Genomic DNA, 57,671 nt, shown 5'->3' on the forward strand with positions numbered 1-57,671 from the left:
AAGATCTCGACGGGCCGCAGTTGGCCGCCTGGGCAAGGGATCTGGCGCAGCGGGACCGGCCGACGGGAACTCGCGGAATGCGGGCCGGCTGGATCGTCCTCGAGGCCGCGCATCTCCAGCAGCTCACCGAGCAGCTCTCCCGCATTCGCGCGGCCTCGGGAATGCTGGCCGCGCTTGGGTGGTTCGCGGCCGAGAGCATGCGGCCGCTCGCCAACGGTGTCGCGCTCGACCTGCGCACCGGCGAGGTGGTCGTCGTCGCCCCCGAACGGGACGGGCGCCCGCTGCTCGGCGACGCCGCGAACGAGGTGATCACCCGGGCCCGGGCGGCCGGGATGAGCATCGTCTTCCGGACGGTCGCCACCGGCGTCGACGGCCGCTGCACGGTCATCCCCCGGGATCCCCCCACGGGGCAGGAACGAATATCGAACATTGCTGTCACACAGGACATCACATCGATCGCCGAATGGCTGAACGCGCCGTGGGCTGGGAGGCCGTTCGTGATCCGGGTGCGCGACGCGCTCGACTCGGGCATCGTCGGCACGTCCGAGCCGATCGAAAACCGCGACGACAACGGGCAGCTGATCTCCCGGCTGGAGTGGGTCACCTGCCGAAACGGAGACGTGCTGCCGCGAATCACCTATGCGCGGAAGGAATTCGCGAAGACGGACGAGGCGGTGTCGGCGCTCGGACGCGCGCTCGGCGCCAGGACCATGAAGCGGTGGCAGGTGCCGAACGAGCCGCTGTCGTGCTACCTCGAGCCGCCCGCGCCGCTGGCGCTCCCCGGTGCGCTGGCGCCGTCGCGCCGGGCGCTACCGCACGCGATCCTGAACGCGGTGGCCCAGCCGACGGGCAGCGAACTCGCGATGAACTACAGCGGCGAACTCGTCGGCGGCGACTACGCGCTCGCCTTCCGGCCCAGCCGGCAACCCCCGGGCCCGGGATACGAGCTGTTCGTGCACATGCTGCCGCGCTCGCTCGGGCCCAATGTCGCGCCATCCGACTATGTCGACTACCTCTCGCACGGCATGACATGGGAGGAGATCGAGGCGTTCCGTCGCGCCGCCGAGGGAGCGAGACACGATTTTCACCGGCTGGGTCTCGACGACCGGTTCACCGAGATCATGCGGCGGTTTGTCAGGATCGCCAATAATGCCGCGCACAGGCCGACCGAATCCGGCGGTGCCTCGCCGTCGCTTCCCGAAACCTCGACGCCGCCCTTGCCGACCGGCAACCTCCCGGCGGTTCTGGAACCTCCTGCCGCGCAGCCTGTCCCGGTCTCCGAACAGCCAGATGATCTGAGCTCGATTCATGCCGAGATCATGCTGTACGCGATCCAGGCGGGTATCAATCCGGCCCGGATGCTCGACGCCGCGCGGGATCCGGACAGCATGCTCGACACCGTCGACGACGCGCAGTGGCGGGAAGCCATTGCGCGAGAACGCCGGACGATCGCGTACCACGGCAGGCTCCTGGCCGAGGCCGGAGCACCTATACCGGAATCGGACTACAGCGACCTGCTCCGGGATCTGCGCCACGACCTCGGCCTGCGGGAGTTCGCACTCACCCACCTGTCGGAACTTCTCGAACGGCATCGGGTGGTACTCGCGGCGGACGCCGCGGCCAACCGGGGAGGAGCGGGCTGGCCGCGCATGTCGCGCAGGCAGGTTCGCGATTTCACACTGGTGCGCCAGCGCCTGCAGGTGCAGCGGCTCTGGGTGGAACTGGCGACCGAATTGGGTTGCAGCATCATCGAATTGAGCACGGCAAAGTTTCCGGATATACCGGCGACGGCGCCGTACACCCAACGCCGCAGCCAGATCTGGCGGCTGTTCGACGACACCCGGATGCTGTTTCCCTTCCCGGACTCCGTCGAGCTCGACATGGGCGGCTCACCCCAGGCCCCGGCGCAACCGGAGTCGTGGCAGCTCCCGCTCGGGCCGACCGAGCCGGGCAGGCTGCCTGCCGCCGTACGCCATCGGATCGCCGAATCGCGACGAAACCTGGCCGAGTTCCTCTGGAATTTCCGTGAGTGGGCGCGGGATGCCGTCGGGCTCGAGAGTATCGGTGAACTCGCCGTCGCCCTCGGCGAAGAAACGTATCCAACGGTCGCCGTGGCGATGCGAATTCGCGACTGGGCGGTCGAGCGTGCCGCGAGCCACACGGATGCCGACACGGAGTCGGATCGCGCGCTGCGTGCCGCGCTGTCCCGCGTCGCCGATATGGCCACAAAACTGCTGTCCCGGTGCCAGAACGCGGAATTCGCCCGCGACGCCGCAGGGATACTCGCGGCTCGTCTGGCGCTGCGCGAGCGCGGGGCCCTCCCGATCGCGGAGGGGCTGGGCATCGATCCGCGCAGCGGGACACTGGTTCTCGCCGCCCCGACCTGCTCGAGCGACACCTATTTCGCCGGCGGCACGGCCATACTGCCGCGGGTGCGGCGGATCGTCGAGGAGGCCGTCGCCGCCGGAATTCCGGTGAACTACCTGGCCGTCCGGGTCGCCGAGGACGGCGAATACACCACCTCACTCGAGGACCGCCTCCCTCCGGAACTGGTGGATCCCAGCAGCCTCCACGATCTCGTCGAGGCGCTGCGCGGACCGATGCCCGGCGCGTCGTTCGCGGATCGGGTTGCCGCCGCGACCGAATCGGGCGTCAGGTACGCCCGCGAGTTGCCCGGCCTGCGCGCCCGCGACGGTCGCCCGCTCGCCGTGTCGACCCTGATCACGTACCGCAACGGCGACACCCTGATCCTGACCGAATACGTTCTCTCCGACGCAGCGGACAACGTCGAGGAGGCCACCGTCGTCGCACAGGCTGTCGACACCCGCGTCCGGCAGATCTACCGGGTGCCGGGCACCAACGACGTCTACAGCGAACCGCTGCCGCTGAGCGAGCCCGACGAGCGGGATCGCGCCATGCACGCGGATCGCCTGCGCCCCTTCGCCGTTCTGCATGAGCTGATCCGGCCCCACGGCCACCACATCGGAATGGATCGCCTGGGTAACTTCATCGGTTCCGGCTACGAGGGCGCCTTCGGCGTCTATCTCGGTGCGGGCCCGTTCGATTCGACCGCGGGCGAGGACAGCCACGCCCGGTCCATACGGCTGGCGACCTACGGGCTGACCCGGCACCACATCGCCGCCTACCTCCGGGCATTGGAGGCAACCCGGCCGGTATTCGACAGGAACGGTCACTCCGAGCGGCTGCTGGACATCATCGTGCTGCTCGGGAGCGTCATCGGCACGCCTTTCGAGGAGCCGGAGAAATATTTCGGCACACTGGTTCTGAACGCCGCACCCTGCATCCCCTTCGCCATCGACACCGCCCGATCGCTGGGCGTCCCCGTCGCCGGAGTCACCGACGACCCCGCCCTGCAGCCGTACCAGCTCATCGAGCGCCTTATCGGCGGTTCGAAGAACGGCGAGTTCGCCCGCACGGAAGGCACGGCTCCCGACCGGATCGCCGCCGCCATCGGCGATCCCGGCGATCCCACCGACTCCGCCTTCGTCGTCGTACGCCAAAACGGCGAACAGCACATCCTCGGCATCAGCAAAATCCCGGTCCTGGACGGAGAAAAGAACCCCGACGACCCGTACGACGGGGTCTACGTCTTCGACCCCCTCGTCCACGGCCCCGTTCCCTACGCCGCGTGGAGGGCCGCACAGCCCTACGACAACATCGAGAAGACCTGGGCAATCACCTACGGCTACAACGAGAACGGCGAACTCGAGGCGCTGCCCCCACCCGATGGCGACCTCGGCGACAAGCCCACCGGCAAGATCACCGGACCGCCGGGACATGGTGTGGATCCGGAAGGCGCCGCACCCCGCTCAACGCCGGGCTCGACGACCGGCCATCCGTGGAGTCGCTCGCGGCCCGCGGAAATTCCCGCACGGCCCGGCAATTCGGGAAAACCACCGCGCACCGCAGGTACCTCCACGCCATGGACTGCTCAGCAGTCCGCGACGCCGTGGTCGTCTTCCCTTGCCTCGCAGCGATATCCGGCGGATTCGCCGCGAGCCGCGGACCCGGGCACGGGCGAACCACCGGTCGCGACTCCGACACCGAGCGCACCCGGTGACACGCACACGTATCCCGAAACGACTCCGCCGCCGAGCACCGGCGCCCGGCCGGCCCATCTGAGCACCTACCTGCCGGAGGACCCCCCGCTAACCGAGACCGAACGCGAACTCGCCGCGCGCCGCGGGACGTCCGGTCCGGCCGCCGGACGCGCGAGGAAACCGGGAAGGCTGCTCGGGACGCTTCGTCGGCGGCCCACCCCCGCCACCGACGGCAGCGGCCCACCCCAGAATTCCCCGGTGTGCGAGATCACCTGCGGCGTCGATTCTCTGGACTCGGCCAACACCTTCTACCGGGACCAGCGCACCGACGACAACCCGGCCATCGCGATCACCGACGAACTCCGCGACAACGAGGACGGCGTCCCCGCGACGGCCATCGGCTATCTGGCCCGCGGGCGGAACCGCTTCCTGCACAACGGCCAACTGGGCCTGAATGCCTGGCTGGCCGAAGAGCCCGGCCGGGGCGCTCTGCTGTTCGAGACCTACCGAGACGGTGTCCCCTCGCCGACCGGCGGCCACGCCGTCTTCGTCGCCAACGTCAACGGCGCCCTCTACCGCTTCGACGACGGCATCCCCACCCCCTTCACACCCGCCGCCCCTGGGATCGTCGCCTACAGCCACGCCATCAAGTTCAACCCCGACGGTGCCCCCACCGAACGTATCGCCGACAGCTACGACGCTCCCGCACCCACCGACAAGGACGCACTGCCCGCCGAAACCCCCGAGGAACAGACGGTCACGCGCACACACCGCCCCGCAGACGTCGGCGCGCAACCCGAGGACGGCGCAACACCGAGCGACACCGCACCGGTCGCCGCCGAAAACGAACGGCCGCAGCTGTTGCCGAGGCAGCGCCGGATACTCGCTCTCCTCGCGACGGGGCTCGAGCCCGAGCAGGTTGCGGCGCGGCTCCAGCTGTCGGTCCGTACGGTCGAACTCGATATCGCCGCCGCGGGAGCACGGTTGCGCACCACGGGTGCGACGCCCACGGTTCTGGCGGCGGATCGTGCGGGGCAGCTCGACGACGGCGTGGTCGGTTCCCTGGAACCGCCGGGCGCCGTGGTGCTCTCGGGCGCCGACGCCGAGGCCGACGTGCTCCTCCTGGTGGTGGAAGGCCTGTCGCACGAGGCCATCGGCGGCCAGCTGGGGCTCGACCGGTATCACGTGCGGGGTTACCTCGACCGGCTCTACCGCAAGTTCGGTGTCGACTCCGATGTGCGGCTGGCGCTGGCGGCGCAGCGACTGGGCATCGTCGGGCAGGACGGTGCGATCGATGCCGACTCGATCGCACCGCCGAGCGCGCAGCTCCCCGAATACAGCGGCGTCGCACCCGCCCGATCTCTCACCGTGGATCCCGAATCCCGGAACCGGGTGCCCGAGGTCCCGGAATACGAACTGCTGCCGAGTAATTCGGACGCGCCCTACATTCCCGAGTTGGCCGATGTCCTCGACTGGATGGAGGTGGATTTCAACCACGAAGGAGCGGTCTGTGACCGCTATGGGATGGGTTATACGACCGGCCCGCACGGCGACAACTTCTGGTTCACACCGGGCAGCAGGCGAACGACCCCGTACCCGCAAACGCATATCATGCTGTACAGCACATTCCCGGAGCCCGGGCATTGGGCGTACGCCGCCGGTCACTGGGTCACCGAAGGCGGCCGGGTGAGAGAGATAACCTTCGGTAGCGGACTTGCCACAACGGGCCTGAGCCATCCGAAATACCTGGCCCAATGTCTCCACGACTTCGCCCGGCACATCGACCTCGACGACCCCGGCCTGAGGGTCGACGAGGGGATGCAGGGGGAACTGTGGCGAAAGCAGCGTCCGCCGGGTACACCGAGCTTCGATCAGTTGATCGACAGCGGCGGAGCTCCCATAACGACCGCCGGGCCCGCCGCCGACTCGATGTTCCGGGGCGCTACCAAGGACTTCTGGGTTCAGGTCGAGGAGGTCGTGCCGACCGGCGAGGGCCTGGCTGTCACGGTGTCCGTGGGCCGGGTGCACGGCGCGGAGGGTCGCTGCACCCTCGTCCTGAACCGCCACGAAGGCCTGCGCACCGCCGCGTACGCCCAGCGTGAATTCGGCGAGGACGTCGAGGGGCTCTCCACCGCGATGGAGACTTTCCACGCGCGCGTGGTGAAACCGTGGCTCGACGAATCCGGTGTCACCGCAATGACAACGGAACCGGCGGACGGCTCCCACACCCCTGAGGACGGCTCGAGTTCGGCGCTCCCGGATGCCGCGAACGACCCAGCGGCACAGGAACTTCAGGAACAGACCCTCGACGAGGTAGACGATGATTGGGGGATCACCGATCCTGCCGGACGCGACGCGGTTCGCGTGGCCTACGAGGCGTGCCTGCGCTTCATGGCCCCAACCGTGGTGAAGTACGGCATCACGATGGCCGAAGACAATCGGGCCGGCGCCGCGAACAATACGGGCCTGCACGTGGTCCACCTGCAACGCGATGGTGATGTGTTCGCCCTTGTTGCCCATGCCTGGGACCCGGAAACCTACGACGAGCACTGCATAATCCTTCCCGCCTCCAGACGCCTCATCAAAGCCGCGGTGGACGATGCCAAACGACAGGGCCACGACCTTTCCGGCCTTCCCAGCTGGGCGTACGACCGTGACGCGAAACCGGAACCCGGCGCAAAGGGAGCGCTGGCCGGCCTGACCACGCTGATGCGGCAGCACGGCCTCGACCTGAATTGGCTCGACCTGCAAGACCCCGACGCACAAGAGTCCCGCGAGCAGGTCGTTTTCATCGACATCGGCAGGCAGGGCACCCTGCAGGAAATGTTCAAGGCGCTCTTCCCCGGCATCGAATTCATGGGCCGCTATCTCACGGTCGCGCTCCGCCCGGACGATCCGTCCGGGCTGGACCTGCCCGCCGACGGCGCCTTCCGCCCGAATAAGAAGATCGGCTACGCCACCCACATCCCAGGCTCGCCCGACGGCGACGCACAGTCCTTCGAGGACACGCTCGAATCACCGTTCGCGACACGCGAATCGATGCATCCGATAGAAGACATACTGAACGGCATCCTGTCCAGCTCACGGACAATCACCGTGGACGAAGCCGGCACGATGAGCACCGATCGGACCTTCCAGGTGCCGCCGTTCGACGGCATCAATCCAATCCTGGTCTCCGACGCGTATCGGGATCCGCTGATCCGCTCGGCGGCGAAGGTCGCCATGTTCCGTGCCGTGCACGACCTGGCCCGGACGGTGGCGCGGTGGCGGGACGAGGGCAGGGACTGGCAGGCGCTTCTGGACGAGCATGCCGCCACGGCGACCACGGCAATGCACGCCTGGGTAAAACGCGAAACTACCGATCCGAACCTGACGACGCTGCTGAATTCATACTCGCTTCATACGGATCGTGAGTACATCGGCAAGATCCAAAAATCGTTCGCCGCACACGGCGTTCCCGACGACGCCGCGATCCCCGCGTGGCAGCGGTTCGAACGGCTGCCCGACGATGGCGCCAAGTTGGCGTTCACCAAGGCACTGATCGCCCATCTCGAGGCCGGAACCACCGACGACACCGCGCCGGTCCGGGGAGATCGAATCGAGAACATCCTGCGCGCCATCGACCGGGGGGAGATACCGGAGGCCCGTCCCCGGGATGCGGATAGCCCTGCGCGCGAGGGGGTTTCCGATTCTCCGCCCGCCGTCGCCTCGACACCTGTGCCCGGTACCCAGCAAACGGACCACCGTCTGCGTCCGGGTACGCCGACAGAGCGGGCCTACACCGAGAACCTGTTGCGACTCGAACAGGACACGGCAGCGGCACGGCGGTATGCCGAACTTGTCCGGCACGCGTACCGCCGTGCACCGTTACCCCGGCGCAACGGCGGCCCGCGCCCGCTGGACGCGGTCCGCCTCCCGGACACCGTCGTCGCGCCCGGCATCGAGCACAAGCCGACGCTCGAGCAGTTGGCCATTCTCAACGCCGCCGCGCCGCTGCTGGATTCGAAGATCCTGGCCGACGCCGGAATAACCTGGCTCGGACCGGAATTCGCTACCGCCCGGGATCTGTTGAGCCGGGAATACTCCGAGACTCTGCGCCTGGAGTTGGGCCTGGATGACCAGCGGCTACGCGAATTCCTGTCCGCGATACTGCTCGGATCGCCGGTTCGGCCCGGACTCCTCGAGACGATCCGCGATCAGGCCGACCGGGCGCGCACTGCGCTCGAATCGGCCACCGCATCGAGCCGTCCGGAGCATCGCGCCCTTCGCGAGGCCGAGATCGCCTACCTGACCGTGCTGTCCCGCACGCGGATGCCGGGCGGCGGAGTCCTGGAACACCTCGCCGACCTGGCCGTGGCCCAGCAGCGGTTGGTCGAGGCCCGGCACTCGGCCGAGAATGCCGATGCCGCCACCGGTGTGCCTCGTGCCGTCGGCGTCACGGTGGAACGCGTCACCCTTCCCAACGGCCGCGTTGTCCTCCAGGAAAATTACCCGGACGCCAGGGGGCTGGCGTCGTTGGTTCCGCTGTGGGACACGGTCGGCGAGGCACTTGGCGTCACGGTGGGCGAATCGGCCGTTCGAGGCTCGGTGGTACGCAGGGAGATCGTGCCGGAACCTGCCGATCCCGCGTCACCGGAGGGTTTGCGGCGGGGGATATACGACGTCATTCGCGGCGTCGAGAGTGTGTATTCGGCGCAGCTGGTACAGCGATTCCCGGACGGTGCGGTGCGCTGGCTGGAGCATGGCCTCCCCAGGTCGGTCGTTACCGAACTATGGCGGCAGGCTTCCTACCTGACGGATGCGTTCATAGATCGGGAGGTGTACCCCGAGTTTCTGCGGATGATGGAGATTTTCGCCGCGGCGGACCGGCACAGCATACTCAGCGAGGCGGAGCTGATGGATCGTACCGGCCTGACTCCTGCCGCACAGGAAAAGGCCCGGGTGGTCGGGAGATTCAGGGGTAAGTATCCGCATATCGAGGTTACCGGTTACGACCACATGGAGGTGTCGCTCGTCGCAGTTTCGGATTCGCTGCGCGCACTGGACGACATGTTGACCAGATACCCCGGATCGACCGATATCAATGAGGTGGACTTCGAGTTCGCCGGCCGCACGCGCCGCAGGCGCCGCAGGCGCCGCATGATGAGAACCTACCGGGGGCACCTCGGGACCGCGATCATAATCGATCGAGATGACGCCGCCGATCCAGATTCGACCGCCCTGGCCTATAAGCAGAGCGTTCTGCATAACTATCTCCCGCGCGGGACCGGTCACGCCTTCTACGACAACATGGTGCACGAATTCGTCCATGCCATGCTGCGCTTCCGCGAAGGCTGGCTGACCGGGGATTTGATTCGGCTCGCTCGATACGACGCAGTCTCGAACATGCTGACCGTCACCCATGCTATGCTGCACAGTTTCGGACACATTTCCCTATCCAGGGCTGAATGGGTCGGCTTGCTCCCTGATCTTTCGAAAGTCAGCGACGACGAGGCGAATTCCGTCGGATTCATGGAGAATGAAATCCTGGGCGGGATGGTCGGCAGTCCGCAATGGGCGATTCACCATTTTGAGGCCACCGGCGAGTATCCGAAGGTCACTCCGGAACTCCGGGTGCGGTTGCCGCGGCGGTATGCGCAGCCGGCCGAGCTACCGTTCCAGACCGGTCCGGTCGCCGCCGTGCTACGGCAGCTGTACGGCCGGGAGATACTCCATCCCGAACCGGAGGCGAAGGTTACCCTGCAGGCATTGGCAGATGCGGCCGGTTCGGAGATCTTCCGAGTGCACGAGCGGCACGTCCACACGACGTACAAACAGCTCCGCACGCTGGTCGGAAAACTGTCCGAAATGGGCCGCGGTTCGTCCGCGGTGGTGGCCGATATCAGCTACACCGGCGACGGGCACGATTTCGAGAACGGGCAGTTGTACGTTCTACACTTGGGCTACGACGGCATCTTCCGCACCTCCGATCCGCAGACCGGCGAATGGCATCCACTGATACCGGACGAACTCGATCGCGCTCCCGGAATTCTCCGGCACGCCATCGTGTTACAGCCTCCCGCAGATTCGTCGCCTCCGGTCGATTCGAGCACCGTTGTCCTCGATCCGGGGCTATTCGACGAGGTCGACGAGCCTCTCGGCACTCCGCGGGCCGACGGCCCGACGGTCGGTACCGCCATCACCGACCTACAGGGCAGATCGCGTTACGAAAACCCAGCTCGGTACCACCGCGCCCTCGTCGCGTACGGCACAACCGACGAGAACGGCCTGTTCTTCCACGCCAAGGCCAGCCCGGCCACGCCGCGCGATGGCGAAATCCAAGGGCCGCCCGGCAATCCGGAGCCGACCGAAGGCCCGCAAGACATGACTGCGCGCCTTCGGCGGTACGGACCGGTCGCGGTGACAGAGGTGCTCCGTCAGATCGATCTCGAGCTGCGTTCCATGACGGACTCGGAACGATCCGGAGCCGCAACACATCCCGAGCTCGGCAACCTGCTCGACTGGTTCACGCGTCGACTCGCCCACGAAGCGGTGGCCCAGGAGCTGGCGGGCAGGACGACAACCCCCGCCGAGCGTGCGGGGTGGCATGCCACCGTAGCCGCAATGGGCGACGAACTCGCCAGCATTGTTGGGCTGCAACAGCCGGGGACCGCTTGGGTAAGCCCTGCCAGCAGCGACCCGCTCCACGAGTTGCGTAAAATCAGCAGGCGCGACGACGCTCCCCGCGAAATCAAGCATCTGGTCGAGACAGTAACCAATTTCCTGAAACTCGACGACATCGCGGCCGCCGTCGAACCCGTGCACGAGCTGATGGCCGGATGGCCGGTAGCCGGGCAGGCCGATGCGGCGGTGGCGCTGGCGTGGGAGCTTGCCGTGCGGACCCGCGCCAATGATGGTGGGACGCCGCATATTTCAGGAACAATACATGGAGAGCTCGGCAACCGGTGGGTGCGGATCGGGGTTAGCGATGTCGGTCGCGACCTACCCGTCCGCCCGGGTGAGGGCGAGGATGTCAACGAACCGGGCTGGCCCGTAGTCGACCAGCTGGACATCAAGGCCAAGTCGTGGGGGTGGGAGCTGCCGCACTCCGGCGGAAAGACGGTGTGGTTCAAGCTCTTCGAGAATAACGGTCCGGAGGATCCCTCCCGGGTGACGGGCGCACCGGATGTCGATCTGACATTCGAGCAGGGCGCGGTGGCGCAGGGTACAAGCACGGCCCGGCATGCGGCGGAGGAGTTTTTGGCAGCATCCGGCTATCCGGACGATCTGCAACGCTACCTACTGCTCGTCCTGGTGTCGGAGTTCGTCGGCAACGTCGACAGATACGCCCCCGAGGGCGGGGCCCGCATGCGGATTCGGCGCTCGGGTAACACGTTCCACTTCGAGATAGCCGATGCAAGCCGACGTCTGCCGATACGGCAGCCGGCGAGCGAGTCGGATCTCGGCCTGTTCGAGGAACACGGCCGCGGCATCGCATTGCTGGAGTCCCTCTCCCGCGCCTGGGGCGTCACCCTGGAACGAGAGGGAGGCAAGACCCTGTGGTTCGACGTCGAAATGAACGACCCGACCGACAGTGCCCACGACCAGCCGCCCGAAAACCCGCCCCCCTCCGAACCACCCGCCCAGCATCATCACCAACAGCCCGCCGCCGATCCGACACCCGGTGACGACGCCCACGCCCACACCGCCACCCCAGATCCGCGCGACTCCCCGTATTCGGACCTCCACGATTGGGCCGCAACGCTTTCCGACGATGCCGCCTATCCGTTGATAGCTAGCCTCCGGTCGGAGATCGACGATCATCTCGTCGCCTTCGGACGCGGCGAGCTGCCACCGGCCGATCCCGCGATCGCCCAGTGCCGAGTGCTCAACGCCTTGGTCGACGAGCAATTCCGGCGGTTGGACTCGGCTCCGGGCATCGACTCGAATTCCGACTATCCGGCGCTGTTCGCCCTCGGTCGGGACCTGGAGGCTCGACTGTCCTCGGCACGCGAGTTGTACTCCGCTGCCGACAGCCTGTTCGACCTGTTAGGGACGTTCACACCGGAAGCCCACGCCGCGGGTGAAAGCTTGTCCGCTCCGCACCGCGCGCTCGATGTATTCGACCGTCTCCCCACAGAAATCGGCGACCTGATCGACAACCTGGAGCGGGCCCGGCAGACGATTCCGTGGTCGGCCGAGACCGAACTGTCCGCCTCAGGGCGTGCGGTCGCAGACGAGCATCGGATAGCGACAGAGCAGGCGCTGCGCACCGCAAGGGATTTCACGGCTTCGTTCGACAACTCGACAGAGTTGCGCGGTACGGGGTGGCACGAGTACGTGGATGCATATCTCGCGTCACGATCGGACACCGATTTCGACGCGGCCGTCGCCCGCGCGGCCCGAGCGCTGGCGGCGCACCAGGATGCCTTCGCCGCGGCGCTACACGGATCGAATCGGGAGGTCGCAGCCACGGCATTACGGCTCCTGCCGGCGATGACCGAATTCGCCGAATATCTCATGACACGCACCCGCGATACCGAGCGCTCGACCGAGTTCGTACGTTCAACATTCATGACGTACCGGGCCGCGGCTATCCGTCTACCCCAAATACCATCTCTCCGAGAAGCCGCTCACGCTATACGCTCACTACGCGAACTGACCGTTGTAAACAACCAATTCGAGAAACCCCATAAAAGATCAATTTTATTCCGAGGTGATACACTCGGTCAACTCGGCGAGAGTACCGGATTCCCCGATCTGCTGCGGCTTACGACATCGCAACTCGACCGGCACGCCACCGCAGCGGACGCTGGTGAAGACACTTCCCGACCCGATCATCAGGCCGAATTCGACGGCCGAACCTTCCACAACCTGGTGTCGAACGGTTACAGGGTCGAAGATATCGCGGCCGCAATCGCCGAGGAGGTGCGCGTAAATCACACCAACCGAATAGCGATCGACCTGACCGATATCGACTTCCTCCCGGTAGATCTCGGCACCCACCTCCGCCGGAATCCCATATCCGGCCTGGACGAGGTGACCACGATCGAAAGCACCGGGCTGATCGTTCGAATATACTCCAGCGACGCGGCCTTCACCATGCCGTCCGATGTTTCCGGAAATATCATCGTGCACGATCTTCCGAAGATACGCGAGCTGGAGAAGCGCGTTGGTACGCATTCGGACGACAGCACCGTCGGCGGGCTCATAATTGCGGCAGAAACCACATATAGAGCACCCGCGCAGGACGCACACGAAAGCGTGTCCCTCACGCTGCATTCGATCCACTCGACGGGGCCATCACACAATGCGATGAAAAAGGAGAGCGAATCTCCCGAGGTATGCGATATCGAGGTGAACGGTACGGTCATCCAATGCAGGATACAATACCGATTCCAGGAAAGCGGAGATTTCGCCCTCAAGGTGTTCTACAAAGACGCCGACGTGAGCGATCCGACCATCGACATCGTCCGCTGGATGATCGACACCGCTTTTATCGATCACTTTCCCGGCAGGGTCATATCGGTGTTCGAATTCTTTGACAACAGCGGTTCTCCCACGGTGATGCGCGAGGTTCCGCGAACAATCGGCCCCGGCGCCGCGACCGGACACAGCCAACAACAAGCCGATTCGCCGCCATCCACCGCCGGGCGCGGCGAAGACCATGCGGCGGCACCGGGAGACAGAGACGTCTTCCTTCCCGAGGAACGCGCGGCGATCGACGAACTCAAGGCGAAGTTGCTGACGATCCGCGACCCCCAGGGAAATCAGGTCTTCGCCGACATCATCGCCCGATGGCCGGATCCCGAGCCCGGCGAATCATACGGCCCCGACTGGTTGGTCAGCAGGCGGCGGGAATTATTCGAAGCACTGAAAGACAAGCGGTTCAGGGACGCATGGGAGGTCCGGCTCACGCCCCTCGACATCCTCGAGATGAAGCGGGTCGTCCGGCGTGCACCCGCGTACCTGACGCTGGCCGCGGGAGCGGCATTCCTGTTGAAGGTCGAGCAGCTACTGCGGGTACCCGGCGCGACTCCGGGGCCGCTGATGTTCACCCAGCTACGGCGGTTGTCGGCAGACGAGATGCTCGAGACCGAGAAGTTCCAGACACTCCGCCGGGGACACCCGGAACAGTCCAGCACCCCCGGGATCGAGAATGACAGCAGCCCCGTTCAACAGATGCTGCGTAGAACATCGGGCGACGAAATCCCGCAAATCGTGGCCATCCTGCTGGGCTATCTGGGCTACCTCGGACCGAGACTCATCCTGGATATCGATGTCGACCGAACAGAGGCCGTGCTCGGACCGGACGACGCAGCACGCTGGCGGCCACTGTATGACCATTACCAGAAAGCCTTGTGGGCGGTAGGATTTCCCGACCTCAGAAGGCTGGAGCCCGGGTCGGTTCCCTATCGGCAAGCGCGGGCCTGGTTTCTCGATCTCTTCGTCAGGACCGCCTCCCCCACCCTATACCAGTTCTACCTGGACCAGATCATCGATCCCTACGTAGCCAAAAATTTCCGCCGCGAGCTGCGGATACTGGCGAGGAATCTGCGCAACGATCTCCGCACCCGCCTCCCGCACGCCGGGCGTGCCGACGACCATGGCACCGAGCAGCCATCCGACGTCGGCGAAACCCCCCCGGGCCGCATCCGAACAGCCCGACCCGCAACTCGGCAATCGCCTCGCGGACACAGTGTTTCGTGAGGTGGGTGAATTGGTGGGTGAGGATCGAGCCGCCCGCCGGATCGCCGCGGAGGCCTTCGCGCAGGCCGGGCACCTCTGCCACCACGGCCTGGCTCAACGGCGGCACCGCCACCGCGCTGCCCTCCCTGCAGTACCGGTCCGGGCATGCCCTGCGGCTGCGTGCGGCGACGCTGTCCATCGCCCCGGGGCAGGCCGCGGCCGCGATCGTCAATATCGGTTACCACCACCCCGCCGATGCCCCGAAGGCCGAGGCGGCTTCCACAAGCTACGCCGAGGCCGGCGGATACGAGACGGCGCGAGATATCGCTGCCTACAACGCAACACGGGAATACTGGGCCGGCGGCGGTCCGCGCGCATCTGCTCACCCTGTGCGGGCACAGCTACGGCTCGACCACCGTCTGCGAAGCCGGGGCCGGGGGGCACCTGGCCGGGGAGATCGATCAGGTGATCCTGACCGGGTCACCCGGCGCGGGTTCGATGTCTCATGCGAGTGAGTTCGGCATCGGGGACAACGTGTATGTCTTCTCGTCCTACCGGGATTGGCTGACCTATCTGGGCGCGGCCACCCCCGGTAGTCGCGGGCGGGTGTTCAGCCGCGGATTGGGCCCGGACCCGGCTACCGAGGCCTGGGGCGCGATCCGCGTCGACGCCGAAACGCCGCGCAACCCCGAATTCCGCCATCAGATGGCGATCCATCAGGGCTACAACGCCTTTGCCGCGGCGGACTCCGAAGAGCAGACCGTGCCGCTGCACAATCAGGCCCTGATCGTCTCCGGCGCCGCACACCTGGCCACCAGGGCCGAGCACCACCCCAACCGGCTCGACCCAGCGCGTCGTCAGCGAATCCTCACGCTCCCACACGATCCGGAGCGTAGCCGGAAGGCGTCGGTCGCGAGCACCGCGCCCGACGACGGGACCGCCTGGTCGGGCGCCGACCTGCGCGCCGAGTTTGCCGACCTCATCGATGCCCCGGCCCTGATTCCCCGCATCGGGCGCACCGACGGCACCGGCCTGTCGCCCGAGGCTCGAACAACAAGCCCGCGCCGCAACCCGGATCCGTCAGCACTACACCCCGACGGAATTCCGGTCGGTCCCCTGCTCCTACGCCACAGTCCAGAGGGCGACCGTGGCGATACGCGGCCGGGTACCGGCTCCAACGACGGCGGGCACGGCGGACTTCCCGGCAGTCTCCAGTCGGTACCGGATGTCGACGAGCTCAGATCGCTGCTGCTGCAGTATCCGTCGTTCTGGTATTTCGCCGATCTGCCGCAGGCGCCGCCCGGCGCGCTCGTCGGGCCCGAGTGGCTTGCCAGCGAGGAGCGGCGCCGGTGGTACCGGCACCGATTCATGATGCGAGCGCCCATATATGCGCTCTCGGCGGCGGCAATTCTTGCAGAATTGGAGCTCGAGCGGTTGCTGGGCATGCCGAATGTGCCGTATGGCCCGCGACTGTTCCACCAGCAACGGCTCCTGCTACCCGGCGAGGAATTTCCTGTCTCGAAATTCCCCACGATGCCCGCCGGAACCCCGGAGAGCCCTAGCAGTCGCGATTCCGCGGCCCGGTCGAACCCGGGTGGGCGGCTGTTGCGCCGTACTTCCGGCGACGAGCTCCCCCAGGTGAAGCAGATTTGGGACGGCCAAATGGACTACATGGCGGCCCGACCCAATATCCCGATCGAAACCGAGCTGATGCGACAGTACCTCACCGAGCAGGAATACAACCTCTTCATCCAAATTCCTCGTAGAGGTCTGTTTACGCCACACTTCCCGGGCGAACGGGCCCTCGAGCCGCACTCACCCGAATTCATGCTGACCCGGTTCTGGGCCGATGTCCTGTTCCACAAGACGGCCTGGCGCGGCTGGGAGGAACAGTACCTCCGGAAAGTCGTCGGCCCCTTTCTCCGCCATGAAGGCGTCGCCGCGATTCGCGCATACCCCGCCGATTTCCGAAATGCGTACCACGACCGGGAGCGACGCGGGCATCAAACTTCCCCAAGCTAGAGCGAATTTACAGCGAAACAGCGCTCATCTGCTTGGCGATGGTGTTTGCAGCATTTACGCGTTCGGGGTAAGGGTTTTTGGGGTCGGGGGCTGCTTGGCATCTCTCGTAGTGCTGAGCGAAGGCCGAGGCAGCGTCGGCCGGATTCGACGCGGCCCGGAGCTGACTGTAGGCGCCCGATTCGCTACCGCCCATTTCCTTCATCATGAAATCGACCTGAACCTGCCACTTGCTCGGCGACTGCTTTTGCGAGGCAGCATACTGCTGCAGATCCGTCAGGCGACCGCCTTCCCACTGGCACAGGCCGAAGGCTCCCTCGCCGGAGTTGAACGCGCCGGTGTCGAGGCTGGATTCGACCATCATGTTGCCCACGACTCCGGCTGCCTGGGCGGGGGTCAGGTGGTACTTGTTTATCAGATACTGGTAGATCTCCTGCGCCGTGGCCTTCTGGCCGCCGGTGAGCTCGACCGCCGCGGCACCCTTCGACCACGGCGTGCTCCCGGCCGAGGCCAGCTTCGAATCGATGCTCGCCGGTGTGGCACCCGGAGCACTGAGCGACACCGCGAGCGAAACCATTTGCTCGTGTGCCTTCTCGATAATGGCGCTGATGTCGTCGAGCGCGTCGATCAGCGCATCACCCACTGTTGCTTGAATATCCGGCGACAGGTATTTCTGCCCCGGCGACGGAGCGGGTGTGCTTTTCAGCGTCGTCACCAGCTTGCTCACCCGGTTCTCGATATCCGACCAGGCGTTCCCCGGAATGGTGCCCGCCTGAAAGGCCGAGTCGCCGACGATCACATCCTGGCCCGCGAGCGTGGATTTGATCTTGTCCAGCGAGGAATGCTTCGTCTCGTAGTCCGCTGCCATCACGGTCTTGCCTGCGTTCACCTTCGCCAGACCGTTGTTCTGAAGCAGCTCGGCGAAATTCGGCGCCTTCTCCGGATGCCCCGCGCCGAGCTGATCAACCGCGTCCTGCGCGCACTGATGCGCGTCCGCGATGAGTTCCGGCCAACCCGGTCTGACGCCGGCCGGAACGGGAAATGTTTCGACGATGTGCCCGGCATCCGCGCTCGACCCCATCAGGCAGCACCGCCCTCCCGCTCGTCATCATCCGATACGGTTGAGTATCGGCCATTCTCCGCGATGGGAAACCGAACGCAGTGAGCGCACGTGCACGGGCGTCGAGCACTCCCTCGATGCCGGCGCGAATTCGCCGATGGCCAGCTGGCGGCCGGAGAATCCCGGATACGGATACAGCGACAAGAGGGTCGAGGTGTAGTCGTCGCGATTGTCGAGGAGGCGCACCGTGATCGTGGTCGAGGCGCCCGTCAGCAGGCGCTCGTTGGCGCTCGCGAGGCGCTCGCGATCGTCGGGATGAAATACGTCCACCGGCGAGGACAATCCATACCACCGCACCCACGGCGCGGGATCGGTGAGCCAGTGCGAGATGCTGGCGTGCTCCACCTGCAGCACACCGAGATGATTGCCCGCGCGCCGGTGTGCCTCGCGCAGGGCCACCCGCTCGAGCGCCGCCGACTGCGGGGGAACCACGTCCTCCCCCAGGTCCTCGATGAGCCACCAGGCCCCGCGGGTGCGCATGTCGTCGCGGGCACGGATCGACACCCGCCACCGTCCCCGCATTCCGACCGTCACATCGAACTGCATCGCTCCGCCCTGGCCGGGCTCGTACAGCAGATCCAGCAGCTCGGCGTGCTGCTCGAAGTCCGTCCACCGCTGGAACATCTCGGCGATCGACATGATCGGCTGGTACTCCGGCAGGGACATGCCGGAGAACCTCGCCACCTCCACCGGCAGGGACAGCGTCTGCGATGCCAGATCCCAGATCCCGCCCACGGCCGAACCCGACCGTGGCGCGCGCTGGTGCGCCGGGCTCAGCCCGAACCGCACCGCGTGCACCTCGCCGGCGGGGCCCAGCACCGGCCGCACCAGGAGCGCATACATTCCCGCGCCGGTCCGGACAGGAATATCGACGGCCACCGCACTGTGCCGGGCCGAGGCGATTTCGGCGATGACGCGATCGGTCGTCAGGCCGTCGTATACCGCCGGCATCTTGCTCAGCAGCCGCTGGACCACCCGGTGCGATCCGGAGAAGTCCCGCGGCTCCGCACCCACCGAGACGGCGGACATACCCTCGGGTGCCAGGGTCTCAATCGTCACCCAGGGAATGTCGCGCATCACAGTCATTTGATGCATACAACTCGGCGTCGTCCTCGGAAACATCCGCCATTGTACGTAGACCGTAGGTTTCACCAGGCCGCAACAGACCGGACCGAATGGTCCGAATCCGCCAGGGATACCCGTTCGGCCCCTGCTGAGGCCTGGCTACCCGGTGGAACATACGGGCCTCGAGGCGTTGCAGTACCCCTTGTTGCCGTTGGGGGCGACATTGGGACCGCCCGGCTGCGGCTGCGGGGACACGAGCCCGGGGATCCACAGCAGCGCACCGTCACCCAGCCATTCGGTGAAACCGGCGCCCGGCGGCGGCGGCACGATCACCTGCCCCGGGGCGGGGCGTGAATCCGCCGGCGGGTTGTTCTGGGACCCGTCGTGCGGGAGGGTGGAGGAACCCTGCGGATGCTGGGACTGGTTGTAATGCGGGATCACGTGGGGCGGCGCGGCCAGGGCCGGATCCGAGAACGCATACCCCGGAGTCGAATGTTCGGATTGCGAATCAGCGGAGCCCGAATTCCCGAGCGACGAATAACTCGGACCGTCGTGGTTCGTCCCGTTGTCCGAACGCTCGAAACTCGAGGTCCCGGGGTGCATGCTGTCGCCACCGCCGCCTCCACCGCCGCCTCCGCGTCCGGATCCTGGTTGCGCGGCTGCGAATCCGGCCGAGCCGATCGACACGGCCACCGCCACCGCGACGCAGGTCAGGAATCGCGAGCCGAACGGGTTGCGCTGTGTTCCACTTTCGTGTGACACGCTCATCTTCGTACCGTCCATCGACGTCGTGAACTGCCCAGCCCCTGCCTGCCGACGTCAATCTCTCGGGCAGGGTGGCGAAAATTACACACTGAACGTACCGCTAATTAGCGGCACGTTAAAGTAGTGTTCTCAGGGCTGGAGAGTGGACGGGACGGACTCAGGCGCCCGAGAGGATATCGGTCAGATCGGTGTCGCCCTCGAGGTATCGGGCAACGAACCTGTCGACGAGTTCGGCGGTGGTCTTCGCGGCGACCGCACGGGTCACCACCAGCTGCTCAGTGAGCGTGGCCAGGTCCTGCGAACCGCGCTCGGACTCCCGGAACGTGACCAGCGCCGTGCGATGGAACAGTTCGACCACACGCCGGGCGACGCGGTCGCAGTCCACCCGCAGCCGCTCGAGCTCGCCGAGCACATCCCCCGTGGGGATGCCGATCGTGGTCAGCTGCCCGACCACGTGCACCAGGTCCCGATCGGCGATCCGGTAGTTGGCGGCATCGACCGGCTCGTAGAGCCCGAGGCTGACCACCCGCGCCAGGCCGTGCGGCAGGTCGCCGTAGAGCCGCTCGAGCTCGGTGGCGGCTATCGTCTCGTCGGACGACGGCTCGGTATCGTGCGCGCCTTCGGCATTGGCGACACCCAGGATGTCACCGAGATCGTCCCCGCGATCCCATGCCTCCAGCAATTCGCGGATGCCGTTAAGCTTGATCCCCCGGTCCAGCAGCCGGCCGATGGTGTGTACCCGGTTGAGATGGTCGGGGCCGTAGAAGCCCGTGCGCCCACGGACCTCGGGCGGTGGCAGCACCCCGCGTTCGTGATAGACCCGCAGGCTACGCACCGTTGTACCCGCCGCACGCGCGAGCTCATCGATCGTGTACTCCACACCCGCCGCCATATCTCAAGCAAACCACATCTCGGACCACCTGCCCCTTACCACGGGCTCTCCGTCAAGAGTAGCCGCAACCAGGCTGTCCCATCACCCGACGCACCATCGATTGATGTCACATTCACGGAACACCTTCCCACCGTTGGATATTCGGGCGTTCCAGGGCTCGGTAACCCGCATATTCTTCCGTTATGAACGAGCAGATGGGAGCTCGGATCGGCGATGCGGAGCGGGAGCGTGCCCTGCACACCCTGTCGCACCACGTCGGCACCGGACGCCTGAGCCTGACCGAATTCGAGGCCCGCAGCACGATCGCCGCGACCGCCACCACCCCGGAGGAGCTGGCCCAGGTGCTGGTCGACCTGCCGATCCCCCTCACGCCCGGCGCTACCGCGGCGAACTCGCACCCCGCGTCGCTGACCGGGGTGATCGCGGTGTCGATCGTCGTGCTCGCCCTCGCGGCGGCACTGACCACCGGGCACTGGTGGTGGCTCGCGCTGATCGCCGCCGCCCCGGCGCTCGTGGTCTACCGGCGCACCCGCTGACTCGGCGGGCCCGCGGGCAGCCCGCCTACCACCAGCTCCGCGGGCGAATCCGATTGGCGAGATCGACCAGCCGATAGCGGTGCCAGCGGTCGGGGGTGAGCTCGGCCAGGGCGCGCAACGAGGTCTCCAGGGCCTGCCGCAGCCCGGTCCCGGTCACCGGGACACCCAGGATTCGTTCCAGGCGTTTGGTCTGCCCGCCGGCCCGCACCCATTCCAAAGCCGCCCCGACAACGATCGCGCGCATCTGCAGCGACCGCGGATCCCGCGGCAACTTCTCCACCCGCGCGGCCGCCTCACCGAGGTCGGCCTCGATGATTTCGGCGGTCGGACGGGAGACCAGCAGGAAGCTCGCGGTCAGCTGAGCCGTCCCCGAATGCCGCGAGGCCGACGGTATCTCGTCCAGCACCGCCACGGCCGACAGCTGATCGGAATCCGCGGCCAGGCGACGGGCCAGCCCGAACGCGGCGCTCACCACGCCGTGATTGGTGTGCCACACCGTCCGGTAGTGCTCCATCGCGGCCTGGTGCCAGCGGTTGGCCTCGGCTGGGCTGTCCAGCTGCTGCAGGATCAGCTCCGCGGTGGCGGCCATGGCCAGCGCCGGGGCGATCTCGCCGGGAACCATCGCTTGCACCTCGTCGAAATGCCGGTATGCGCACTCGAACTCGCCCGCGAGCATCGCGGCCACGCCCCGATGCCAGTCGATACGCCAGTCGGTCGCGTGCAGCGGGGTCAGCACGTCCAGCACCGCTCGCGCCGCGGCCACCTCACCCAGTTCGAGATGCGCCTGGACCGCGGTCAGCGCGCCCTCCAGCTCGAACGTCTCCGGTTGGGTGACCACCCCCTCGGAGATCCGGGAACTGATGCGGCGCAAGGCATCCAGCACCGTGTGCGGGTCGCCGTGCAGCGTGGACAGCAACTCGGCGCTGGGGTCCTCGGCGTCGATCAGCGGCACCGGCAGCACCGCGACGACGTCCGCGGCGGCCACGGTGGGCATGCTCTGTGCGCCCAGCATCACGCCGTCCGCCTGAGCGATGAGGGTATCGATGCCGAAATCGCCACGCAGGGTGCCGAATTCGACCGAGGTCTGCGGATGCTCGCGGCCGGTCTCGGTGGCCAGCACCATCCGCAGCACGCCCGCGAACTGGCAGTACATCGCGTAGGCCGAGGGAAAGCGCCGCCCCGGATCGGGATGGGTGGAGCGCAGCAGCAAACGCCGTAACGGTGGATAGCGGCGCAGCACCGGATCCGACTCCAGCTCCGGGATTCCCGGCAGGAAGTTGCCGTCGGGCCCGATCGGCAGGTGTATCGCGAGCGCGGCCAGGGTGCGGCCCACCGAATAGAGGTCCGCGGCCACGGTCGGCCCCGTCTCGACGATCTCGGGAGCCTGGTAGCCGGGTGTGCCGTAGATGCTGCCGTAGGATTCCATGGCCGCGACGGCGCCGAGGTCGATGAGTTTGACCTCGTCCTCGGTAATCATGATGTTGTCGGGCTTGAGATCGTTGTAGGCCAGCCCCAGCGAATGCAGGTAGTCCAGCGCCGGCAGCACCTCGAGCATGTACGCCAGCGCCTCCGCGACCGGAATACGCTGCGGCGACAGCAGATCCAGCATCTTCTTCAGCGAACGCCCACCCACGTACTCCATCACGATGTAGCCGGCCGAGGTCTCGCCGGAGGTGTGCTTGACGAAGTTGTGAATCTTCACGATGCCGGGAAATGCCATCTCCGACAGGAATTGCCGCTCGGCCAGGGCCACCACGTGGGCCTCGAAATCGAGGGGGTTCTGCAGACCCTTGAGCACCACCCAGCGGTCGCTGACATTGCGGTCGACCGCGAGGTAGATCCAGCCGAGCCCGCCGTGCGCCAGGCAGCCCTGCACCTCGTACTGCCCGGCCACCAGTTCACCCGCGTGCAACGCGGGCCGGAAATTGAATGGGGAGCCGCATTTTCCGCAGGTCCCGGTGATCGCGCCGGGACCCGCCTCGCTGCGGCGGCCCACCGGCGCATCGCACTTCCAGCAGAACCTCTTGACCTCCGGCACCTCCGGATCGGCCAGCACCGCGGTGCGCGGATCGAGCGGAGTCACCTTCGGCATCTCCACCAGACCACCGCCGAGCCGCCGGACGCTGGGCCGCGTACGGCCGGTGCGACCCGACGCCGGGCCCAGACCCAGGCCCAGATCCCCCTGCACCGCGGCGAAATCCGTTTCGGACAGGAGATCGAGCTCACCCGCGAGCGCCTGGGCGTCCGGCTTGCGAGCCACCGGGCGGGCCAGCTCCTGCGCCGAAACCCGTTCCGAGAAGACGGGATACAGCGGCCGGGCGGCGGGATCGACCGGGCGCCGCGTGGACCACGGATCCGCGGCGCGGCTCGCCGCCTCGCCGCCCCGCATCCGGCGATCGGCCCACGGGTGCAGTATCGCCGGGTCGGAAGACCTGGACTGCTCGGGCATGGGAACCTCTCGTACCCATCGATGATTCGGGTCATCATTCTGATTCACCCTCGTCTCGCTCGCGGCTGGTCCTTCCCGGCACCGGGAATAGCGTCAGTCCTTATCGGGCTCGATCGTCAGCGGATCCTCGGCCGGCGACGTGTCGACCGGCGACGTCTGGGCCGGCGGCTCGGATTCGCCGTGCGGGACAGGGAGCTGCCCCGCGGTGACCGCGCGCCAGTCGGCGGCGATCTGACGCGACCGCTTCCGGGTGAAGAACCATCCGATGGTCAGCACCGGAGCCATCACCACCACCATGGCTATGATCGCGCCGCGCTGGACGTCGTCATCGCTGGTGGCCATCAGTGCGACCACGCCCGCGAGGAACACCAGCGTCGCGATGGTGGTGTACGGCGCGCCGATCAGCCGATAGTCCGGGCGGCGCACCAGCCCCTTGCGCGACCACTGCCACAGCTTCAGCTGGCACAGCATGATCGTCGTCCACGCGGTAATGGTGCCCAGCGCCGACATGTTCAGCACGATCTCGAATGCCCTGTCCGGCACGATCGCGTTGAGGCCGACGCCGATGAGTGCGATGGCGCCGGTGGCGAGGATTCCGACGTATGGCACGCCCGACCGCGACATGCGCGCGCCGATGGCCGGCGCACTGCCGTTGGCGGACATCGAGCGCAGGATCCGACCGGTCGAGTACAGCCCGGCATTGAGGCTGGAGAACGCGGCGGTCAGCACCACCAGGTTCATGATCGTCCCGGCGCCGTGCACGCCCAGCCTGGCGAAGAACGTGACGAACGGGCTCTCCTCGCTGGTGAAGTCGCCGTAGGGCAGCAGCAGGCCCAGCAGGACCAGGGACCCGACGTAGAACAGCGCGATCCGGGCGATGACCGTGTTGATCGCGCGCGGCATGACCTTCTCGGGATGCTTCGCCTCACCGGCGGCGGTGCCCACCAATTCCACTGCCGCATAGGCGAAAACGACGCCCGTTGTCACGGTCACGAGCGGCAGCAGGCCGGTGGGGAACAGTCCACCGTTGTCGGAGAGCAGTACGAAGCCGGTCTCCCGGCCCGCGATGCTGAAACGGCCGCCGAGAATGATCGAGCCGACGATCAGGAAGGTGACCAGCGCGACGACCTTGATCAGCGCCACCCAGAACTCCAGCTCGCCGAACCAGCGCACCGAGACCAGATTGAATCCGGTCACGATCACCAGGGCCGCCAGCGCGATCACCCACTGCGGAATCACCGAGGTCGCACCCCAGTAGTGCACATAGGTGGCGATCGCGGTGATGTCGACGATGCCGGTCATGCACCAGTGGAAGAAGTACATCCAGCCCACGCCGAAGGCCAGCTTCTCCCCGTAGAACTCGCGCGCGTAGGACACGAACGAGCCCGAGGACGGCCGGTGCAGGACCAATTCGCCCAGCGCCCGGAGCACGAAGAAGACGAACACCCCGCACACCGCGTACACCAGGAACAGCCCGGGTCCGGCCATGCGCAGCCGTTCGGCGGAGCCGAGGAACAGGCCCGTGCCGATGGCTCCGCCGATCGCGATCATCTGCAACTGGCGCGGACGCAGGGCCTTGCGATAGCCATGATCCTCGGGATGTAGGGCCGCGGGCGCGATCGCCTGAGCGTGCGGTTGGACGGCTGTCATGATCCGGGCCTTTCACGTGACGAATATCATGTCGACATTGAATGTACCGCTGATTAACGGCTCATAAACTTCCCTGCGTTGGGAGGTGGCCACCCATCAGTGGGAGCAATCCCGGGTCCCACCAGCGGATACGCTCGACACAGTCCCGGTGTGGACCGGTTGGTTGTCCACCGAAATTCGGCTGTGCGACAGCCGATCCGCACGGGAGCGTTCTGCGAGAGCACAGCCTGCGAGGAGGGCGGACATGGCCTGGTTCGAACGGGAGTTCATCGCCGTCCCCGAGAACCGCAAGCACCAGCTGCTGTACAAGTGGCCCGATGTGAGTATCCGCCGCTTCTCCCGGGTCGCGGTGAACGCCGACGAGATCGCCCTGTTCGTGAAGTCCGGGCAGGTGGTCGCGGCCATGGGGCCCGGCCGGCATCGTCTCGACGGCGACCAGCTCCCAGGCCTGGGCGCGATGATCGAGTCGCTGACCGGTGCGAATTACTACCGCGCCGAACTGTATTTCGTCTCCACCCGCGAGATGCCGGGCGTCAAGTTCGGCGGACGTCTGGCCGACATCGCCGACCCGGTCAGCGAGCAGGTGGTGACGTTGCGGGTGTTCGGCGAATTCTCCCTTGCCGTCCGCGATCCGGGGGAGCTGATCACCTCGCTGGCCGGCACCGCCGATCTGAGCGAGCCCGACGCCGTGCGGTCCTGGTGCGCCAACCTGCTCATGAAATCCATGAAAGGGGCTGTCACCCAGGGGATCTCCCGCGGTGACTGGCCGCTGCTCGGGCTGTCCGCGGCGCTGGAGCCGATTGAGGCGGCGGTGCTCTCGCGCACCAATCTCGCGCTCTACGAGTACGGCCTGCGCATCCCCCGGATGGGCAACTTCGACATCACCCTCACCCCGGAGGACTCCGAGCGGATCAAGCGACTTGCCAAGGACCGCACCTACATTCGTCTCACCGGAGACTTCGGGCGATACGCGGCGGGCGAGCTGGCCCTGGGGGCGGGGCAGGGCATGGCGCGCGGCGGGGAGGGATTCCTCAGCACGGCAATGGGTTTCGGTGCCCTGGGCAGCGCGCGGACCCCGTGGAGCTCCCCCGCCGCGGCGGTGGGCGCCCCCCACGATTCACCCGCGGCACCCGCCGCACAGCCCCACTGCCCCGACTGTCACAGTGCCAATCCCGCGGACGCGCGATACTGCCAGCAGTGCGGCGCCCCGCTCGGGGGACCTCGCCGCTGCGCAGACTGCGGCGCGGAGCTGGCCGCCACCGCCCGCTACTGCATCGGTTGCGGCGCATCGGTTCCGAGCGCCTGAGCCACCTTTGCCGCGACGTCGTGGCGGGGCGCCCGGAAATGCCTTCAGCTCGGCGCGACGACGCTGCGCAGCCGACGAACACGGCGAGTCGGGCCGTTGCCGGCGATCGCGGCGGGGTCGTACCCCGTGACCGCGATCGCGTCGTACCCCGTGCCCGTGACCGCGTCATACGCCGGGAGGGGAGCCGGGGCGCTACTCTCCACGGCGGCCGGGCCGGGGACCGCGACGCCCGCCGGGTCGCCGCTGCCCGCCGAACCGCGGGCCGGGAACATCCGAGCCGCCGCTCCCCAGGGGGTCCTGGTGTCCGGCTTGCTCTCCCGGCGCGGCCCGCCGTCGAGCGCCTCCAGGACCCAGGTCCTCAGCGCCTCCCGTCGGTCGGCGGACACCTTCGCGCCGAGACCGCCCTGCCGCGTCTCCAGCTGGTCGGACAGGACGAAGTACAGGTCGGCGACCTCGGTCGCGTCGGCGCCGGTGCACTCGGCGAGGTCGAGGACCTCCAGCAGTTCGACGCGCCGGACCAGCAGGAAGACCTCCTCGGCCAGATCGGCGGGTGCGCCGCGCCGGATCGGGCCGCCCGAGCGCCGGAGCAGATCGGCGGACAGCGCCCCCGGACGCCAGGCCGGAATGCGGCGCGTCAGGGCCCGCACGCCCTCGCGGTAGCGGGCGACATCGACAGGGGTTGCCGAGCGCCGATAGCGCAGCCACCACTGCGACGCCAGATCGAGGGCGCACTGGGTTTCGGCTTCCAGTTCCGTGCGGACACCGGCGCCCATCCCCGCGGCACGGATACGCCACCGCAGCACGTTCAGGTCGAGGATCTCCATCGCCGCCAGGACCGCCTGCAACGCATTTTCGGTTGCAGCCCTGGACAATTCGTCATCCTCGCCGTGGCGACGATGCGCCGACAGATACGTCACCGTCGGCTCGAACGCCATGTCATCACCTTCCGAAACCGTGCTACTCATATTACGACTCACTATATATCGTGCCGTTATACAACGGTCTAATATTGGAGACTTCGCGATGAAAACGTCAGTCCAGCCCCGAGCGGAGCAAAAATGTCTGCGCGGTCGTCCGATCGGCGAAGTTTCCGGTCTCCAGATGCAGCCCGGACTGCCGGTCCGCGTACCAGACACTGTCCGAGGGGTTGATCGCGACGAACCGGGGTCCGTCCGCGAGAATCGTGCCGCCCGTCGCCCGCCACCGCGCGATGGTGGCCGTGAGCTGATCGGGCGTGTCGGTCTGCAGGTAGTAGCTCAGCGCCTGTCCGGCGGTCAGACCCGACAGCAGCGGCTCGTTCGCCGCCACCACGCACTTGTCGACCTTCTTGACGGTATCGAAAGGCGTGCACGACGATTCGGAACGCAGCGTGTCGGGCAGTGCCTGCTCGGCGGAGGCCGGGGCGTTCCTGCCCAGCAGCAGCGGCGAGGCGGAACACGAATGCAGGGCGGCGACGGCCACCACGCCGAGGACCCCGAGTGCCGCGACCACCGCCTGCCACTGCATGGCGCCCTTGACCTTGTCCAGCAGCCCCGGCAGGGCCTTTCCGACCTCGGGCAGGCCCCTGGCGATCAGCGGCATCGCGATCTCCCCGGCTGCGGCGACGAACTTACCGGCCTCGGGGCCGCTGACGAGCTTACCGACCTTGGCGGACAAGGGCCCGCCGCAGTGCGCGCACTGGGATTGCGACGCGTCGTTGTGATGCGTGCAGAACTGGCAGATCAGATGCGGGAGATTCAATGTCCGGAGATCACAATCGAGGAGATGGCGGTGGTGTTCACCGATGGGTCCCCCTTGGAGGCCAGCACCGTCAGAATCACCTTCGAGGCCCGTACGGACGGATTCATCTTCGTCACCACCAGCATCCGCTGATCCATGGTCTGCTGGGTGTAGGTGGTGATGTCCTGGTCGTTGAACCGATACGAAACCCGGCTGACCGTACGGTATTTCGCCCATTCGTCGGTGCCGTCGGTGCCGACGTGGTCCCAGCCCGGCACGATGCCGATCGAGTCCACCGCGAATGTGCGGCCCAGATCGATCGTGAGCACCTGGCCGTCGACGCTGTACGCGCGGCTGCAGGACCACGCCTTCCCGTCGCCGGAGAAGGCGTCCATGCCCGGCGTTCCGCCCGGAGGACAGTGCGACGCAGCGGATTTCACCTGGATGGGCGCATCGGCCGGGGTGGTCGGCGTGGCGGGCTGGGGGCTCGTGGACGCCGGCGCGGGCGCGGGGGTGATCACCGCGACCTGGCTCGAATTCTTGTCGCCGCCCGAGGTCGTGATGAGCACGACCACCAGCAGGACCACCAGGACGGCGGCCAGGGTCAGCGCCACCTTCGGCTTCTTGATCTGGATCAGCAGACCCTGCAGCGTGGGCGCGGCGGCCGAGCGCGAGGTGGAGATCGGACGCGACGGGGCGGCGGTCGCCTCGGGCGCGGGCGTCGACGGAGCGGTCAGCTTCGAGGCGACCTCGGAGAACTCCCCGGAGTACTCCAGTCCCGCGGCGGCCGGGCTGGTCTCGCCGTTGAGCAGGGCCAGGATTCGCTCGCTGGCCTTGGGCCCCGCGGCGGTGCGGCGCGGTCCGGGCACGCTCGGATCGCCGCGGTACACCTCGCCCGACGACGGTGCACCGGCCATGAACTCGCCGGGAGAGGCCCCCGGCGCCATCGGCGCGGACTCGACGGACACTCGCGGCGGAGCCGCCGCGACAGCCACCGCGGCCGGCCCGCCCACCTGGGGATCGGGCGCCGCGCTTGCCGTCTCGGACACTGCGCCCCGCCCGAAAGCGGGATCCGCCAGCAGCGTGTCCAGGACGGCGCCGCGATGACGCAGAAACACGTCCGCGCGCTCCTGGGCAACCATGATCCGGATGCTAGCCCCGTCGGACGGCCCGGCGTGTGGCGCGATGTTCCCGCGCCGGGGAATACCCGCCGGACGACTCCCCTACTTCTCCTCGGTCACGAAATACTCTGGGGGAACATCGAATACGCGAGCCAGCGCGATGATGAGATCCAGTCGCGGAATGGACTCCCCGTGCACGAGCCGATACAGCCCGGACTGCGATACCGGCACATCCGGATACGCGAGCTCCAGATGCTGCGCCAGCGAATACAGCGTCAGCCCCCGCGTCGCACCGCCCTCGGTGGCCACCACCGACTCCTCGATCAACTGCGAGAGCCGACGCGAGAAAATTGCCGCGGCCGCCTGCCTGGGGGTTGCCTCACCTTCGCCACCGGATTGGACTTCGCCCACCTCGGGCTGCGCCTCACTTGCCACGCCGACCAACATTACCGTCCCATCCTCTCGAATATGCCGTGGGCATTCCACCGAGGATCGCAATTTCCCAGGTAGTGCCATCGAATTTGCCTATGTGATGTGTCGTGTATCAGGGACCGACACCGGACCGGAGCCGCTGGCGAAGGCTGGCGCCGCCGAAACCGGCACGGCCGAGGCGGGCGGTGCCGCCACGTAGCCAGGTGGTTGCAAATACCGCGTCTCGCCGTGTGGCTCGATCAGGTCGACCCGCACCGTGCGCATCGGAATGCTCACGTCGACCGTCGCGTGGCCGACCTGTTCGATGGTCAGATCCGCATTCCGGCGGTGCGGGGCGCCCGGATCGCTGATCGTCACCGTGGTGTGCGCGGCGGAGGCCCGCGGCGGCACCTGATCGAAGACGGCGATCGTCACCGATGACGAATCATCGTCTCCCGCAGTGCCTTCCGAATCCGTTGCCGGGTTGGCCAGGCGCAGCGAATGGGCGTCGCCGATCGCGGCGACCAGTTGCCGCCAGCTGTCCGGCCGCGCCGAATGGACCTCCACGTCGGCCCCGACGGCCATGGCGCGCAACACGATCTGCTGCGCCACCGGCAGCACGGCATGCACGTCGATCGTGCGGCGCTGCGGGTTGTACCGGGCCGGGTCGTACAGCGGCAGCGCCAGGGTATGCCGGGGCTGCCCGCTGATCGCGCCCAGGATCTGCCCGTTGGGCCCGATCGCCACGGCCAGCTCCTCCAACACCTCTTCAGGCGCGGTGTCGATTCCCGAATCGGCCTGCGGCAGCGCACGTATCGAGGTGGACGTGGGCAGCGAGGCCAGCAGCGCGGTGGACTGCAAACCGCCCAGCGAACGTAGGTAGCCGGCCGGCGCCCGCCGGGTGGGCGGCCCGACGTAACGCACCAGCGCGCGCGGGCCCACGGTGTCGGCGCTCAGGCTCACCACCACTGTGGTGTGGCCGCGATTCCAGGTCCAGCAGTCGTCCAGGCTCGCGCCGTTCATCCGGGTCCAGTCGACCAGGTAGCTGGTCACACAGCGGCCAGGCACCGAGGACTGCAGATGCCGCCAGGTTTCCCGCAATTCGGCCGGTTCCACCCCGGCGTGCAGCAGCAGGGTCGCCTCGACCAGGGCATCGGCAGGCAGCGCGTGGGCGGAGACGCCCTGTTCGCGCAGCCGCTGGGCGATGCGATGGGTCGCGGTGGCCAGTGCCTTCGGCGCGACCGTCTCGCACGGCCCACGCCGGGACAGCGCGGGCAGATTCCGCTCCTGATCCAGCCGCACCACCAGCCACGTCAGCCGGTGCCCGACCACCGGCTGCGAGCCGATCAACTGGTCGTACAGCATGCTGTAGCTGCCGGTCGGGCGCAGGCGCTGCCCGGTCGTCACGATGTCGATGTCGACGGCGATGCCGAACTGATCCAGCATCGGCAGCAGCCCCGCGACCGAGACCGTGTCCTCGGTGTAGATCAGTTTGTCCGAGATGATGGTCGGCAGATCCAGGTCGGGGGCGAGCTGAATCATCGACAGCAGGGTGACCTCGTTCCCGCTGACCCCGCATACTCCGGCGGAAACCTCGACATCCCACGCCGGTGGCAGATTCGCCCGTAGCCGGGCCCGCGCTGCCAGGCCGAAACGATAAGTGCTCCAGTCGATCATCGCCCGAGCCGGCGTCCGGGCCCCCACCTGTACCGCGACCGAAAACAGCAGGGTCGTCACCACCACCGCGCTCACCCACCACGGCGTGCGCCCGATCAGACCGGTCACCGCCAGCGAACCCCCTACCGCGACAACGGCGAACGGACCGCGCTCCACGCCGCCGATCCGAACCCGCACCAAGCTCATTCACGCCTCCGGAACCTGTTCGCGCCCAGTACCACCGCACCCAGCACCAGAACCGCCGCGATCACCGACGCCGCCGCGATGCCCGGGCGCAGATCGGCCGGGCGCGGACGCGGCGGCATCGTCAGCCGCGCAGACAGATTCACCCCGGCGGGGGCCCGCGGCGGCGTGCGATACCCCAGCGCCACGACCGGATCGATGACCCCGACCCCGATCGCGTCGTCCACGCCCCACGCCGGTTCGTGGGCGCTGGCCGCGAGTCGGTCGATGATGTCCTGCGAGTTCTCGCGCGGAAAGCGGGAACGCAGCAGCGTGGCCGCCCCGGCGACGTAGGCGGCGGCGAACGAGGAACCACCGACCGGGGTCAGCGAGCTACCCGACGCCACACCGTTGATCAGGGCACCCCCACCGGGGCCGAGGGATTCGATGCCGGTTCCGGGCGCGCCGAGCGAAACCCACGGTCCCAGCATCGAATTGGACACCGGGATGCCATTGGCCGTGGTGAAACCGACGGCAACCACGTCCGTGCTGAAGCAACCCGGCGTCGAAATGGTCTTCACATCACGCCAATTGCGCACATCGCCGGGCCGGCTCGGATCGAGGTCGGGATTCCCCTCGCAGCCGTTCTCCCCGGCAGTCCCGGCCCCCGCGATGATCACCGCGTCGCGCGTGCGCGACGCGTATCCGACGGCGGCGGCCAGCATCGACTGATCCACGCCCGAGGTCACGGCCGTGCAGATCGGCACCGACACCAGGATCACCCCGGCACCCATGTTCGCCGCATGGATGATCGCGCGAGCGAGCGTGCGCACCTGCAGCGCAAGTTGTTGCGCCGCATCGGTATTGACGTTGGTCCTGAGGCTGAACGCATCCGAGCGGTAGCGGATGGACAGAATGTTCGCATCCGGTGCGACACCGGTGAATCCGTCCGCCTGATCCGCCGCCGCGCCGATGATCCCGGCCACCAGCGTGCCGTGCGCATCGCAGTCGGACAGCCCGTTCCCGCCGCTGGTCACGTAGTCGCCGCCGCCCAGGAGATGTGGCAGCCTCGCATCCGGGCTCACCCCGGTGTCGAGCACCGCAACGGTGACCCCCGCGCCCCTGCTGAGGGTGCGCGCCTTGTCCAGATTCAGCATCTGCTCCGGCGGCGGGACCCGCGCCAGATCGCTCTGCGGCAGTACACCGGTCCCCAGGCAACCCTTGTCCTGCTGGTAGGGCAGCTCCGGCCCCGGCGGGCCGTCCACGATCGAAGCCCCCACGATCACCTGTGGCGGGGCCATTGCCGCCGCGGGCGCGGCAGACATCGCGAAACATCCGGCGGCGACCAGTACGCACGACACGGCGCCCCGGAGCGATCCCGCACGACCCCTGCCGAGCCGCACGCTCACCCCGTCGAACCCACGGGTCATCAGATCGCACGCATCGCGGTGTAGATCCCCATGATCCAGCAGGACAGCACGGGGACGGCCAGGATCAGTCCGTACTCCGCCAGATCCGTCAACCGTCGGGTCACCGGCGACAGCCGGACTCCCGGAAGCCGCACGGCCGCAAGACAACCCAATGTCGCCATCGCGGCCACCACGAGCGGCACCGCGAGCCGGGCATAGGGGGTGTGATACGCGCCGACCTCGACGAAGGCGACACCGATCACGGTGATCGCCGCCGCGGCGACCAGCGCAACGGCCTGCACACGGTCCGGATACCAGCGGGCCCGCATGCCCAGGATGCCGGCCACCGCGACGGCCAGCACGATCTCACGGATACCGCCGGGGCTCACGGCCGCGGCGCAGATCGTGGCCCCGGACAACAGGATCGTGATCGCGACGATCAGTCCGCGCAGACTCAGCACGGCCAGCCGGGCACGGGCCTCGATGCCGTCGGACCGGGCCACCCAAGGGTCGCCGGCCTCCTCGGTGAACTCGTCCTCGCGACCGGACTCGGCGTCGAAGATGTCGGCAAGGGTGGGGGGCGCGACCTCGTTGCCCGGGTCGGGCAGGTCCGGCGGGCGGATGCGTGCGGCCAGCACCGCCAGCCGCGGCCCGGAGGTCAGCAGTACCAGACCCGCGAGAACCACGCCTCCGGCAACCTGTTTCGCCGAGATGCCCAGATAGGTCGCGGGCAGCACCGCGATCGCGAGGGCCGCGCCTAGCACCGTCACCGCCAGCAGCACGGTCACCCCGTGGCCCGAAATCCGGAGCATCGCAGCCGATGCCACCGCGGCCACCATCCCACCGGCGGCCAGATTCGCGGCCGCGAACGGGCCGGGATGTCCATAGGCGGGCGGCACCAACATCGCCCCGCCCGCGAACAGCAGCGGAATCGACGCGACCGTCAGGCCCAGGGCGATCCGCGTGACGCCCGGCCGCCGCCGAATCCCCATGGCCGCAAGCCAGCTCGTCGCGCCGAGCAGCAGCGCGGGCACGGCGCACCACAGCGTCGAACCGGTATCGGTCCAGATCCACGACAGCATCACCGCGATCGCCAGCGCGGCCGCGACCACCATGCTCACGCCCGCGACAACCGAAGCGTCCGCGTCGTATTCGGCGAACTCGCGCTCGTTGATCATCGCCAGGGCATCGGTAACGTCCTCGACGATCGGGGTGAACGACTCGGCCGATTCCACGATCGACAGCATCATCACCGTGCCATCGACGACATGGTAGTCGGACAGGCTGCGCCACCGGGGAATCGGCGCCTCACCGGGGCGGGCCAGGCTCCACTGCCCCGCGGCGGGCGTGAAATCGACTGTGTCGTCGTCGATCGCGTCGGACAGCACGCCCAGCAGGTCGTCGATGAACGTCTCGATCGTGAACTTCGTCGGCAGCACCACGTCGACCTGATAGGTCGCCACCATGACCGCGATCCGGGCGCGCGCCACCTCCGCCGAAGGCGCCGCCGGCGCGGCGGGCGCGGGCGCAACGGCGGTGCTGGTCATCGGTAGCCTCCCGGTTCTGCATGGCGGCCATCGTGGAAGCCCGAGAAGTTGTCGGCCAGCGCCGCGGCCAGCTCCTCGAACACCACCTCGGTCTCCTTGTCCAGCAGGCGCAGGTCGATCTCGGCGCCCTCGGCCAGATGCTGATCGTAGGGCACCACGCAGGTCGGGCGGGAGACGGTGGCGAACAGCTTCTCGATCTCGGCCACCTCCACGATCGGCTTGTCCGGCCGCTGATGCACGATCGCCACGATGGAGTTCTCGACCAGGTGCGGAAATCCGTGCATATTGAGCCAATTCAGGGTCGCCACAGCACCTTTCACGCCACCGACGGTGGCCGGGGTGACCACGACCACGGCGTCGCTGGACTGCATCACGGTACTCGTCGCCGAGGTCAGCACGCCGGTGCCGCAGTCGACGAGCATCAGGTTGTAGTGGCGGCGCAGAATGTCGGTGGCCGCGGCGAATTCGGGGCCGGACAGCGCCTCGACGGATTCGGTCGTCCACGGCGAGGCGACGACCGCAAGGTCGGCGGAGTTGATCGCGGTATACGAGTGCACGGCCGAAAACGCATCCAGACTCTGGGCATACGCAAGATCGCGAAGGGTCAGCCCGTATGGGTGGCGGCTCGTCCGCGTGGCCAGGTCGCCGAAATCCGGATTCGCGTCGATCGCGACCACCCGGTCCGGGCGCAGGTGCGAGAAGGTGGATCCGAGCGTCGCGGTGATCGTGGTCCGGCCCACGCCGCCCTTCACGCTCAGCACCGCGATCTGATAGGTCCTGGTGAGCGGGCGGCGAATTCGCGACCGTCGATCCTCGAACCGCCGCTCGGACGGGGATAGTCCGAGGTTGAATCCGACCTTGTTCAGCGCGCCGCGCATGCCAGCGTTGGAGCGCAGCTTGGCCTGCTTCATCGCCGCGATCTGGCTCAGCAGATCCTGCGAGGACAGGGTGGCCGGCATGACCTCGGGGCGATGAACCTCGGGGTGGGCGGTGGTATAGGCGGTGGGACCCTGTGCCCACGGCGGAGCCGCCGATGTTGCCGCCCACTGCGTTCCGGGCATGTGGGTGGCGTGCGGTCCGGTGGTGGTGACATCGCGGCGTGCCAGCGAGGCAGCGGGCGGGTAGGGGACCTCGACCTCGGGTGGCTGAGCGGCCGCGGCCGGCCGAGCGGAAGTCTCGGGTGGCTGCACGGCGGCCTCGGGTGGGCGTGCGGTGCCCTCACCCGGTCGTACCGTGACCTCGTCGGACCTGGCGGATGCCTGGTTCGAGCCCGGTACAACGTTGTGCCGTGCGGAGATATCGCCGGATGGAGTCGACACTTCGCCCACCGGCGCGGCCTGCCGGCCGAGCGGTTCGGACACGGCTGGCGGGACGAACGGCTCGGACACTGCGGGCGGGGCGAACGGTTCGGACACTGCGGACGAGGCAAAAGGTTCGGACACGGCGGACGGGGTAAATGTTGCGGGTGGTGTGACGGGCTGCGCCGGAATCGAACCGGACTCGCCGGCGGCGCCCTCCTGCGGACCGACCGAAACCTGTTGCGTGGGCCAGGGACGATCAATCTTCCTGGTTCGTCCCGACTCCGAAAAAGGCTGCTGCACTTGCTCATCCGGTCTCTCGGCCGTCGATTCGGATGCCGGTTCGACCGCGCCGGTTCCGCGCTCGCCGGGGCGAACGGCGGGATACGTTCCGCGGGCCTCCACGCCATCAATCGCCACGGCATCCTGGGTGAAGTAGGCGTCGTACCCGCCGCGCGTGCGGACGGTACGCGCCGTGTCGCCATTCGTATTCGTCCGGCTCATATTTCCTCACCCTCTCGAAAGCCGCAGCGGCACACGATCAGTCGCTCCGGCTGGTGTCGAACCAGCTGTGGCCGGGCATCAGATCGACCAGAGCCCGCATTCCGGACAGCACGGCGGCGTCGTCGCCGGGCGCGTAGGTGTACCGAACCTGCCCGTCCATCGCCACCCGGGGGGTCACGACGATGCGTCCGGACAGGGTGTCCTGCACCGTCATCACGATCTCCGGAATCGCCTCCGCGCCATCGTGATGTTCGAGTATCGCCAGATCCGCCCGCCGCAGGACCTGATCCATGGCACGGCTCAGCGCCGCAGCGGTATGCGTCTGCGCTCCTAGTTCCTGTAGTGCCCTGCGGCGCCGCTCCTGCCCCGAGGGCACCTCCGCGAACTGCTCGAGGGTCGCGGTCATCGGGGCGAAATTCAGTGCGGGAGAGGAACCCAGCGCCGCGAGCAGGGCCTCGCAGATCGTCTCGAACTCGCCCGGACGACAGAACACCGACTGGATCACCACATGATCGCCGTTGCGGATGGCAAACACATGATCCGTACCGCGGCGCACCAGGGACATGCGCAGCAGACCCTTGTCGGCGTCCTCTCCCTCCACACCGGTGTCGACGATGCGCGCGAGCAATTCGACGTCCGGCCGATAGAGGCAGTTCAGCCAGCGCTCGACCACCGGATGCACCCTCCCGTCGACCAGAATTCCCGCCTGGGTGAGTTGCGGCCTGATGACCTCGCGCACCCGGTTGCGGTCGGCGACGAGGAATATATTCGGCCGCAGCGCCAGCATCCACGGATAGGAGTCGATGCCGACCAGATCCTTCAGGAAAAGGGCGGCATCGACATTCACCTCGATCGAGACGGGATCGGTGTCCGCATCATTGCCGAGCTCCCAGCCCAGCGCGGGCTGGTCACGCGGTGACGCGGACGACATCTCGGACAAGTGCGGTAGCCCCACTAAACCTTGATGGCCAGGAAGCGGTTTGCGTTGCTCCGATCGGTAGCCGACATCTGACCTTGGCTACCGGCGACGTCGCCGACCGCGACCTCGAGCTGGTGGATAGCGGTGTTGTAACTGTCGAGCTTCTGCTGGAAGGCATGGAATGTCGTCTCGTAGCCATGTGCACCAGCACCTTGGAATTCGGACAGCAGCTCGTTCTTGAGACTTTGCATGTTTGCCAAATTAGTTTCCATGGACGTTACGAGTTGCCTGAGCGTCGCGGTATGCTCATCGACCGCGGTGAAGTCGAACTTCATGATTTCAGAATCCTTCCGTGTTTTCCATCGATGCAGGTTCGGTCAGGTCAGTGAGTTCAGATCGGCGGTGTTGATCTTCCCGCTCCAGTTGCCGAGGTCCGCGCCGGAACCGTCGCCTGTTGCTTGCTGGGCAGCAATCTTGGCAGCGCCCTGCAGGTCCTCCGCATCCACCTGAACGCCGGAACGGGCCAGCCCTTCCGAAATCTGTTCCAGCGTACCTGCGAGGGATTTTCCCTGTGTCCACGCATTTCCGAGGGCGGAGTATATCTTTTGCCCGGTGTGATCGCTCTGGACCGCCGCCTGTAGAAGATCCTGCACGTTGGACAGCGCCCGCAGCTGACTCTCCAGCTCGCCGAGGCACGAGGCAGTGTCGTTGGCCCCCTTCTGTAGCAGTTGCGGGTCACCGGTGTATGTAATGGTCGAGCCTGCCATGTCCAATTCCTTTCGAATCAGTGGCTATTATTCAGTCCCGATGAGAATCACCGGCGACGTATTGCGGCGCGGCATCCTCGTCGGCGGTTTCGAGAACCCCGAACGAGAGCGCGAGATCATCGGCCACATCCTGGACGGCCTCGTCGTCCCGAAATTCGAGAACGCCGATCACCGGGGCGTCCTCCAGCTCCGGCACGTTCGGATCCGCGCCGGGCGCGATCACCCGTCCGGATGTCCGCCGCTTCTTCTCCTTGTCGCGGCGCATCCGCTCGGCCGGTGCGCTGGCACCCCGCGACGCAGCGGACGGAGCCATCGGTTCCGAAACCGGCTCGTCGAGCGCGCCGAAAACCTTTGCCGTACGGGCGGCCCAGTTGGCGGGCATCCGGAAACCCGTTGCGGCGCCGGACATCGCGCCCAGGCCGCCCCGCGCCATGTTCATCGCGACCATGCTGCCGACGCCGCCGCCGAGACCGGCCAGCGTGCTGGAGTACGGCGAAAGGCCGTAGGGGTCGTACTGCTGCCCGTAGCCGGCGTAGTCCGGGAGATTCTCCGCGCCGGGCGGATTCAGCGCGTCGGCCAGCGCCGACTCACCGGGCCCGAGACTCGGAAGCTGTTGTGACGCCGCCTGTCCCAGTGCGTCCGCGGCCTGATTACCCAGCGTGTTCGCGGCCTGATTGCCGAGCGTGGATCCCGCCGAGCTGACGGCCTGCGAACCGGCCGATGTCACCGACTGGCCGGCCAGTGAGACCGGGTTACCGACTGCGGTGGGCGGCCCCAGCGGCACGCCGCCACCGCCCGTGATCGGTATCCCCGCACCCGGACCTCCCAGACCGCCCCCGCCGCCGCTGGCGATCTCCGGCGGCGGAGTCACGGTCGGCAGGCCCGCCACAATCGTATTCGCCGCAGCCGAATACGTTGTCATCGAGGTCGCAGCCTGCCCCCGGAGCACAACCTCGTAATAGTATTCCGCGCCGAGGGCCGCGTGGGTCATCACTCCCGTAGTGGCCGCGGCGATCATCGCGGTGTCTCGCGCCGCCCTGGCCGCCAGGCACTCCGCCACCGGCGGCATGATGCCGACCGCCGTCATATAGGCTGCCGCCGCGCCCGAGGCGACCTGCGCGCTGCGCGCGGCGTTTTCGGCCTGACCGTGCAACCAGGCGGCATGGTTGCCGAATGCCGTCTGCGCCGTCTGGCCCGTCGGCCAGATCTGCCCCATGGCATGGTTGGTTCCATCGGAGTCGCCCGCCGCGGCGTGCAATGTCGCCGCCATCGCGGTATAGGCGGCACTCGCGCCCTGCATCGGGACCTCGCCCGCCCCGAAGGTCAGGCGCGCGGCGTTGACTTCCGGTGGCAGTGCGATGAAATCGAACGTCTGCGCGAAACTCGACAGCGAGCTCATCAACTGACCGACCTGTGCCACCTGCTGAGCGTGGGTCAGTGGCGTTGTCACGTACCACGCCGCGTCGGGTACCGGCGCGTAGACTCCGAAGCCCGGTTGACCAGGCGTGGGGTCCGGGCGCTCCACGGGCAGGAAGCCGGCGGGCGTCTGGGTGGCGCCCGTCGGGGAGACCTGTGACGTCGTGGTGGTGTTGACGGTCTGAGACGGGGGCTGATTCGGATTCTGGAGCCATGAAGATGGCGACGGCGAAGTCATCGACCGCTACCTCGGCTCGTCAGGCCCGCTCGAAGACGTCCCGGGAGCCGACCTCCGCGCCGCCCGAGACATCCGTGCTGTGATAGGTCGAATTCGCCTGCAGCACAGCACTCGAACCGTCCTGCTGGTACCCCACCGCGGTGGCGGTCGGCGAGAAGAACGTCGGCCTGTATGTCGTCAAGACTTGGGACAGCATGTGTGTCACGACATCCAGTGCGCCCGGAACCGGGCCGGCCGGACCGTAATTCGTCGAAATCGCCGTACCCACCCCCGCTGCGATTTGCGCGTGCGAGCTGGCAACGCCGTTCAGGCCCTCGTGGAGTTCAACACGACCAGACATTGAAATGCCTCCTCATCGCCGGCCCGCTCGAACCGGCCGTATAAGGAGAAAACTAAGCCATTCCCACTTGTGGGAACTCGAGGAATCAATCCGGCGTCCATGCGGATTGCACCAGGTCACGGCGTGAATGCAGGGGCTCGACGAAGATGCCGCGGCCGACCGGCTGCTTGCTCGCCTTCACGTCGCCGATGAGAATGCCGTCCAGCTTCGAACCGTCCATGATGAAGCCCGAGGAATTGAGGTTCTTCATCTGCCCGAGCACGTTGTCGTACATCGCGGTGTCGGCCTGGGCGATATTGCGGGCCACGATCACGTGCAGTCCGGTGTCGCGGCCGTCGACGATGATGTCCTTCAACGGTTCCAGCGGATTCAACGCGCCGCGCTGGGCCACCATGTGGTAGTCGTCGATCACGACGAAGACCTCCGGCCCGCTCCACCACGAGCGATCCCGGAGCTGCTGGGAGGTGACGCCGTCGGGCGGCCGGCGGTTGCGCATCGTCGCGGCGAAGCCCGGCAGGCTCTCGAGCACGTCGCGCTCGCTGGTCAGGTAGCCGATCAGCTGCGATTCCGGTACCAGGTCCATATGCCTGCGGCGATAGTCGATCAGCACCACCTTCGCCTGGTCGGGCGCGAACTGACGGCCGATCGACCGCAGCAGCGCCGACAGCACGGTCGACTTTCCGCTGCCCGAGGAGCCCAGCACGATCAGGTGCGTGGAAACGCCGAAATCGACTGCGGCGGCGCCGAGGTCGGATTCCCGGACGCCGAACGGCAGCACCAGCCGTTGAGCCAGCGACACCGGCTGGGGACGCCCCGCGGTGATCTCTTCGAGGGTGATCTGCGCGGGCAGCAGCCGCACCTCCGGTGCCCGGCGCCCGCCGTATATCCGGGCGAAATGCTCGATGGCCGAGGCCATTCCGGCGCTGACCGACGCGGCCTCTCCGACCCCGTCGACCCGTGGCAGTGCGGTCAGCATGTGCAGGGCATCGGCGGAGATGCAGCGTCCGGGGCGATCCGGCGGAATCGAGGCGACCAAGGCGCGCTGGGCCATGAAGGAGGTGTCGGTGAGGTCGCCCAGGCGCATCTCCAGGCGGGTCTGCAGCAGATCCTTGATCGAGGCCCGCACCGCCGCCCAGCGCGAACTGCTGATCACCAGGTGCACACCGTAGTTCAGGCCCTGGACAGCGATCGCCTCCATCAGCGGCAAGTATTCGTCGAAATACGGCCCGGTGACCGCGAATCCGATGTCCCACCCGTCGACGACGAAGAACACGTCACCGTGTGCGTCGCCGCGCGCGGTCAGCTCGGCGGACTCCTGCGGTGAGTTCCGGCGGCGGCGGAATTCGCGCATGCCGTCGATGCCGAGCTCCGCGAACAGCGCCTGGCGGGCGGCGATCAGGTTGTTGACCAGCGCGAACGTCCGGCGGATGCGATCGCCGTCGCGGGCGGACGCGACGGACCCGACGTGCGGGAGATTACGCAGACCGGACAGGCCGCCGGAAAAGTCCAGGCAATAGAACTGGACCTGTTCGGGGGTGTGTGTGGCCGCGGCGGCCATGATGAGCGTCTGCAGCGCAGTTGATTTACCCGACTGCGGACCGCCGACCACCGCGACGTGACCACCGGCCCCCGACAGGTCCATCGACCAGACGTCCTGACGCTGCTGGCGCGGCCTGTCGATGATGGCGAGCGGGACTTGCAGCGTGCCGGGCTGGACCGCGGTGACGAGCTGGTCGACGGTCGCCGGAATACCCAACGGCGGCAACCACATCACGTGGGCCGGGCGTCCGTGCCCGGCGAGCTGCTGCAGCACGGTCTCCATCATGGTCACCGGATCGCCCTCGTCGGCGGCGGGCGTGGGGACCACCGCGGAGGCGGCGACCGGGGCCGGCTTCGTCTCGGTGATGTGGGCGGCCAGAAACAGTTGCGGCGGACGGTATCCCCCGGCGGACCGGTTCTGGCGCTTTCCGCCGCCGACGCTGGCCTGCGCCGGCGCGATATAGGGCTCGCCGACATATGCCGCCTGGAAACGCTGCAGATCGCCCGAGCCGACCCGCAGGTAACCCGCGCCGGGTTTCTTAGGCAGGTGGTAGGCGTCTGCGGTGCCGATGACGTCCCGGGAGTCACTGGTCTGGTTGGTGCGCAACGCGACTCGATAGGACAGGTGGGCCTCGAGTTCACCCATGCGGCTGGCGGGGACCTTCTGGGAGGCCAGCAACAGGTGGATGCGCAGCGACCGCCCCAGGCGGCCGATCGCGACGAACAGCTTGGTGAAGTTCGGATGCTGTTCCAGCAGTTCGGCGAATTCGTCGAGAATGATCAGCAGCGTCGGCATGGGCGGGAGTTTCGCGCCCTGCTCGCGGGCCCGCTCGTAGTCCGCGACGCTGGCGAAGTTTCCCGCGTCGCGCAGAATGCGCTGGCGCCTGGCCATTTCGCCGTTGATCACGTCCTCCATGCGGGTGACGAGGTCCGCCTCCTCCTCCATGTTGGTCACGACCGCGGTGACGTGGGACAGGCGATCGAAGCCGAGGAAGGTCGCGCCGCCCTTGAAGTCGACCAGCAACATGTTCAGCGTGTCGGGTGAATGCATCGCGACAGCCGAAAGCACCAGGGTCCGAAGGAATTCCGACTTGCCCGAGCCGGTGGCACCGATGCACATGCCGTGCGGGCCCATGCCGTCCTCGGCGGACTCCTTGATGTCCAGGTGCACGATGCCGCCCGCCGGGTCGTATCCGAACGGGATATTGAGCCGGGAGCGGTCGGCGTCGCGCCGCCGGGGCCACTGGCGTTCCACCCGGATCGCACCCGCGTCGGCGATGCGCATCATCTCGGGCCAGGTGGTCCCGACGGTGGCCTGTTCGGCGGCGACCGCCTCCACCACCGTGGAGAGGCGATACGGCGAGAGTGAACGCGCCAGCGACAGGGCCGATCCCGCGGACATGGCGTCGGCCACCCCGATGCGCCGCACGCCGCGCGAATTCACCTCGTGCAGTGAACGATCCGGGTCCACCGTGAACCGCAATGCACGCGGCAGGGATTGCTCGCCGGGACTCACGCGCACCCAGGTGCAGCCGTCGATGCCGGAGATGTCGCGGTCGGTGGCGGGGCCCCCGACGTCGACGATCAGTACGTAGTGCTTGCGTTCCAGGCTGGGGTCGGCGTTGGCGGTGAACGGACCCCGGTTGAGTCCGGACAACACCTTGACTCGCAACTCACTGACGGACTGATACACCATCCGGCTCGGCCCGAGGGCATCGGTGTCGGACGGATGCTGCACGTGCGGAAGCCATTTGAGCCAGTCCCAGCCGGGTGCATCCGGATCGGGCAGCACCGCGGCGACGGCCACCTGGTCGGGTCCGTGCAGCACCACGAGCTCGGCGATCATCGCGCGCACCAGCGCGACCACGGCGCCCCGATCGCCATCCAGCCCGATCAGGGGCGCGGAGAGCAGGTTGATCGCAATCGGCATTCCGCCGACGGTCGAATACGCCTTGGCGAACCGGGTGAGCTCGACCACGCCGACCGGATCCAGGTCGGAGGTGGGCGCGGCCTCGGGCACGATCACCCTGACCTGGTTGGTGATCCGGCCCCGGCCCATCCGTACGCGCAGGAACTGCGGGCTGGACATCTGGACCTCCCACATGCGCGTGCCGCCGATGATCGGGGCGAGCGCGGCGGGCCCGGGATGGGTGTAGCGCAGATAGGTTGACAGCTCGATCTCGGCGTCGCGAACCATCTTTCGGTGCTCACCGATACTGCGCAGATAGTCCTTGCGTTCCTCGTTGAGTCCGGCGGCGCCGGCTCCCCCACCGAATGCGCCACCCACCATGCCGAATACCGACGTGAGCATCATCATCGGGAACATCAGCATGGTCGGCGAGAGACTGCCGCCACCACGGAACATCATCACCATCATGCCGACCATCGAGGTCACCATGATCACGGGCATGATCGTCTTGATCCGGGACGGCGGCACCGGCTTGGGAAGCTCGGTCGGCGGCTGCAGGCGCAACTCGGTGACCGCGGGAGCCTTGGGCCCCTTGACCATCCGGGCGGGGCGCACGAAGCGGCGGGTCGTCATCAGCTACCTCCACCCAGTCCCACCGCGGCCTCGTCGGCGGCGACGCCGTCGTGCGCGAGGCGGGCGTTCTTCTGTGACAGCGTCGGTCCGACCGCGAGCAGCGAGACGATGTTCCACGGTGCGAGCACGGGAGCCCGCAACCCGAGCGCGGACAGGGTCGGATCCACTCCACTCTGGTCGAGCTGAGCGTCGACCCCGTAGCGCACCCCGCTGCCGGAGATCCAGTACAGCGACTCCCGGCGCGCGGACCCCTGATTCACCCCGGTCACCTGCACGAACCGCCCGAGGCTGTCGGTCAGGTACGCGGCGTCGGCCGTGCTGCCGTTCGAGGCGGGCGCGGTTACCAGCGCGACCGGGCTGTTCTGCTGGCTGACCGGGAGCGGGAGGCGCTGCCCCACAAGGAAATCGGCGACCGCGTTCTGCGCCGACGAGGTCCGGGACCAGTTGTAGCAGGACACGGTGAACTTGTCGGTGTCGACGAGCTGGATCGGGTGTGCCGGAAAGGTTTCCGTGCCGGGCCAGGTGCCGGGGCGCAGGTTGGCGGCGATCACGTCCGGGCCGACGGTGGTCGCCGTCGTGCCGGAATGTGCGTACCCGCTGCGCAGCATGGTCGCGAGCACCGGACTGATCTGCAGCACACCGGATTCGGTGACGGCGTAGTAGGTCTGGAAGCGATCCGGGGTGTACGTGGTCAGCACCGAGCCGACGGTGACGGTCAGCCCCGAGGACAGGGTCACCACGCGCCCCGCGCCCGTTATCTGCGGCACCTTGATCGCGGGCGCCTCCGGGATCGCGTTGATCAGACCCGCGGAGGCGACCAGCACCGGGGAGGTCGCGTCGATGCCCAGCGCCAGCATCACCGCCGAGTCCGTCAGGCCGATGAGAGCGCGCACGATCTGTTTGCTGTTGTCGCGGTATACGAGCCAGGTGTTCGAACCACTGCTCAGCAGCCGGGCCTGGCCGTCGGGCAGACCGTGATCGGCGTCGCCGTCGACGGTGAGCGCACCCCCGATCACCGTCGTCCACACCGGGCGCTGGGCGGTGGTGGGCAGCCCGGCCTGGTTGAGCGGGGCCTGGGCGCCGGTACGGGCGGAATCGCAGACGGTCCACGTGGAGTCGCGGGGGCCGTTGTCGGCGGTGCTGCCGGGTGCACCGGGAATGCCGACGAGGGGACCGCGCGGATACTTCGACAGCTCGTCGTCCGAGACCGGCACCGGATTCGACGCCTCACCGACGATCAGTCGCGCCGAGGTGAGATTCACCGCGGGATAGAGCCGATCGCCGATGTGCACGAAGAGCGCACCGGTGTTCTGCTCGGAGACGATCTTCGCCTGCGCCACCTTCTGGGCGGGCTTGAAGAAGGCCAGCACCGCCGAACCGAGGACGACCACGCATGCCAGCGCGACCCCGACCGACAGTGCGGTGGAGCGACCGCGCCCCGGATCGTCGACCATCGAGGCATCGCGGCGCACCAGCGCATGTTCGATGCGCCGGAACAGGAAACGCCAGCCCGAGATCTGATGCCGGGTGACGACCCGGAACCGAGGCACCCGACTACCTCGCCGGCGCCAGGCCTGCCAGCGCCCGGGTGATATCGGATTCGGCGATGGTCATCAGTTCCTCGTTGGTCATCGCCGAGACGTCGAGGCTGTCGCGGGTGAACCGGTAGTCGCGCTCCCCTTCGGCGGCCTCGATGACGTTGCGCATGAAGCGGCCGTTGCCGACGAGATCGATCAGCTTGCGGCCGTTGCGATTCTGCGTGGCCAGCTCCTCGCAGCGGTCGTGCAGGACCTCGCGGGCGCCGTGGGACAGGATCGTGTCCTTTTTGTGCGCAACGTGATCGGCGATCTGCACCAGTTCCTCGGCGTTGTAGCTCGAGAAGCGGATGCGCTTGGTGAATCGCGAGGACAGGCCCTCATTGGAGGCCAGGAAGCGGTCGATCTGGTCCTCGTACCCGGCAATGATCACGATCAGCTTGTCCCGGTCGTTCTCCATGCGCGTGAGCAGGGTGTCCACGGCCTCCTTGCCGAAGGCGTCGCCGCCGGAGAGCCCCTCCTGCACGAGGGTGTATGCCTCATCGATGAACAGCACCCCGCCCAGCGCGGAGTCGATCAGCGCGTTGGTCTTGGGGGCGGTGTGGCCGAGATGGGTGCCGACCATGTCGTTGCGGGAGGCCTCCACCACCTCCGGATTCTCGACGACCCCCAGGCCCGCAAAGATTTTCGCGATCACGCGGGCGATGGTGGTCTTGCCGGTGCCGGGCGGACCGGAGAAGATCAGGTGTTGCGAGCGTGACTCCACCGCCAGGCCTCGCTGTGCGCGCACCCGGTCCATCAGTACGCCGGATTTGAGCCGGTCGACCTGTTCCTTCACCGAATCCATGCCGATCTGGGCGTCCAGCAGATCCGAGGCATCCTGGAGCAGGCCGTCGCGTTCGGCCCGCGCGGCGGTGGCGGCATGCGCGGCCGGGTCCTCGCCGGTGGTCGGATCCCACTGGTTGGTGCGCGTGGACAGCAACTGCTCGCTGGTGATCTCCAGTCGATATGTCTTGTCCCGCACCGCGCGCTGCCACTCGGGGCGGTCAGGCCACAGCGCGGAGCCCTGCAGCCCGTTCAGGATTCGATCGGACTGCTCATGGTCTCCGTTGTGCCGCAACAGCATTCCCAGCAGGTAATGCGCGTCGGCCCAGATGTAGGACAGGCTGCCCGAGGAGCTGTCCTCCACGATGCGCTGCGCCCGCGGCAGCGCCTCCCCGATGCGGTCCAGGTGCGCAAGGGATTCCGCGGTCATCAGCTCGGCGGCGATATCGAGCAGCCCATCGTCCAGCATCGGCCGGGCCGAGCGCGCGGACAGCACGTCGTGCCAGCGCTTGGTCCGGAAGTACAGCGAGAGGCGCACGAAGTCGGCCACCTCGTCCCGCGGCACCTGCGCGAGGATGGCCGAGGCCTCCTGCCATTCGCCGCCGATCGCATAGGAGCACGCCTGCGCGATGGCGATCTGGTCGCGGTCGGCCATCGCCACCCGCAGCCCGTACATGCCGACCTCGACCTGGCACCACAGCGACCGATCGACCAGGCCCGCTCGCTGTTGATCGCGGTAGAGATTGTGCATGGATCGGTAGGTGCCGTAGATCACCTCGTCGGTGACCTCCCCGGCCATGGCCCGGCCCAGCCAGGCATCGCACATGTCCGGATCCAGATCGGTGGCCGTGCGGAACGCGGCCAGCGCATGCGGCTCGTTCCGGCCGCCCCCGGCCACCAATCCGAGACTTTGTACCCCCGTATAGAACGCGTCCTCGGCCGCTGACAACTCGGACATCCCTTCCACCGCACTCCGTCTGCAGCGAACGATAGACACTCGCGATCACGGGACGATTCCGCCTATTCCCAATATCGGGAAGGCCGATATGCAGCATCTTCACTCTACTTAACGGGCCATTGTTGACCGTGCCACTAGTCAGGTGTATATTAATTCTCAGATCGCCAGTCCTCATCCTGTCGATCTGACCTCCAGGAGCCGGCGGCCGAGACCCGGCCGCCGGCTACGGCCGCTTCTCGGACCGTCGGCCGCGGGGCCTCACAGCACCCGGACGACCACCGCCCGGCTCGGCATCCGCGACATCGTCACGCTCGCACCGGAATGCGGGGCTTCGATCACCATTCCGTTGCCGGCCGCGAGCTGCACATGCTCGGGACCGCGCGCGCTGAACGAACTCGCCGGAAACACCAGGTCTCCGGGGCGCACATCCTGCAGTGGCACCCGGACACCGCTGTAGATCTGCTCGTAGGTCGTGCGCGGCAGGATGACGTGGCCGCCGCTGGCGTGGGCGATCGCGTACTGGGTCAGCCCGGAACAGTCGAAGCCGCCGTCACTCGGCCCCTCGAAACCACCACCGCCCCATACATAAGGCGAGCCGAGCCAGGTCCCCGCCGCCCTGACCGCCTCGCCACCCGCGGTGCTGTCCGAGGCGGGCGCGAGACTCGTCCGGGCGGCGGAGCCCCGCCGCCTGCCCCGACTGCCGCGCCGGCGGCGGGAGGTGACGACCTTCCGGCCGCCGATACGCGACGCCGGAGTCACCGGCGGCGCGATCCGCGATGCCTGTTCGCGTGCGGCAGTCACATCCGAATTCACCTGCCGGGTCGCGCTGGTGACGGCGTGCTGAGCGGCGTCCAGCAGCGCCGGCCCGCCGAATCGGATATTGCCGCACGCGGCGATCGCCTGCGCACGGGCTTGGAAGTCGGAAATCTGATCGGTTATCCGGCCGCGACCGTTCATCGTGCCCGCACCGGATTCGGAGACCGCCTGGTGCACGAGTTCGTCTCTGCGGGCATGCGATTCGGCCGCCGCCCGCTGCATGCCGCGGGTATCGTGATAGGTATCCATTCCGGAATTCGCTGGGCCGGGGGCGGTTTCGGCGATATCCCGTATCGAGGCGGCACGGCCGCTCGTGGGCGTGCCGGTGCCGTAGAGGTTCAAGAGCGATTGCAGCACACGGGGAAGGTCGTCGGTCACCAACGACGTCATACCTCCGGCCCCCATATGCTCGTTCCCCCTCTCGATTCGGGTCACCTCATTGTGCCGTTACCTCGGCGACGTCGTTCCCAGTCATGGGACCAGGCGCGCGGCGCCGACACGAATACGATTCCCAGTCACGAGAAGATCCGACAATGGGAACAGATCCAGGGAGGCGGTGTCCAGGGCATGGCGACGGTCAAAGACACGACCGGTGTCGGTGCGCACTACTGGACGGTGACGCTGACGCCCCCGGCGCAGGCACCGACGGCGTTGCGTGACTTCGTCGCCATGGCCCAGAACGCCATTCAAACCGCGGTTGACCTGCTCGGCCGCGGAGCCCCCGAGCTGCCCCCGACGGTGGACGATCTGCTGGGAGTTCCGATCTATCAGAGCCTCGGTACCGGCTCGGCCGACCAGAACTATCAGGCCCTGCTCACGGCGGTGGACAAACGCAAGGATTCGCTGCTGGGGACCGACGCGACGGTCTTGAAGGCCGCCATCACGGTGTCGGCGCGCACGGACGCCTCCCTGCAGTACATCGAGGGTGTCGTCGATCAGTTGCAGACCGAATTGAAGTCGATCACCGGCAAATTGACCGCCGCGCAGACCGCGGCCCTCATGCAGCAGATCGGCTACGCCGTGGACGTTGTCAATGCCCGGGTCACCTCCGTGTACGAGGCCAATCACGGCACCGCGGGGTCCTCGGGTGCGAACGGGGGCGGCACGGGCAGCGGATCCGGATCCGGCTCGGACGGAAGCGGCAGCGGTTCTGGCAGCGGATCCGGCAGCGGCAGCGACGGGGGTGGTGGGTCGGGCAACCCGGGCCAGGGCAGCGGCTCCGGATCCTCGGGCGGGGGGCTCGGGTCACTGCTCGAGATGCTTCCGATCATGGGGATGATGGCGCTGCCGATGCTGGCGCAGGCTGCGCAGCCGATACTCCAGGCACTCGGGCTGGGTCAGCATCAAGACCAGCAGGACCACAAGCAATCGGGCCCGCAGAACGGAAACGCGCCCACGCAGCAACAAGGTCCGGCGCCGCAACCCAGCCCCGCGCCCCAGCCCGCCACCGCGGCACCGGCCACTGCGGCACCGGCCACCGCCGCACCACAGACACCGCAGGCACCACCGAGCCCGCCGCCCGTGCAGAAGCCGCAGTCCGGCAACACAACACAGGCCGCGGATCCATCCGCGGTACCCGCTGCACCCCAACAGCCCCCGCCGCCGACTGTCACAACGAACCCCCCAGCCACCACTCCGGCAGCGGCACACTGAACTCGCGGCCGCCCGGTCGAGGATGATAGGACCGTCCCGATCGGGCGATCACCGGCGGCGCTATGGGCCGAGTTCCCTACGCGCTGACCGCTTCTCGCTCGGCCCGGGCCGCCTCGCGGGCGAGTGCGCGGTCGCGCTGCTCCTCGAACTTGACCACGTCCTTCCCCAGCTTCTCCAGGAATTCCGCGAGCTCGTCGCGAGCCCGCTCGCCACGGGCGGTGAAATCGTTGCGGCCGAAGACGTTCCAGATCTTCAGCACCGGCGCGACGACCTCCTCGAGGTGCTGGCGCAGGTCGTAGATGCCGTGCTTGGCCATCAGTACGCCGTTGCGACGGAAGTTGGGCATGCCGTGGCCGGGCATCACGAAGTTGGTGACGATCCGGGTGATGGCCTCGATCTGCTGGTCGGGGACCAGGTCCAGGGCTGCCCCGCAGAGGTTGCGGTAGAAGATCATGTGCAGGTTCTCGTCGGCGGCGATGCGCTGCAGCATGCGGTCGGCGATCGCATCCTGGCAGGCCTTGCCGGTATTGCGGTGCGAGACACGGGTTGCCAGCTCCTGGAAGGTGACATAGGCGACGTTCTGCAGGAAACCGCCCCAGTCGGCCGGTGATTGCACGCCGTTCGTCATGTGGATCATCCGATCTCGTTCCAGCGCAACGGGATCCACCGCCCGAGTCACCACCAGGTAGTCGCGCATGACGATGCCGTGGCGGTTTTCCTCCGCGGTCCAGCGGCCCACCCAGGTACCCCAGGCGCCGTCCATCGAGAAGTTCTCGGCGATCTCGCGGTGGTACGAGGGCAGATTGTCCTCGGTGAGCAGGTTGGTCACCATCGCCGACTTGGCGACCTCGCTGAGCTGCGACTGGGAGGGATCCCAGTCCTGCCCGCCCATCGCGGCGAAGTTGCGCCCGTCGTCCCAGGGCACGTAGTCGTGCGGGTGCCACTCCTTGGCCATCGACAGGTGGCGCTCGAGGTTCTGCTCGGCAACCGGCTCCAATTCCCTCAGGATTTCCAGCTGGGTCAGATCCTTCGCCATCGAGAAGCCTTTCTGTAGTCAGTCGTGCACGGGCGTGGCGGCCGGGAACGGCCCCGGCTGTGATTACCAGTAGGCGGTGGAGCGCTTGCATTGCACTGTGCGCAGGCTGTGCCGGCGCTGTGAAACCCCCGACACGAGCAATTCGCGGCTGGAACTGCGCCGCCGGTGCGCCTGAGCACGACCTCGCGGGCAAGCATAGCTAATCAACCGCTGGTGGTGGATTCGTGTGGGAGACGGTGCGATAGGGGGGCCCCGGGAAAACGCGGCAAACCGGGACGATCCCGGCGGAATCGGCGATGTACCGTGCCACACCGGCGATCGGACTAGGCAATCGGATCAGGCAATCGCATCGGCGACGGTCGCGGGCCGATTCGAGGCGTTCTGGACCACCGGCTGGGTGACATCGGGCGGAACCGGGACGGGGGGATGGAGAAAGCCGGGAGGGTGTTCCCCGAAGGACGCGGAGGGATCCAAGGGCACGAGCTTTCCATTGTTGATCATGAAGAGCCCCTTGCTGTCGCGCACGATGATCGCGCTGCGGTCGTCCCATGCGATGACGTCGCCGGTATGCAGATCGTTCGGGTCGGCAGGGGTCCACGTGGACGGATCGCCCGCGGTGTTGCCGTAGGCGCCGAAGCCGTCGCAGCCGCTGTGCCAGTTCAACGCGTTGTCCACGGCGTGCCAGACGACGGGCGAGAGTTGCACGGACACCCCGTCGATCGTCTTGGTGGGGAACTGACTCCCGTTCGCGCCCACCGGTTGCGCCGACGTCGCGGAAGCCGGTGCGCCCGTTCCCGTTTGACTTCCCCCCGTCTGATATGTGGCATCCTGCGTGGTCGACTGTGAACCCTGCTGGGTACCAGAGGAGTTGGCGGCGTCACCCGCGGACTGATCGCGGTTCGAGGGCTTCTGCGAGAAACCCTGCAGCGCCTGCTGCATCTCCATGTTTTGCAGCAGCGACGATGTGGGGTCCGCGGTAGCGGCTGTTTCCGAAGCGGGCGAGGCGTTCGTTGTGGGAGTCGGATTGGTGGGTGTGCTGTTATTTGCGTTGTGATTTGCCGGACTGCCCCCGGGGTCGGTGGGACTCGAAGGCGTCGGCGCGCCGCTGCCCGTCCCGCCACCGTTCGCACCGTGGGACCTTGCGGTGCCGTGATTGGCCTCGTACACCGAGGTGACCTGGGCGTTGACCACGTCCACGGCGTAGCCGATCTGCTGCATGAGGGCCGCGGTCTGCGCGGCGGTCAACTTGCCGGTGATCGACTTCAACTCGGTCTGCAACTGATCGACGACACCCTCGGCCGTTTGCAGGACGGTGTCGCTGCGCGCCGACACCGTGATGGCGGCCTGCAGGACCGTCTGGTCGGTGCCCAGCAGCGAATCCCTGCGCTGGTCCACCGCCGCCAGAATCGCCTTGTAGTTCTTGTCGGCCTCGCCTGTGCCGAGGCTCTGATAGATCGTCGGGGTCATCAGATCGTCCACTCCCGGGGGAAGTTCGGGAGCTCTGCGGCCGAGCAGGTCGACCGCCATTTGAATGGCGTTCTGTGCCATGGCGACGAAGTCACGCAACGCTGTCGGTGCCTGCGCCGGTGGCGTCAGCGTCACCGTCCAGTAGTGCGCGCCGACACCGGTTCCGTTGTCGACCGTCGTCATGCCCTGGACACCGCCTCCCTGGATGTGTGGAATCTTCTCGCGACATCATTTCCGAGCGATAGTTGTGGTTTGCCACCTTTCATGGTGTCGACGTCCGGCATCGTCGCCAACACCGACTTGCTTAAAGCCCACGTGACGTACAGGGAACCGTCGGTGCCCATTCTCAGAGCAGTGCCGGCCAACTCGGAGGGATCGACGCCTGATGCCAGGATCGGATCCCATGTTTTCAGTACAAAACCATTCTTGTCAGCGAGTACAAGCTGGCCATCCGACTGATAGGTCAGCGTATTGCCGTCGTTCCGCAGCTGCTGTCCCGCCAGCAAATATCCGTTGGGCCCCATCGTCTGGGCGCCATCCGACGACGGTCCGGTCGGGTCGGCCCACCAGTCCGGATTGGACACGCCGCTCGAGCCGGATCCCGAACGGCCTTTGGCGCCACCCATTACCTACTCCACACAACTGCGGTGAAAGATCCGGGCCGGCGGGATCGCTCGCGATCCCGCTCAGTTCCGGACATCGGGAGCGCTGCCCGGAGGCGGCGAGACCGGCGCGACGGCCCCGGGCGGCGGCCCCGCACTCACAGCGGGAGCCGACACCGCGCCGGTGGGCGCCGGGCGGGTGATGCGCTGCGGTTCCGGCGCGGTGACCGCGGCGGGCGCCTCGACGAACTGTGGATGCGCCACGACCTGCTCCTGCGCGTAGACCGCATCGCGGAGGGTCTGGCGGGTGGAGTCATCATTCGCCAGCAGCAGCACCAGTTCGTTGCAACGGCGCTCGTAGACGATGTTTCGCAGCCCCTCGGCCTCGTTGTCGACGCGCAGCGCACCCAATTCGACCCGGCCCGGGTCCACGCGGCGGCCCATGAGGGAGGCCGCGAGCAGATCGTCGGCGTCGCGCAGCGCGTCCCACTGCGGGCGCTGCACCGGGATTCCGGCTCGGAGCGCGGCCAGGATGTTCTCGCGCAGTCGGCGGGCCGCGGCCACCTCGGGGCTCGACGGAACCGAACGGAGCAGCCGGGCATGGGTATCGGCCGCCAGTTCCACGCTCTGTGCCCGCGCCGTCGAATCGTCCACGGCGGCAACGCGTGCCAGCGCGCCCTCCGATCCGGTGAGGGTGAGGCGATCGGCGGTATCGGGGGTGGGCACCCGCAGGTCCACGTCGTAGGCGGGGCCGACGAGACCCTGCATCGGCACGTTGTTCAACCGTGCGCGCAGAGCAGGATCGATCGGGCCCGAGGAGGCCAGCGCCGAGAGCTCCGCACCGGCCCTCGGTCCCCAGGCCAGCCCGAATTCGATGAGCACCCGGGCCGGATCGGACACGCCCTCCCACGGGGAACCCTGGCCGTCATCCGCGAGGACCTCGTCCCACAGCCACGGTGTGGATACCTCGCGCGGCAGGAACAGCCCCGGCGGCAACCAGCCTCGGCCCTCGTTGGAGGTGATGAACACGCCGGCGCCCGCGGAGCCGCGCATCACGGAAACCGCCCAGCCGGTGCCCACCACCGAATCCTCCACGACAGCCAGCACCGCGGCCAGCAACGTGCGGGCGATCAGCAGGTCGTTGTCGGCGTCACCGTTGACCACGAAGTCGGGTTCCCGCTCGCGCTCCTTCGCCTTGGCCACCGCGGCTGTGAACGGGGTCGGCATCATGACCGGACCCAGGTCGGGCGCACCGGCACTCGGCGGGCCGGGTGGTGGGGTGGGCCCGCGCCCGGCCCACCCCGCGTCGCCGAAGCCGAGCGGATAGAACCCCATCCCCCCGGGGTCGTGCGCCGTTGGCGCCCCGCCGCCACCGAGGTTCGACCCGAAGCCGTTGGTCGCCGGTCCCTGGCCGCCCCCGGCCGAAGCGAAGACACCGGGGATTCCGGTCGTCGTATCGTCCGGGCGATGCTCGGTCTGCGAGCCCGCTTGTGCCCCGTTCGGGGCAGTTGAACCGGAAGTCGTGGTGCCGGTGGGCGTGGTGGCCGGATCGACGGGCACGGCGGGACCGGTCGGCCCATTCGAACCTGTCTGTCCAGCGTGGGAATTTCCACCGGGATGGTTGCCGAATTGGTTACCGATATCGCCGATGTTGGATCCGCCCAGCGCGTCGGTGTGCTCGTAGGCGTTGGCCGAATCGTCCAGCGCCTTTGCGACGCCGGCATGGTCGGCGGCGTGCTGCAGCCAGGCCGCCTCGCGCGCCTGGTAGTACTTGGTCAGAGCCTGATGGACGGGATGGGCGATGGTGCCGTACTGCTCGAGGAATGTCCCGAGCCACTCGGTCGGCTGCTTGGACCCCTCGACGGCCTGGTCGTGGGCCCTCATGTGTTGATCGCGCAGGAACCGCAGATGATCAGGGTCGGTCTCCATGCCACATCCTTTCCCGCCGAATCTCCTTTATTGTGTTTTCTTCCCAGCGACGGGAACGACCGGCGGGCGCGCTACGCCGCTCAGCTGCGCGGTCAGCTGGCCGTGAGCGTAGACGGCATCACGCAGCATCCGGCGATCCGGCGCATTCGCCAGCAGCAGTGCCAACTCGTTGGCGCGACGCTGCACGACCATCGAACGCAGCGTCGACACCTCGGCACCAGGACGCCCGGAGCGCAGCTCTCCCAGGGGGATTCGGGTCACGTCGATGCGCTTGGTGAGAACGGTCGCGGCCAGCAGATCGTCGATGTCGCGCAGCTCGTCCCACCAGTTCGGCGGGATGTCCCCGCCCCGCCGGAGAGTATCGAGCAGCCGCTGTCGCAGGGCGGGCGCACCGAGCGTTGCCGCCGTACCCGCGCCCGTTCGCGCGACGCGCTGGTGTGCGTCCCGCGCGAGGTCGGCGCAGCGGGCAGTGATCGCCGCCAAGGGAATTCGGTCCAGTCGCGCCTGGTTCGCGGGTGAGATGACCAGGCCCAGCCGGTCCACCAGTCCCGGAGCGGGCGCGTCCAGCGGCAGGGCGGCCGATGCCGCGACGCGCCCCTCCAGCGCCACCTCGCCCAGCTGCCACCGGATTCCGGCATCGATCGGCTCGGAGGAGACCAGCGCCGCCAGCCGCGCATCGGACCTACTGCCACGCTCCAACACGAATTCCGCCAATATCCGCGCCGGATCGGAAATACCCTCCCACCCCGAATGCCTCGCCTCAGACCAGCGCCACGGCGTCGAAAGCTCCTGCGGCAGATACAGTCCCGCGGGCAGCCAGCCGCGCCCTTCGTTCGAGGCCACCAGGCCGATGACGCCGCCGCCCGGCCGCCGCAGCACCGCGACCGCGAATCCGATTCCATACCAGGATGATTCGACTGCGGCCAGAATTCCGGCGAGGATGGTTCGCGCGAGTATCAGGTGCCCGTCCACTCCGCGCCCGCCCACCTCGAACACGGGTCCCGCCGCCGCGGCCATCGCATCGCCCACGACCGACCGGATCATTGCCGCGCTGCCGGATCCGGGCTTGGCGGCGATGCTGTCATGGCCCGAAAGGCGTGGCCGCCCCGCCGCGCCCTCGGCGGTGGCCCCGCGTTGCGGCTCGCCGGCAGTACCCGATTCGGCGGCGGAGCCCTGGTCTCCCATCGGGTCCGCGGTCACCCGCTCCAGAGATCGCACATACGGTGAGACCTCCTCACTCTTGTTCGCCGACGCCACCGTCTCGGAGGGCGTCGCAGGTGTGGGGTCCTGCGGCAAGAATACGACCGGCATGGGTATCGCTCCCCCATCGGCCGTGTCGGGAGTTACCTCGGCCGGATCGGGAGCGACATCCGCCGGATCGGGAGCGGTGACCGAACTCGGACCGCCGGTATCGGGAAGGACATCCCGGGGGGCAGCGGCGACGACCGACCCCACATCGTCCGCGACGCCGGGGTAGGCGGGCGCCGCATCGCCGAGATCGGCCAGCGTGGGTGTGGGATGGTGCGAGCCCCCCTGCGAGAGTGCGGGATCACGCGAGAGCCGCGCCGACATCGGAAGCGTGGCGACAGCCGCCGCGGAACCATCCGCCGGGTCGCCCGCGGGATCGGTGGCGGATGAATCCGCGCCCCGGCGGTCCAGGACGTGCATCGCGGGTACCTGGCTGATTCCCGCCGAATTCAACGCCGGAAGATGGTGCGAGACAGCCAGTTCGGTGATTCTTGCACGGAGCCCGGACCAGGGCGGATCGACCTCGTGCGGCGCGCCGGAGACGGCCGCCTCGACGCGCTCGCGTGCGGCGGTCACGATGTCGTGAACCTGACCGATCCTCGCCTGTTTCCCCGCGGACTTTTCCGTGATGCCTGCGATGGAGGCCAGCGCGTCGTCGACGATGTCGAGTATGCGGTTGCGGGTCCGATTCGCGAGGGCCGCGAAGTCGCGCAGCAGATCCGCCGCGGCCGCCACGGCATCCACCAGTTCCCGCGAATCACCCTGGTGGGCGGCCATCGCGTCCTTGACCGGCTGTAGGGCGGCGCTGGCCCGCACCCGCTCGTCGAAGTCGCGGCGGGCGGATTCGAGACCGTCGACATCCACGGTCGAGGCGGCCTCCCGCAGCGTCGTCTCCAGCGTGCCCCACCGGTCCGGTCCGATCGCGGGCCAGTTGTCACCGACGATGGCATCCCAATAGTGCGTCTGAGCAGGCATGCCGCTAGCCATCCGGATCGGCCCGGTCGAGAATCCTGGCGCCGGACGCGTCGGCCTCTTCCAGCGCGAGAACGGAATCTGTTGCGGCGGAGTGCGTATCGGCAACTCGGTCGCCGTGGCCGTCCGCCACCGCAGCGAGGCTCTCGGTGATCCACCCGAGCCTGGCAAGCAACTCGCGATCCAAAGGAGAGCGCCCGGGCTGGGGCGCGGTCAACTCCCGCAGTATGCGGGCGATGCCCTCGGCGACCGAGGAGGCGGCGGTGTGGTACCGCCCGGCGGCGGCGAGCACCTCCGCCGGGGAGTCCATATCGTGCAGGTCCATGGCTGGTTCACTGGCCGAATTCGGACCGCTCTGCCTGCCGGTAGGAGTTCTCGGTGGGCAGGTCGAACGCGTCGATGGTGTGCGAACCGGTGCCGTTGTCCATCATCTCCGCGCGCAACCCCACCCGCGACTTGAGATGCGCGAGCTTGCCCAGGCGCACGATCT

General features: G+C 67.6%; 35 protein-coding genes (2 of these 35 cut by a window edge). 5 read left to right on the forward strand and 30 right to left on the reverse strand.

Annotated features, from left to right (window positions below):
- Nucleotides 1-14,750, forward strand: partial view of a protein phosphatase 2C domain-containing protein gene (locus ABH933_RS35375; protein ID WP_429424364.1) — the 3' end only. It extends 15,346 nt beyond the left edge of the window; the window shows 14,750 of its 30,096 coding nt (coding positions 15,347-30,096); the start codon falls outside the window, past its left edge; its stop codon occupies nucleotides 14,748-14,750.
- A 234-nt stretch (nucleotides 14,751-14,984) separates the two neighbouring features.
- Nucleotides 14,985-16,751, forward strand: coding sequence for a sugar transferase (locus ABH933_RS35380; protein WP_429455213.1), 1,767 nt, complete (start codon nucleotides 14,985-14,987; stop codon nucleotides 16,749-16,751).
- Nucleotides 16,752-16,758: 7 nt separating this feature from the next.
- Here ABH933_RS35380 and ABH933_RS35385 read toward each other — a convergent pair whose 3' ends face one another.
- The 4 genes from ABH933_RS35385 to ABH933_RS35400 all read right to left on the reverse strand — a co-directional run bounded on the left by ABH933_RS35385 (nucleotide 16,759) and on the right by ABH933_RS35400 (nucleotide 20,578).
- A complete protein-coding gene (locus ABH933_RS35385; RefSeq protein ID WP_429424360.1) occupies nucleotides 16,759-17,829 on the reverse strand; it encodes a phage tail tip lysozyme in 1,071 nt (356 codons plus the stop codon).
- 27 nt (nucleotides 17,830-17,856) lie between these two features.
- Nucleotides 17,857-18,927, reverse strand: a complete 1,071-nt coding sequence (locus ABH933_RS35390) for a GAF domain-containing protein (protein WP_429424358.1) — start codon at nucleotides 18,925-18,927, stop codon at nucleotides 17,857-17,859.
- Nucleotides 18,928-19,092: 165 nt separating this feature from the next.
- Nucleotides 19,093-19,701 carry a hypothetical protein gene (locus ABH933_RS35395; protein WP_429424356.1) on the reverse strand — a complete coding sequence of 203 codons (609 nt, stop codon included), beginning with the start codon at nucleotides 19,699-19,701 and terminating at the stop codon, nucleotides 19,093-19,095.
- 154 nt (nucleotides 19,702-19,855) lie between these two features.
- Nucleotides 19,856-20,578: a MerR family transcriptional regulator gene (locus ABH933_RS35400; protein WP_429424354.1), complete on the reverse strand. Its 723-nt coding sequence runs from the start codon at nucleotides 20,576-20,578 to the stop codon at nucleotides 19,856-19,858.
- A gap of 194 nt (nucleotides 20,579-20,772) precedes the next feature.
- Between ABH933_RS35400 and ABH933_RS35405 the strand changes: the two genes are divergently transcribed.
- Nucleotides 20,773-21,126 (forward strand): DUF1707 SHOCT-like domain-containing protein, encoded by a 354-nt coding sequence (locus tag ABH933_RS35405; protein ID WP_215922901.1) that lies wholly within the window; start codon nucleotides 20,773-20,775, stop codon nucleotides 21,124-21,126.
- A gap of 25 nt (nucleotides 21,127-21,151) precedes the next feature.
- On the opposite strand, the gene ABH933_RS35410 is transcribed toward ABH933_RS35405, so the two are convergent.
- A complete protein-coding gene (locus ABH933_RS35410; protein ID WP_429424352.1) occupies nucleotides 21,152-23,575 on the reverse strand; it encodes a tetratricopeptide repeat protein in 2,424 nt (807 codons plus the stop codon).
- Nucleotides 23,576-23,668: 93 nt separating this feature from the next.
- Nucleotides 23,669-25,225: an amino acid permease gene (locus ABH933_RS35415; protein WP_429424350.1), complete on the reverse strand. Its 1,557-nt coding sequence runs from the start codon at nucleotides 25,223-25,225 to the stop codon at nucleotides 23,669-23,671.
- A gap of 244 nt (nucleotides 25,226-25,469) precedes the next feature.
- On the opposite strand from ABH933_RS35415, the gene ABH933_RS35420 reads away from it, so the two are divergent.
- The gene (locus tag ABH933_RS35420) at nucleotides 25,470-26,531 is read left to right on the forward strand and encodes an SPFH domain-containing protein (RefSeq protein WP_429424348.1); all 1,062 of its coding nucleotides are present in this window, start codon (nucleotides 25,470-25,472) and stop codon (nucleotides 26,529-26,531) included.
- Nucleotides 26,532-26,575: 44 nt separating this feature from the next.
- On the opposite strand, the gene ABH933_RS35425 is transcribed toward ABH933_RS35420, so the two are convergent.
- The 17 genes from ABH933_RS35425 to ABH933_RS35505 all read right to left on the reverse strand — a co-directional run bounded on the left by ABH933_RS35425 (nucleotide 26,576) and on the right by ABH933_RS35505 (nucleotide 48,652).
- Nucleotides 26,576-27,466: a hypothetical protein gene (locus ABH933_RS35425; RefSeq protein WP_429424347.1), complete on the reverse strand. Its 891-nt coding sequence runs from the start codon at nucleotides 27,464-27,466 to the stop codon at nucleotides 26,576-26,578.
- A 97-nt stretch (nucleotides 27,467-27,563) separates the two neighbouring features.
- Nucleotides 27,564-28,271 carry a hypothetical protein gene (locus tag ABH933_RS35430; RefSeq protein ID WP_429424345.1) on the reverse strand — a complete coding sequence of 236 codons (708 nt, stop codon included), beginning with the start codon at nucleotides 28,269-28,271 and terminating at the stop codon, nucleotides 27,564-27,566.
- Nucleotides 28,268-29,392, reverse strand: coding sequence for a hypothetical protein (locus ABH933_RS35435; RefSeq protein ID WP_429424343.1), 1,125 nt, complete (start codon nucleotides 29,390-29,392; stop codon nucleotides 28,268-28,270). Before ABH933_RS35435 ends, ABH933_RS35430 begins: the two co-directional genes overlap by 4 nt.
- Nucleotides 29,393-29,473: 81 nt before the next feature.
- On the reverse strand, nucleotides 29,474-29,806 hold the full coding sequence (locus tag ABH933_RS35440; protein WP_429424341.1) for a helix-turn-helix domain-containing protein: 333 nt from the start codon (nucleotides 29,804-29,806) through the stop codon (nucleotides 29,474-29,476).
- Between the two features lie 90 nt (nucleotides 29,807-29,896).
- The gene (gene eccE, locus ABH933_RS35445) at nucleotides 29,897-31,645 is read right to left on the reverse strand and encodes a type VII secretion protein EccE (protein ID WP_429424340.1); all 1,749 of its coding nucleotides are present in this window, start codon (nucleotides 31,643-31,645) and stop codon (nucleotides 29,897-29,899) included.
- On the reverse strand, nucleotides 31,642-32,946 hold the full coding sequence (mycP, locus tag ABH933_RS35450; protein WP_429424338.1) for a type VII secretion-associated serine protease mycosin: 1,305 nt from the start codon (nucleotides 32,944-32,946) through the stop codon (nucleotides 31,642-31,644). Before mycP ends, eccE begins: the two co-directional genes overlap by 4 nt.
- Before the next feature lie 104 nt (nucleotides 32,947-33,050).
- Nucleotides 33,051-34,577, reverse strand: a complete 1,527-nt coding sequence (eccD, locus tag ABH933_RS35455) for a type VII secretion integral membrane protein EccD (protein ID WP_429424336.1) — start codon at nucleotides 34,575-34,577, stop codon at nucleotides 33,051-33,053.
- Entirely contained in the window at nucleotides 34,574-36,019 is a 1,446-nt protein-coding gene (locus tag ABH933_RS35460) for a MinD/ParA family ATP-binding protein (RefSeq protein ID WP_429424334.1), read from the reverse strand. The genes eccD and ABH933_RS35460 overlap by 4 nt, the downstream gene beginning before the upstream one ends.
- A 397-nt stretch (nucleotides 36,020-36,416) precedes the next feature.
- Complete coding sequence (locus ABH933_RS35465; RefSeq protein WP_429424332.1) at nucleotides 36,417-37,310, reverse strand: ESX secretion-associated protein EspG; 894 nt, start codon at nucleotides 37,308-37,310, stop codon at nucleotides 36,417-36,419.
- Nucleotides 37,311-37,333: 23 nt separating this feature from the next.
- On the reverse strand, nucleotides 37,334-37,633 hold the full coding sequence (locus ABH933_RS35470; protein ID WP_429424330.1) for a WXG100 family type VII secretion target: 300 nt from the start codon (nucleotides 37,631-37,633) through the stop codon (nucleotides 37,334-37,336).
- Nucleotides 37,634-37,675: 42 nt separating this feature from the next.
- On the reverse strand, nucleotides 37,676-38,065 hold the full coding sequence (locus ABH933_RS35475) for a hypothetical protein (protein ID WP_429424328.1): 390 nt from the start codon (nucleotides 38,063-38,065) through the stop codon (nucleotides 37,676-37,678).
- 31 nt (nucleotides 38,066-38,096) lie between these two features.
- Nucleotides 38,097-39,719, reverse strand: a complete 1,623-nt coding sequence (locus ABH933_RS35480) for a PPE domain-containing protein (protein ID WP_429424326.1) — start codon at nucleotides 39,717-39,719, stop codon at nucleotides 38,097-38,099.
- A gap of 19 nt (nucleotides 39,720-39,738) precedes the next feature.
- Entirely contained in the window at nucleotides 39,739-40,059 is a 321-nt protein-coding gene (locus tag ABH933_RS35485) for a hypothetical protein (RefSeq protein ID WP_429424324.1), read from the reverse strand.
- Between the two features lie 85 nt (nucleotides 40,060-40,144).
- Nucleotides 40,145-44,140 carry a type VII secretion protein EccCa gene (eccCa, locus tag ABH933_RS35490; protein ID WP_429424322.1) on the reverse strand — a complete coding sequence of 1,332 codons (3,996 nt, stop codon included), beginning with the start codon at nucleotides 44,138-44,140 and terminating at the stop codon, nucleotides 40,145-40,147.
- Complete coding sequence (gene eccB / locus ABH933_RS35495) at nucleotides 44,140-45,690, reverse strand: type VII secretion protein EccB (RefSeq protein ID WP_429424320.1); 1,551 nt, start codon at nucleotides 45,688-45,690, stop codon at nucleotides 44,140-44,142. Before eccB ends, eccCa begins: the two co-directional genes overlap by 1 nt.
- A gap of 4 nt (nucleotides 45,691-45,694) precedes the next feature.
- Nucleotides 45,695-47,458 carry a type VII secretion AAA-ATPase EccA gene (gene eccA, locus ABH933_RS35500; protein ID WP_429424318.1) on the reverse strand — a complete coding sequence of 588 codons (1,764 nt, stop codon included), beginning with the start codon at nucleotides 47,456-47,458 and terminating at the stop codon, nucleotides 45,695-45,697.
- Nucleotides 47,459-47,716: 258 nt separating this feature from the next.
- Entirely contained in the window at nucleotides 47,717-48,652 is a 936-nt protein-coding gene (locus ABH933_RS35505) for a C40 family peptidase (protein ID WP_429424316.1), read from the reverse strand.
- A gap of 189 nt (nucleotides 48,653-48,841) precedes the next feature.
- Here ABH933_RS35505 and ABH933_RS35510 point away from each other — a divergent pair, with 189 nt between their 5' ends.
- Nucleotides 48,842-49,927, forward strand: a complete 1,086-nt coding sequence (locus ABH933_RS35510; protein WP_429424314.1) for a hypothetical protein — start codon at nucleotides 48,842-48,844, stop codon at nucleotides 49,925-49,927.
- 76 nt (nucleotides 49,928-50,003) lie between these two features.
- Here the strand turns inward: ABH933_RS35510 and ABH933_RS35515 are convergent, their stop codons facing one another.
- The 7 genes from ABH933_RS35515 to ABH933_RS35545 form a co-directional block, all read right to left on the reverse strand.
- Nucleotides 50,004-50,963 (reverse strand): acyl-ACP desaturase, encoded by a 960-nt coding sequence (locus ABH933_RS35515; protein ID WP_429424312.1) that lies wholly within the window; start codon nucleotides 50,961-50,963, stop codon nucleotides 50,004-50,006.
- A 336-nt stretch (nucleotides 50,964-51,299) separates the two neighbouring features.
- The gene (locus tag ABH933_RS35520; protein WP_429424310.1) at nucleotides 51,300-52,613 is read right to left on the reverse strand and encodes a hypothetical protein; all 1,314 of its coding nucleotides are present in this window, start codon (nucleotides 52,611-52,613) and stop codon (nucleotides 51,300-51,302) included.
- A complete protein-coding gene (locus ABH933_RS35525; RefSeq protein ID WP_429424308.1) occupies nucleotides 52,610-53,056 on the reverse strand; it encodes a hypothetical protein in 447 nt (148 codons plus the stop codon). Before ABH933_RS35525 ends, ABH933_RS35520 begins: the two co-directional genes overlap by 4 nt.
- A 60-nt stretch (nucleotides 53,057-53,116) precedes the next feature.
- Entirely contained in the window at nucleotides 53,117-54,961 is a 1,845-nt protein-coding gene (locus ABH933_RS35530) for a type VII secretion target (protein WP_429424306.1), read from the reverse strand.
- Between the two features lie 27 nt (nucleotides 54,962-54,988).
- Nucleotides 54,989-57,184, reverse strand: coding sequence for a hypothetical protein (locus ABH933_RS35535; protein ID WP_429424304.1), 2,196 nt, complete (start codon nucleotides 57,182-57,184; stop codon nucleotides 54,989-54,991).
- 4 nt (nucleotides 57,185-57,188) lie between these two features.
- Nucleotides 57,189-57,506 (reverse strand): hypothetical protein, encoded by a 318-nt coding sequence (locus tag ABH933_RS35540; protein ID WP_429424302.1) that lies wholly within the window; start codon nucleotides 57,504-57,506, stop codon nucleotides 57,189-57,191.
- Between the two features lie 7 nt (nucleotides 57,507-57,513).
- Nucleotides 57,514-57,671 carry the 3' portion of a hypothetical protein gene (locus ABH933_RS35545; protein WP_429424300.1) on the reverse strand. The gene runs 184 nt beyond the window's last position, so only the last 158 of its 342 coding nucleotides appear in the window; the start codon falls outside the window, past its right edge; the stop codon is at nucleotides 57,514-57,516.

This window comes from Nocardia sp. GP40 (assembly GCF_050434125.1).
GTDB lineage: Bacteria > Actinomycetota > Actinomycetes > Mycobacteriales > Mycobacteriaceae > Nocardia > Nocardia albiluteola.

Bases quoted from the DNA above. Each gene is read 5' to 3' on its own strand.
- ABH933_RS35380 (WP_429455213.1), top strand. From the start codon at position 14,985: ATGCCCCGAAGGCCGAGGCGGCTTCCACAAGCTACGCCGAGGCCGGCG.
- ABH933_RS35385 (WP_429424360.1), bottom strand. From the start codon at position 17,829: ATGGGGTCGAGCGCGGATGCCGGGCACATCGTCGAAACATTTCCCGTT.
- ABH933_RS35395 (WP_429424356.1), bottom strand. From the start codon at position 19,701: ATGAGCGTGTCACACGAAAGTGGAACACAGCGCAACCCGTTCGGCTCG.
- ABH933_RS35405 (WP_215922901.1), top strand. From the start codon at position 20,773: ATGAACGAGCAGATGGGAGCTCGGATCGGCGATGCGGAGCGGGAGCGT.
- ABH933_RS35410 (WP_429424352.1), bottom strand. From the start codon at position 23,575: ATGCCCGAGCAGTCCAGGTCTTCCGACCCGGCGATACTGCACCCGTGG.
- ABH933_RS35415 (WP_429424350.1), bottom strand. From the start codon at position 25,225: ATGACAGCCGTCCAACCGCACGCTCAGGCGATCGCGCCCGCGGCCCTA.
- ABH933_RS35420 (WP_429424348.1), top strand. From the start codon at position 25,470: ATGGCCTGGTTCGAACGGGAGTTCATCGCCGTCCCCGAGAACCGCAAG.
- ABH933_RS35425 (WP_429424347.1), bottom strand. From the start codon at position 27,466: ATGGCGTTCGAGCCGACGGTGACGTATCTGTCGGCGCATCGTCGCCAC.
- ABH933_RS35435 (WP_429424343.1), bottom strand. From the start codon at position 29,392: ATGGTTGCCCAGGAGCGCGCGGACGTGTTTCTGCGTCATCGCGGCGCC.
- eccE (WP_429424340.1), bottom strand. From the start codon at position 31,645: ATGAGCTTGGTGCGGGTTCGGATCGGCGGCGTGGAGCGCGGTCCGTTC.
- mycP (WP_429424338.1), bottom strand. From the start codon at position 32,946: ATGTCTGCCGCGCCCGCGGCGGCAATGGCCCCGCCACAGGTGATCGTG.
- eccD (WP_429424336.1), bottom strand. From the start codon at position 34,577: ATGACCAGCACCGCCGTTGCGCCCGCGCCCGCCGCGCCGGCGGCGCCT.
- ABH933_RS35465 (WP_429424332.1), bottom strand. From the start codon at position 37,310: ATGTCGTCCGCGTCACCGCGTGACCAGCCCGCGCTGGGCTGGGAGCTC.
- ABH933_RS35470 (WP_429424330.1), bottom strand. From the start codon at position 37,633: ATGAAGTTCGACTTCACCGCGGTCGATGAGCATACCGCGACGCTCAGG.
- ABH933_RS35475 (WP_429424328.1), bottom strand. From the start codon at position 38,065: ATGGCAGGCTCGACCATTACATACACCGGTGACCCGCAACTGCTACAG.
- ABH933_RS35480 (WP_429424326.1), bottom strand. From the start codon at position 39,719: ATGACTTCGCCGTCGCCATCTTCATGGCTCCAGAATCCGAATCAGCCC.
- ABH933_RS35485 (WP_429424324.1), bottom strand. From the start codon at position 40,059: ATGTCTGGTCGTGTTGAACTCCACGAGGGCCTGAACGGCGTTGCCAGC.
- eccCa (WP_429424322.1), bottom strand. From the start codon at position 44,140: ATGACGACCCGCCGCTTCGTGCGCCCCGCCCGGATGGTCAAGGGGCCC.
- eccA (WP_429424318.1), bottom strand. From the start codon at position 47,458: ATGTCCGAGTTGTCAGCGGCCGAGGACGCGTTCTATACGGGGGTACAA.
- ABH933_RS35510 (WP_429424314.1), top strand. From the start codon at position 48,842: ATGGCGACGGTCAAAGACACGACCGGTGTCGGTGCGCACTACTGGACG.
- ABH933_RS35515 (WP_429424312.1), bottom strand. From the start codon at position 50,963: ATGGCGAAGGATCTGACCCAGCTGGAAATCCTGAGGGAATTGGAGCCG.
- ABH933_RS35520 (WP_429424310.1), bottom strand. From the start codon at position 52,613: ATGACGACGGTCGACAACGGAACCGGTGTCGGCGCGCACTACTGGACG.
- ABH933_RS35525 (WP_429424308.1), bottom strand. From the start codon at position 53,056: ATGGGTGGCGCCAAAGGCCGTTCGGGATCCGGCTCGAGCGGCGTGTCC.
- ABH933_RS35530 (WP_429424306.1), bottom strand. From the start codon at position 54,961: ATGGAGACCGACCCTGATCATCTGCGGTTCCTGCGCGATCAACACATG.
- ABH933_RS35535 (WP_429424304.1), bottom strand. From the start codon at position 57,184: ATGCCTGCTCAGACGCACTATTGGGATGCCATCGTCGGTGACAACTGG.
- ABH933_RS35540 (WP_429424302.1), bottom strand. From the start codon at position 57,506: ATGGACCTGCACGATATGGACTCCCCGGCGGAGGTGCTCGCCGCCGCC.